Source organism: Streptomyces canus, from assembly GCF_030816965.1.
GTDB lineage: Bacteria > Actinomycetota > Actinomycetes > Streptomycetales > Streptomycetaceae > Streptomyces > Streptomyces canus_E.
Genome location: NZ_JAUSYQ010000002.1, coordinates 5880001 through 5937109, shown reverse-complemented (window position 1 = coordinate 5937109; position 57109 = coordinate 5880001). Strand labels below are relative to the sequence as shown.

50 protein-coding genes, 2 rRNA genes and 1 pseudogene are annotated in these 57109 nt (G+C 69.0%); 20 read left to right on the top strand and 33 right to left on the bottom strand.

What is annotated here, in order from left to right; translation table 11 throughout:
- Window positions 1-94 precede the first annotated feature (94 nt).
- The 4 genes from QF027_RS28320 to QF027_RS28305 all read left to right on the top strand — a co-directional run bounded on the left by QF027_RS28320 (window position 95) and on the right by QF027_RS28305 (window position 4371).
- Window positions 95-1111 (top strand): sugar ABC transporter substrate-binding protein, encoded by a 1017-nt coding sequence (locus QF027_RS28320; RefSeq protein WP_307077890.1) that lies wholly within the window; start codon window positions 95-97, stop codon window positions 1109-1111.
- A gap of 304 nt (window positions 1112-1415) precedes the next feature.
- A complete protein-coding gene (locus QF027_RS28315; RefSeq protein WP_062042051.1) occupies window positions 1416-2429 on the top strand; it encodes an ABC transporter permease in 1014 nt (337 codons plus the stop codon).
- Window positions 2426-3262, top strand: a complete 837-nt coding sequence (locus tag QF027_RS28310) for an ATP-binding cassette domain-containing protein (protein WP_057608088.1) — start codon at window positions 2426-2428, stop codon at window positions 3260-3262. The genes QF027_RS28315 and QF027_RS28310 overlap by 4 nt, the downstream gene beginning before the upstream one ends.
- Before the next feature lie 77 nt (window positions 3263-3339).
- A complete protein-coding gene (locus QF027_RS28305) occupies window positions 3340-4371 on the top strand; it encodes a LacI family DNA-binding transcriptional regulator (RefSeq protein ID WP_306977877.1) in 1032 nt (343 codons plus the stop codon).
- A gap of 4 nt (window positions 4372-4375) precedes the next feature.
- On the opposite strand, the gene QF027_RS28300 is transcribed toward QF027_RS28305, so the two are convergent.
- Together QF027_RS28300 and QF027_RS28295 are read right to left on the bottom strand one after the other, a co-directional pair.
- The gene (locus QF027_RS28300; RefSeq protein WP_307077888.1) at window positions 4376-5422 is read right to left on the bottom strand and encodes a CU044_5270 family protein; all 1047 of its coding nucleotides are present in this window, start codon (window positions 5420-5422) and stop codon (window positions 4376-4378) included.
- Window positions 5419-6057 (bottom strand): RNA polymerase sigma factor, encoded by a 639-nt coding sequence (locus QF027_RS28295; protein WP_307077886.1) that lies wholly within the window; start codon window positions 6055-6057, stop codon window positions 5419-5421. Before QF027_RS28295 ends, QF027_RS28300 begins: the two co-directional genes overlap by 4 nt.
- Before the next feature lie 137 nt (window positions 6058-6194).
- Here QF027_RS28295 and QF027_RS28290 point away from each other — a divergent pair, with 137 nt between their 5' ends.
- From QF027_RS28290 to QF027_RS28280, 3 genes are read left to right on the top strand one after another with little or no spacing between them, the layout of a single operon-like run.
- Window positions 6195-7538, top strand: coding sequence for an MFS transporter (locus QF027_RS28290; RefSeq protein WP_307077884.1), 1344 nt, complete (start codon window positions 6195-6197; stop codon window positions 7536-7538).
- Entirely contained in the window at window positions 7535-8905 is a 1371-nt protein-coding gene (locus tag QF027_RS28285) for an alpha/beta hydrolase family protein (RefSeq protein ID WP_307077882.1), read from the top strand. Before QF027_RS28290 ends, QF027_RS28285 begins: the two co-directional genes overlap by 4 nt.
- 52 nt (window positions 8906-8957) lie before the next feature.
- The gene (locus QF027_RS28280) at window positions 8958-9800 is read left to right on the top strand and encodes a PaaX family transcriptional regulator (RefSeq protein ID WP_307077880.1); all 843 of its coding nucleotides are present in this window, start codon (window positions 8958-8960) and stop codon (window positions 9798-9800) included.
- A gap of 500 nt (window positions 9801-10300) precedes the next feature.
- On the opposite strand, the gene QF027_RS28275 is transcribed toward QF027_RS28280, so the two are convergent.
- The 4 genes from QF027_RS28275 to QF027_RS28260 all read right to left on the bottom strand — a co-directional run bounded on the left by QF027_RS28275 (window position 10301) and on the right by QF027_RS28260 (window position 14218).
- Window positions 10301-11725 carry a sensor histidine kinase gene (locus QF027_RS28275; RefSeq protein WP_307077878.1) on the bottom strand — a complete coding sequence of 475 codons (1425 nt, stop codon included), beginning with the start codon at window positions 11723-11725 and terminating at the stop codon, window positions 10301-10303.
- Complete coding sequence (locus tag QF027_RS28270) at window positions 11726-12451, bottom strand: response regulator transcription factor (RefSeq protein WP_306977895.1); 726 nt, start codon at window positions 12449-12451, stop codon at window positions 11726-11728.
- Window positions 12452-12524: 73 nt separating this feature from the next.
- A complete protein-coding gene (locus tag QF027_RS28265; RefSeq protein ID WP_306977897.1) occupies window positions 12525-13130 on the bottom strand; it encodes an FMN reductase in 606 nt (201 codons plus the stop codon).
- Window positions 13127-14218: an LLM class flavin-dependent oxidoreductase gene (locus tag QF027_RS28260; protein ID WP_307077876.1), complete on the bottom strand. Its 1092-nt coding sequence runs from the start codon at window positions 14216-14218 to the stop codon at window positions 13127-13129. The genes QF027_RS28265 and QF027_RS28260 overlap by 4 nt, the downstream gene beginning before the upstream one ends.
- Before the next feature lie 208 nt (window positions 14219-14426).
- Between QF027_RS28260 and QF027_RS28255 the strand changes: the two genes are divergently transcribed.
- Window positions 14427-14762 carry a YnfA family protein gene (locus tag QF027_RS28255; protein ID WP_306986586.1) on the top strand — a complete coding sequence of 112 codons (336 nt, stop codon included), beginning with the start codon at window positions 14427-14429 and terminating at the stop codon, window positions 14760-14762.
- Window positions 14763-14772: 10 nt separating this feature from the next.
- On the opposite strand, the gene QF027_RS28250 is transcribed toward QF027_RS28255, so the two are convergent.
- Window positions 14773-15210: an ester cyclase gene (locus tag QF027_RS28250; protein ID WP_307077874.1), complete on the bottom strand. Its 438-nt coding sequence runs from the start codon at window positions 15208-15210 to the stop codon at window positions 14773-14775.
- A 135-nt stretch (window positions 15211-15345) separates the two neighbouring features.
- Between QF027_RS28250 and QF027_RS28245 the strand changes: the two genes are divergently transcribed.
- The 3 genes from QF027_RS28245 to QF027_RS28235 are packed head-to-tail and all read left to right on the top strand — an operon-like array spanning window position 15346 to window position 16489.
- Complete coding sequence (locus QF027_RS28245; RefSeq protein WP_307077872.1) at window positions 15346-16122, top strand: SDR family NAD(P)-dependent oxidoreductase; 777 nt, start codon at window positions 15346-15348, stop codon at window positions 16120-16122.
- A complete protein-coding gene (locus QF027_RS28240; protein ID WP_306977905.1) occupies window positions 16119-16253 on the top strand; it encodes a hypothetical protein in 135 nt (44 codons plus the stop codon). Before QF027_RS28245 ends, QF027_RS28240 begins: the two co-directional genes overlap by 4 nt.
- Window positions 16254-16264: 11 nt before the next feature.
- Window positions 16265-16489, top strand: coding sequence for a hypothetical protein (locus tag QF027_RS28235; protein ID WP_307077871.1), 225 nt, complete (start codon window positions 16265-16267; stop codon window positions 16487-16489).
- Between the two features lie 77 nt (window positions 16490-16566).
- Here the strand turns inward: QF027_RS28235 and QF027_RS28230 are convergent, their stop codons facing one another.
- Entirely contained in the window at window positions 16567-17760 is a 1194-nt protein-coding gene (locus QF027_RS28230) for an RtcB family protein (protein ID WP_306977909.1), read from the bottom strand.
- A 205-nt stretch (window positions 17761-17965) separates the two neighbouring features.
- Here QF027_RS28230 and QF027_RS28225 point away from each other — a divergent pair, with 205 nt between their 5' ends.
- From QF027_RS28225 to QF027_RS28215, 3 genes are all read left to right on the top strand, one after another.
- Window positions 17966-18781, top strand: a complete 816-nt coding sequence (locus QF027_RS28225) for a DUF3558 domain-containing protein (RefSeq protein WP_306977911.1) — start codon at window positions 17966-17968, stop codon at window positions 18779-18781.
- A gap of 118 nt (window positions 18782-18899) precedes the next feature.
- Window positions 18900-19826 carry a DUF3558 domain-containing protein gene (locus QF027_RS28220; protein WP_307077869.1) on the top strand — a complete coding sequence of 309 codons (927 nt, stop codon included), beginning with the start codon at window positions 18900-18902 and terminating at the stop codon, window positions 19824-19826.
- Between the two features lie 104 nt (window positions 19827-19930).
- Window positions 19931-21199 carry a DUF2637 domain-containing protein gene (locus QF027_RS28215; protein ID WP_307077867.1) on the top strand — a complete coding sequence of 423 codons (1269 nt, stop codon included), beginning with the start codon at window positions 19931-19933 and terminating at the stop codon, window positions 21197-21199.
- Between the two features lie 43 nt (window positions 21200-21242).
- Here QF027_RS28215 and lysS read toward each other — a convergent pair whose 3' ends face one another.
- Window positions 21243-22982, bottom strand: coding sequence for a lysine--tRNA ligase (gene lysS, locus QF027_RS28210; protein WP_307077865.1), 1740 nt, complete (start codon window positions 22980-22982; stop codon window positions 21243-21245).
- A 139-nt stretch (window positions 22983-23121) separates the two neighbouring features.
- On the opposite strand from lysS, the gene argS reads away from it, so the two are divergent.
- A complete protein-coding gene (argS, locus tag QF027_RS28205) occupies window positions 23122-24888 on the top strand; it encodes an arginine--tRNA ligase (RefSeq protein WP_307077863.1) in 1767 nt (588 codons plus the stop codon).
- A gap of 9 nt (window positions 24889-24897) precedes the next feature.
- Here argS and QF027_RS28200 read toward each other — a convergent pair whose 3' ends face one another.
- The 3 genes and pseudogenes from QF027_RS28200 to QF027_RS28190 form a co-directional block, all read right to left on the bottom strand.
- On the bottom strand, window positions 24898-26967 hold the full coding sequence (locus QF027_RS28200; protein WP_307077862.1) for a serine/threonine-protein kinase: 2070 nt from the start codon (window positions 26965-26967) through the stop codon (window positions 24898-24900).
- A gap of 54 nt (window positions 26968-27021) precedes the next feature.
- Window positions 27022-28956 (bottom strand): P-loop ATPase, Sll1717 family, encoded by a 1935-nt coding sequence (locus QF027_RS28195; RefSeq protein WP_306977923.1) that lies wholly within the window; start codon window positions 28954-28956, stop codon window positions 27022-27024.
- Between the two features lie 56 nt (window positions 28957-29012).
- A pseudogene (locus QF027_RS28190) lies at window positions 29013-29413 on the bottom strand (ATP-binding protein).
- A gap of 208 nt (window positions 29414-29621) precedes the next feature.
- Between QF027_RS28190 and QF027_RS28185 the strand changes: the two are divergent.
- Window positions 29622-30446, top strand: a complete 825-nt coding sequence (locus QF027_RS28185) for a DUF4253 domain-containing protein (protein ID WP_307077860.1) — start codon at window positions 29622-29624, stop codon at window positions 30444-30446.
- 20 nt (window positions 30447-30466) lie between these two features.
- Here the strand turns inward: QF027_RS28185 and QF027_RS28180 are convergent, their stop codons facing one another.
- The 3 genes from QF027_RS28180 to QF027_RS28170 form a co-directional block, all read right to left on the bottom strand.
- Window positions 30467-31306, bottom strand: a complete 840-nt coding sequence (locus tag QF027_RS28180; RefSeq protein WP_307077858.1) for an arylamine N-acetyltransferase family protein — start codon at window positions 31304-31306, stop codon at window positions 30467-30469.
- Window positions 31307-31377: 71 nt separating this feature from the next.
- The gene (locus QF027_RS28175; RefSeq protein WP_307077856.1) at window positions 31378-32622 is read right to left on the bottom strand and encodes an aminotransferase-like domain-containing protein; all 1245 of its coding nucleotides are present in this window, start codon (window positions 32620-32622) and stop codon (window positions 31378-31380) included.
- A gap of 126 nt (window positions 32623-32748) precedes the next feature.
- Window positions 32749-33651, bottom strand: a complete 903-nt coding sequence (locus tag QF027_RS28170; protein ID WP_306977929.1) for an SAM-dependent methyltransferase — start codon at window positions 33649-33651, stop codon at window positions 32749-32751.
- A gap of 235 nt (window positions 33652-33886) precedes the next feature.
- Between QF027_RS28170 and QF027_RS28165 the strand changes: the two genes are divergently transcribed.
- Complete coding sequence (locus QF027_RS28165) at window positions 33887-34060, top strand: hypothetical protein (RefSeq protein WP_307077855.1); 174 nt, start codon at window positions 33887-33889, stop codon at window positions 34058-34060.
- Window positions 34061-34089: 29 nt separating this feature from the next.
- Here the strand turns inward: QF027_RS28165 and QF027_RS28160 are convergent, their stop codons facing one another.
- From QF027_RS28160 to QF027_RS28130, 7 genes are all read right to left on the bottom strand, one after another.
- Window positions 34090-34449 carry a DUF805 domain-containing protein gene (locus QF027_RS28160; protein WP_266561118.1) on the bottom strand — a complete coding sequence of 120 codons (360 nt, stop codon included), beginning with the start codon at window positions 34447-34449 and terminating at the stop codon, window positions 34090-34092.
- Between the two features lie 293 nt (window positions 34450-34742).
- Entirely contained in the window at window positions 34743-35735 is a 993-nt protein-coding gene (gene hemB / locus QF027_RS28155; protein WP_306977934.1) for a porphobilinogen synthase, read from the bottom strand.
- Between the two features lie 703 nt (window positions 35736-36438).
- Complete coding sequence (locus QF027_RS28150; protein ID WP_307077853.1) at window positions 36439-38145, bottom strand: bifunctional uroporphyrinogen-III C-methyltransferase/uroporphyrinogen-III synthase; 1707 nt, start codon at window positions 38143-38145, stop codon at window positions 36439-36441.
- Window positions 38142-39101: a hydroxymethylbilane synthase gene (hemC, locus tag QF027_RS28145; RefSeq protein ID WP_307077851.1), complete on the bottom strand. Its 960-nt coding sequence runs from the start codon at window positions 39099-39101 to the stop codon at window positions 38142-38144. The genes QF027_RS28150 and hemC overlap by 4 nt, the downstream gene beginning before the upstream one ends.
- The gene (locus QF027_RS28140) at window positions 39098-40822 is read right to left on the bottom strand and encodes a glutamyl-tRNA reductase (RefSeq protein WP_307077850.1); all 1725 of its coding nucleotides are present in this window, start codon (window positions 40820-40822) and stop codon (window positions 39098-39100) included. Before QF027_RS28140 ends, hemC begins: the two co-directional genes overlap by 4 nt.
- Complete coding sequence (locus QF027_RS28135; protein ID WP_306977940.1) at window positions 40819-41586, bottom strand: redox-sensing transcriptional repressor Rex; 768 nt, start codon at window positions 41584-41586, stop codon at window positions 40819-40821. Before QF027_RS28135 ends, QF027_RS28140 begins: the two co-directional genes overlap by 4 nt.
- Window positions 41587-41821: 235 nt before the next feature.
- The gene (locus tag QF027_RS28130) at window positions 41822-42100 is read right to left on the bottom strand and encodes a glutaredoxin family protein (protein ID WP_306977942.1); all 279 of its coding nucleotides are present in this window, start codon (window positions 42098-42100) and stop codon (window positions 41822-41824) included.
- Window positions 42101-42225: 125 nt separating this feature from the next.
- Between QF027_RS28130 and QF027_RS28125 the strand changes: the two genes are divergently transcribed.
- The 3 genes from QF027_RS28125 to QF027_RS28115 all read left to right on the top strand — a co-directional run bounded on the left by QF027_RS28125 (window position 42226) and on the right by QF027_RS28115 (window position 45686).
- Window positions 42226-43152 (top strand): HAD family hydrolase, encoded by a 927-nt coding sequence (locus tag QF027_RS28125; RefSeq protein WP_307077848.1) that lies wholly within the window; start codon window positions 42226-42228, stop codon window positions 43150-43152.
- 315 nt (window positions 43153-43467) lie between these two features.
- The gene (locus QF027_RS28120) at window positions 43468-44241 is read left to right on the top strand and encodes an ECF subfamily RNA polymerase sigma factor, BldN family (protein ID WP_306977945.1); all 774 of its coding nucleotides are present in this window, start codon (window positions 43468-43470) and stop codon (window positions 44239-44241) included.
- Window positions 44242-44474: 233 nt separating this feature from the next.
- A complete protein-coding gene (locus QF027_RS28115; protein WP_307077846.1) occupies window positions 44475-45686 on the top strand; it encodes a DUF5667 domain-containing protein in 1212 nt (403 codons plus the stop codon).
- Window positions 45687-45755: 69 nt separating this feature from the next.
- On the opposite strand, the gene QF027_RS28110 is transcribed toward QF027_RS28115, so the two are convergent.
- The 11 genes from QF027_RS28110 to QF027_RS28060 all read right to left on the bottom strand — a co-directional run bounded on the left by QF027_RS28110 (window position 45756) and on the right by QF027_RS28060 (window position 56810).
- Window positions 45756-46808, bottom strand: a complete 1053-nt coding sequence (locus tag QF027_RS28110) for a lysophospholipid acyltransferase family protein (protein ID WP_306977948.1) — start codon at window positions 46806-46808, stop codon at window positions 45756-45758.
- A gap of 14 nt (window positions 46809-46822) precedes the next feature.
- Entirely contained in the window at window positions 46823-47881 is a 1059-nt protein-coding gene (locus QF027_RS28105) for an NAD-dependent epimerase/dehydratase family protein (protein ID WP_306977951.1), read from the bottom strand.
- Window positions 47882-48108: 227 nt separating this feature from the next.
- Entirely contained in the window at window positions 48109-48207 is a 99-nt protein-coding gene (locus tag QF027_RS28100) for a 30S ribosomal protein bS22 (RefSeq protein ID WP_003948845.1), read from the bottom strand.
- 177 nt (window positions 48208-48384) lie between these two features.
- A complete protein-coding gene (locus QF027_RS28095; protein ID WP_016437488.1) occupies window positions 48385-48594 on the bottom strand; it encodes a helix-turn-helix domain-containing protein in 210 nt (69 codons plus the stop codon).
- A gap of 129 nt (window positions 48595-48723) precedes the next feature.
- The gene (locus QF027_RS28090) at window positions 48724-49539 is read right to left on the bottom strand and encodes a phosphatase (protein WP_306977954.1); all 816 of its coding nucleotides are present in this window, start codon (window positions 49537-49539) and stop codon (window positions 48724-48726) included.
- A 103-nt stretch (window positions 49540-49642) separates the two neighbouring features.
- On the bottom strand, window positions 49643-50815 hold the full coding sequence (locus QF027_RS28085) for an acetoin utilization protein AcuC (protein WP_307077844.1): 1173 nt from the start codon (window positions 50813-50815) through the stop codon (window positions 49643-49645).
- The gene (locus QF027_RS28080; RefSeq protein ID WP_307077841.1) at window positions 50766-51977 is read right to left on the bottom strand and encodes an MFS transporter; all 1212 of its coding nucleotides are present in this window, start codon (window positions 51975-51977) and stop codon (window positions 50766-50768) included. Before QF027_RS28080 ends, QF027_RS28085 begins: the two co-directional genes overlap by 50 nt.
- A 66-nt stretch (window positions 51978-52043) precedes the next feature.
- Window positions 52044-52727, bottom strand: a complete 684-nt coding sequence (locus tag QF027_RS28075) for a VC0807 family protein (RefSeq protein WP_307077839.1) — start codon at window positions 52725-52727, stop codon at window positions 52044-52046.
- Window positions 52728-52796: 69 nt separating this feature from the next.
- Window positions 52797-53441: an HAD family hydrolase gene (locus QF027_RS28070; RefSeq protein WP_307077837.1), complete on the bottom strand. Its 645-nt coding sequence runs from the start codon at window positions 53439-53441 to the stop codon at window positions 52797-52799.
- A gap of 61 nt (window positions 53442-53502) precedes the next feature.
- Window positions 53503-53619: ribosomal RNA gene (gene rrf / locus QF027_RS28065) — 5S ribosomal RNA — on the bottom strand.
- 70 nt (window positions 53620-53689) lie between these two features.
- Window positions 53690-56810 (bottom strand): 23S ribosomal RNA (locus QF027_RS28060).
- Between the last annotated feature and the right edge of the window lie 299 nt (window positions 56811-57109).

Here is a 57109-nt window from a genome sequence, read left to right as displayed (position 1 = left end):
CCTCGGCAGTGTCAACGATGACATAAGTCAACGATGACACCGGGACGGCATGCTCCGATGCCGCCGCTCGCCCGCAATCCCGCTGGAGTCGTTCATGTCTCGCATCCCCCGACTGCCTTCTTCCCTGCTCAGAGTCGCCGCGTGCACCTCGGTCGCGGCCCTCGCCCTGACGGCCTGCGGTTCCGGCTCCGGATCGGGCTCCACGAGCTCCGGATCGGGCACGGTGAAGGTCGGGCTGATCACCAAGACCGACACCAACCCGTTCTTCGTGAAGATGAAGGAGGGCGCGGAGAAGGCCGCCAAGAAGGACGGCGTCCAGCTCATGACCGCGGCGGGCAAGTTCGACGGAGACAACGCCGGTCAGGTCACCGCCATCGAGAACATGGTCGCCGCCGGTGTGAAGGGCATCCTGATCACCCCGAGCGACTCCAAGGCGATCGTGCCCGCGATAGCGAAGGCCAAGGCCAAGGGCGTGCTGGTCATCGCCCTGGACACGCCGACCGAGCCGGAGAGCGCGGTCGACGCCCTCTTCGCCACCGACAACCTCAAGGCCGGCGAGCTGATCGGCGAGTACGCCAAGGCCGCGATGAAGGGCAAGTCGGCGAAGATCGCCGCCCTCGACCTCGCGCCCGGCGTCTCCGTCGGCGTCCAGCGGCACAACGGGTTCCTCAAGGGCTTCGGCGCCACCGAGAAGGACGTGGCGTGCGCCCAGGACACGGGCGGCGACCAGGCCAAGGGCCAGACGGCGATGGAGAACTGCCTCCAGAAGGAACCCGGCATCAACCTCGTCTACACCATCAACGAGCCGGCCGCCCTGGGCGCGTACACCGCGCTGAAGGCCAAGGGCCGGGAGAAGGACGTCCTGATCGTCTCGGTCGACGGCGGCTGCACCGGCACCCAGGCCGTCAAGGACGGCAAGATCGCGGCCACGTCGCAGCAGTACCCGCTGAAGATGGCCGCCGAGGGCGTCAACGCCGTCGTGACGTACGCCAAGGACGGCAAGAAGGCGTCCGGTTACACCGACACCGGCGTCACCCTGATCACCGACAAGGCCCAGACGGGCGTCGCGTCCAAGGACACCGCCTTCGGCCTGGAGAACTGCTGGGGCTGAGTCCGGCCCCAGCGGACGTACGACTTCGCCTCTCCCCCAGGCCCTGTCGTCACATTCCCGCCTGCCGCGCGACGCCTGGCACGCGCGCTCGCCGCGTTGCCGAACCGCCGACGTGGCTCCGCCACGACGGCGCTCCGGCGCCTTGCGATCGCACGCACCAGACGCCGTGCGGCCCGCCCTCCGGGCGGACGACGGGAATGTGAAGACAGGGCCTAAGCGGGGCGGCCGGCCCCGCACCTCCCCGACCCGGGGACGGCCGCCCCCTTGTCCCCCCAGGACTTCTGTCTTCCGACAAGGACTTCGCATGACCGCCACGTCCACGCCTCCGAGCACCTCCTCGCCGTACGCCGAGCTCAAAGCGCCGACCACGGCCCGCAGGCTGCTCACGGCACCGACCACCGGCCCGCTCGTCGCCCTTCTTCTCGCCTGTGTCTTCTTCGCCGTCTCCTCCGACCAGTTCCTCACCGGTGGGAACTTCTCGCTGATCGTGCAGCAGGTCATGGTCGTCGGCACCCTCGCCATCGGCCAGACCCTGATCATCCTCACCGCAGGCATCGACCTGTCGTGCGGCGCGGTGATGGCGTTCGGCAGCATCGTGATCGCCAAGATGGCCGCCGAGGGCTCACTGCCCCCGCTGGTCGCCATCGCGCTGGGCCTGGTCGTCTGCGGCGGCTTCGGCCTGGTGAACGGGCTGTTGGTGCAGAAGATCCCGCTGCCGCCGTTCATCGTCACCCTCGGCATGCTCAACGTGGCGTTCGCGCTGACCCACATCTACTCCGAGGAGCAGACGGTCACCAACCTGCCCGGCCCGCTGACGGCTCTCGGGCAGACCTTCCCGATGGGCCACACCGACATCACCTACGGCTCCCTCGTCACCATCGCCCTGTTCCTCCTGCTCGCCTACGCGTTGAGCAGCACCGGCTGGGGCCGGCACGTCTACGCCCTGGGCAACAGCCCGGAAGCCGCGCGGCTGAACGGCATCCGCACCTCCCGGCTGACCATCGGCGTCTACACCGTCGCCGGTCTCCTCTACGGCGTCGCCGCCCTGCTCCTCATCTCCCGCACCGGAGTCGGCGACCCGCAGGCCGGACAGACCGACAACCTCGACAGCATCACGGCCGTGGTCCTCGGCGGCACCAGCCTCTTCGGAGGCCGCGGTTCGGTCCTCGGCACCTTCATCGGCGTCCTCATCGTCGGGGTCTTCCGCAACGGGCTCCAGCTGATGGGCGTCGCCTCGATCTACCAGACCCTGATCACCGGAGTCCTGGTCATCCTCGCGGTGACCGTCGACCAGATGTCCCGGAAGAAGGCCCGATGACCGCCCTCGACTCCCCCACCCCGATCCTTCAGGCCCGCGGCCTCGTCAAGCGCTACGGCCAGGTCACCGCCATCGACGGCGCCGACTTCGACCTGCTGCCCGGCGAGGTGCTCGCCGTGATCGGCGACAACGGCGCCGGAAAGACCAGCCTCATCAAGGCGCTCACCGGTGCGGTGACGCCCGACGCGGGCGAGATCCGCCTCAACGGCGAGCCCATCCAGTTCTCCGGACCGCAAAGTGCCCGCGCCCACGGCATCGAGACGGTCTATCAGGACCTGGCCGTGGCCGCCTCGATGGACATCGCCTCGAACGTGTTCCTCGGCCGCGAGCTGCGCCGGCCCGGGGTCCTCGGCAGTGTCTTCCGCATGCTCGACAAGAAGCGCATGCGCCAGGAGGCCGCCGAGCACATGGCCGACCTGAAAATCGGACTGCGCTCGCTGACCCAGTCGGTCGAGACCCTCTCCGGGGGTCAGCGGCAGGCCGTGGCGGTCGCCCGTTCCGTCGCCTGGGCCCGCAGTGTCGTCGTCATGGACGAACCCACCGCCGCGCTCGGCGTCAAGGAGTCCGGACAGGTCCTCGACCTCATCCGGCGGGTCCGGGACAAGGGCATGCCGGTCGTCCTGATCAGCCACAACATGCCGCACGTCTTCGAGATCGCCGACCGGATCCATGTGCACCGGCTGGGCCGGCGGGCCGCCCTGATCAAGCCCTCCGACTACTCCATGGCGGAGGTCGTCGCCATCATGACCGGCGCGCTCACCGTCGATGACGCCGGAGGTACTGTCGTAGCGGATTCCGAGGCCGCGAAGGCCGCGGGCGTCCAGGCCACCTGACCACAGCACTCGACACTCGACGGCATCCGGCCGAGGCCGCGGCCGGAACCCGACGAGCACAGGAGACGGTTTCCTCCATGGCAGCGAACCGCCGCCCGACCCTGGCCGACGTCGCCCGCGAAGTGGGCGTCAGCGCCAAGACGGTCTCCCGCGTTCTCAACGAGGACGGGCCCGCGTCGGCCGAGACCAGGGAACAAGTGCTGGCCGCCGTGGCCAAACTCGGCTTCCAGCCGAACCTCATGGCGCGCAACATCCGCGTCGGCGGGCCCGACACCACCATCGGTCTGGTCGTCCCCGACCTCGGCAACCCGTTCTTCGGAGCGGTGGCCCGCAGTATCGAGGACACGGTCCGCGACCGCGGACTGACCCTGCTCATGGGCTCCTCGGCGGACGACCCGGACCGGGAACGCGCCCTGACGGACAAGTTCCTCTCCCGCCGCGTCAGCATCCTGCTGGTCGTGCCGTCCGTCGGCGCCGACCATTCCCACCTCAAGACCCACCGCGCCACGGGGCTGCCCGTCGTGTTCATCGACCGTCCGGGAGCGGGCCTGGCCGCCGACAGCGTCGTCAGCTCCAACCGCACCGGCGCCCACGACGGTGTCGCCCACCTGATCGCCCACGGCCACCGGCGCATAGGCTTCGTCGGCGACCTGCCGGTCAAGCTCTACACCCGCCGTGAGCGCTTCGCCGGGTACCGGGAGGCACTTGAGCGGGCCGGTCTGCCGTACGACCGTTCCCTGGTCACCAACGCCCATGACCAGCAGGGGGCTTCGGCCGCGACCTCCCGGCTCCTCGGCCTGGCCGATCCCCCCACGGCCCTGTTCGCCGGAAACAACATCGTCGCCCTGGGGATAGTGGCCGAACTCGCCCGCAGCAGACGCAAGGACGTCGCCGTCGTCTCCTTCGACGACGTCCCGCTCGCCGAGGCGCTGGAACCGGCCCTGACCGTCGTCGCCCAGGTCCCCGAGGAGATCGGCAGTACGGCGGCGACCACGGCGCTGTCCCGCCTCGACGGCGACCGCACCCGGGCCCGGACCATCACCGTGCCGACCCGGCTGATCGTGCGCGGCTCGGGCGAGCGGCCCGCCCCGGCGTTGCAGCGGGCGTGACCCGTCAGCCCGCCTGCCCCGGCACCTCCTTCATCTCGTTGACGACCGCCCGCTGAGTGATCGCGACGGTGAAGGTCACGGTGCCCTTCTTGAAGGTCTCGCTCGGCTCGACCTGCACACTGCGCTCACCGAGGAACGCGTACGTCTTCTTGTCGAAGATCCACTCCGTGCGCTGCCCGCTCTGCTCGTCGAGCCGCGCGATGGCGACCCCGTGGCGCCCCACCGCGTCGACCGCGTCGTCCACCGCGACGACGCCGGGGATCTCGGCGGCGGCCTTGTAGAGCGCGGCGGTGAGGTTCGCGGGCGGGTAGCTCTCGGTCAGCAGGTCGCCGATGGCGACGAAGGCGGCCTGGTCGCGGGGGACTTCGGGATCCCTGGTGGCGTCCGACTCCTGGTAGATCTTCCGCAGCAGGGCCCCGGGGTCGGTGGGCAGCTGGGCGAGGCGGTGGTAGGCCGAGCTGGGCGGGTTCGGTCCGGCCAGGGTCACGCCGTCCTCGCTCGTGTTGCCCGGCTCGATCAGCCAGCCGTTCCTGCCGTCGGGGGACATCCAGACCTGGCGGGAGTGCAGCTTCTCGCTGACCACCGTGGTCTTGTCGTCGACCGTCTTCGGATAGGTGCTGGCGACCTTGGACGCGATGTAGAGGAACTGGTCGTCGCGCACGGCGGGTTCGGAGGTGTCGGCGGCGGCCAGGGAGATGTTGTCGAGCAGGCGGTCGGCGCCCCGGGCGTCGGCGGCGCCGATCCGGGTCGTCAGGGCGGGCCCGGTGGCCAGGGCGGCGTTCGCGTCACCGCCGCCGGTCAGGGCGAGGCCGCCCACGACCGCGCCGGCCAGGGCGCAGGCCATCGCGGGCAGCAGGACCGCCCGGCGCAGGAACGGGTTGCGGCGTACGGGGGCGACAGCGGTGGTACGGAGGTCTTCGCGGATCTGGACCATCATCTGCTCCTTGTGGAACTGGTGGCGGCCCGCCGGCAGATCCCGCTCCACGGAGGGCAGAAGACCCTGGGTCTCCGTCCACTCGGCCGGGTGCGGCTGGGAGGGGCTGGCGTTCATCGGTTTCCTTCCTGTGCGGACCGGATCACGTAGTCGCGATCTCCTGTTATCTGCCGGTTCGATGGGGTGAGTTCCCGTCTTTTTCTCGCCAGTTCGACCTCGGCGAGCTTGCGCAGCCTGCCGCGCGCCCGGGACAGCCGGGAGCGGACGGTGCCGACGGGGATGCCGAGGGCGCGGGCGGCGTCGGCGTACTCCAGCCCCTCCCACAGACACAGCACCAGGACCTCGCGTTCGGGGCGCTTCAGGGAGCCGAGCGCGGTCAGGGTGGCGGCGATCCGGCGCCGGTCGTCGACCCGCCCGGCGGTCTCCTCGGCATGGTCGGCGACCTCCGCCACCCCCGCCGCGGCCGCCGCGCCGGCCGCGGCCCGGTAGCGGCGGTTGCTGCGGTAGTGGGTCCGGGCGACGTTCGTGGCGATGCCGAGCAGCCAGGGCCGCAGCGAGCCCCCGTCGGCCTCGATCGACGCCCGGCGCCGCCAGGCCTCCATGAACGTCGCCGACATGACGTCCTCGGCCACGGACCAGTCGGCGGTCAGCCGGAAGGCGTGGTTGTACACCGAGCGGGCGCACTGGTCGTAGAGCTCCGCGAAGGCGTCCGGATCCCCGGCCCGTATCCGGGTTCGCATATCTGTGGTCACGCACTCAACTGCCCGACGAGATCACGGAGTTCCAGTGACGCGCGTCACATCCGGCCTAATGTTGTGCACTTTATTGACGACAGTCACGAGACAGCCTAATTTCACGGTGTCCTTCCCCCGCTCCAAGGGAGCCCGCGATGCCCCCGTCCCCCACCGCATCAGAACGCACCCGCCAACTCCGCCGAGTCGCCCTCTCCGGACTGCTCGGCACCGCCGTCGAGTTCTACGACTTCCTCGTCTACGGCACCGTCGCCGCCCTGGTCTTCGGCGAACTGTTCTTCCCCGGCGCCGACCCCGCCGTGGGCACGATCGCCGCGTTCGGCACCTTCGCCGCCGGCTATGTGGCCCGCCCGATCGGCGGCATCGTCTTCGGGCACTTCGGCGACCGCCTGGGCCGCAAGAACATGCTGCTGCTCACCATGGGCCTGATGGGCGGCGCCAGTTTCCTCATCGGCCTGCTGCCCACGTACGACACCATCGGCGTCTGGGCGCCGGTCCTGCTGATCACCCTGCGCGTGGTCCAGGGCATCGCCATCGGCGGTGAGTGGGGCGGCGCGACCCTGATGGTCGTGGAGCACGCGGGCGAGCGCCGCCGCGGCCTGTGGTCGAGCTTCACGCAGATGGGAGCCCCGCTCGGCTCCCTGATCTCCGCCGCCGTCGTCGCCCTGGTCTCCACCCTCCCCAAGGACCAGTTCGCGGCCTGGGGCTGGCGTGTGCCGTTCCTGCTGAGCGTGCTGCTGCTCGGCGTCGGCCTGTTCGTCCGTCTCAAGGTGGTCGAGAGCCCGCTGTTCGCCGAGGTGAAGAAGGACCGCGCCGAGTCGAGGCTCCCCGTCCTCGACGTCCTGCGCCGCCCACGCCCGGTGCTGCTGGCCTGCGGTGTCGGCATCGGTGCCTTCACCGCGCAGTCCCTGCTGACCAGTTACCTGATCTCGTACGCCACCGGCATCGGCTATCCCCGCCCACAGGTGCTCACCGCGCTCACCGTCTCCGCCGCGGTCGCCCTGGTCGTGCTGCCCTGCGCCTCCGCGCTCTCCGACCGGATCGGCCGCCGCCCGGTCGTCCTCACCGGAGCGATCCTGTCCGCCGCCACCGCCTTCCCCGTCCTCGCACTGGTCGACTCCAAGTCCTCGGGGGCCCTGATCCTGGCCGTGGTCATCGGCCACGGCATCTCCCAGTCGCTGATGTACGGCCCCCTCGGCGCCCTGTTCAGCGAGATGTTCGGCACCAAGGTCCGCTACACCGGCGCCTCGCTCGGCTACCAGGGCGCCACCCTCGTGGGCGCCGGCTTCTCCCCGATGATCGCCGGCAGCCTGGTCGCGAGCAGCGGCAACGGCACCCCGGTCGCCCTCCTGCTGTGCGGCGGCTCGCTGATCACCGCGCTGACGGTGTGGTTCGTCCGCGAGACCAGCCGTACCTCACTCGGCGACGAACCCGCCCCCGAACTCCCCACCACCCCCCACACGGAGGAGATCACCGCATGAGGCACGGCACCCGCATCGCCTGCGCGACGGCGCTTCTGCTCACCCTGACCGCCGCACCCGCGGCGACGGCCACCACCGACACCACCACTCACGTGGACGGCCGACTTCCCTCCGGTGCCACGTACATGATGGACGTCCCCACCAACTGGAACGGCACCGTCCTCCTGTTCAGCCACGGCTACAACGCGGGCCCCGCCAACCCCGCCCAGGACGCTCCGGACGCGGCCACCAAGCCCCTTCTCCTCCAGCAGGGTTACGCCCTCATCGGCTCCTCGTACGCGTCCACCGGCTGGGCGGTCACCGACGCGGTCCCCGACCAGATGGCCACCCTGAAGGCCTTCACCACCCGCTTCGGACAGGCCTCTCGCACCCTCGCCTGGGGACGGTCGTACGGCGGCCTGGTCACCACGGCGATAGCCGAGCGCCACCCGGACGCGATCGACGGCTCGCTCTCCATGTGCGGCCTGGTCCACGGCGGAGTCGCCAACTGGAACAACACCCTCGACCCGGTGTTCGCCCTCAAGACGCTCCTGGGCTCCGACGTCCCCCTGGTGAACCTCCCGAGCCAGCAGGCGGCCACCGACGCGGCCAACACCCTCACCGCCAAGGTCGACTCCGCCCAGTCGACGACCGAGGGCCGGGCCCGTATCGCCCTCGCCGCGGCCCTCCACAACATCCCGGTCTGGAACGCGCCCACCCAGACCCGGCCCGCCGCAAGCGACTGGGACGCCCAGCAGGCCAACCAGTACGACGCAGTCAAGGGCCTGCTGAAGATCGCCGCCTTCAACCGCCGCCAGGAGGCCGAGGTCCGCGCGGGCGGCAACATGTCCTGGAACACCGGCATCGACTACGCACGGCTGCTCGGGAAGTCCTCCGTCCGCAAGGAGGTCACCGCGCTGTACAAGAAGGCGGGCCTCTCCCTGACCAAGGACCTCGCCGTCCTCAACCGGGCCCCGCGCATCACCGCGGACCCGGCCGCCGTCGCCTGGATGAGCTCCACCAGCAGCTTCACCGGCAAGCTGGCCAAGCCCCAGCTCTCCATCCACACCATCGGCGACCCCCTGGTCCCCGTCCAGACGGAGAGCGCCCTGCGCCGCGCGGTGACGGCTGCCGGCTCCGCCCCCCTCCTGCGTCAGGCGTACGTCGACAACGCGGGCCACTGCACCTTCAGCCCCGCCGAACAACTGGCCGCCCTCCACACCCTGGAGGACCGCCTCACCACCGGCAGCTGGCAGGGCACCGACCCGGCGTCCCTCAACGCCCGCGCCACAGCGGCCGACCCCACCACCCCCACCCGTTACGTCCGGTACCACCCCACCCCCTACCTGCGCCCCTACGACCTTGCCCACCCCGCCGACCGCCGGTGACCTCGTACGACCGCCTGCCGCACGGTCGGCGGGCGGCCGTACCCTTGCCCCCGTGGAGGACGACGACATCCTGGACACCGCGGAGGGGCCGCAGCCGCGCCCGCAGTCGCTCATGCTCACCTTCTTCGGCAACCACGTCCTGGAGGAGGGGGACCTGGGCGTCTACTCGGGCAGCATCATCGACGTCCTGGGCCGCGTGGGCGTGGGCGAGCAGGCCGTCCGCTCCACCCTCACCCGCATGGTCAACCGGGGCCTGCTCCAGCGTCAGCGCGAGGGCCGCAAGATGTTCTTCGGCCTGACCCCGCAGGCCACCCGCGTCCTGATCGACGGCCGCACCCGCATCTGGAAGCAGGGCGCCGTCAACGACGACTGGGACGGCTCCTGGACCCTGCTCGGCTTCTCCCTGCCCGACTCCTGGAAACGCCAGCGCCACGATCTGCGCTCACGGCTCACCTGGTCGGGATTCGGGGCCCTGTACAGCGGCCTGTGGATCGCCCCCGGCTACGTGGACGTCTCCGCGGTGGTCACCGAGCTCGGCCTCACGGCCCATGTCAAGATCTTCCACGCCCAGGCCGCCGAGGTGACCGACATCGAGCGGATGATCCGCGAGACCTGGGACCTGGAGTCCATCGCCGCCCGCTATGTCACCTTCGACAAGCGCTGGAGCGCCCACCTGGTCAACGGCACCGACGACGACCCCATCGGCACCCGTCTGCGCCTGGTCAGCGACTGGCTCCGCACCATCCGCACGGACCCGAGACTCCCGGCCCGCCACCTCCCCCCGGCCTGGCCGGCCCGCCCCGCCCAGGAAACCTTCCACCGCGTCGCCCAACAAACCCACCCGGCCCTGAAGGCAGCCCGGGCAACCCTGGAGACGACCCCTCTGCGTGACTAGGGCGGCTGCGGGCCGGTGGGGGCTGGTCGCGCAGTTCCCCGCGGGCAGCTGCGCTGGGCTTGGCGGGGCGCCTAGGGGGTGCCGGGTCAGGTTGTCGGGCGGGTGCGGGTGTGTTGTGGCTGATCGCGCAGTTCCCCGCGCCCCTAGGGGGTTGCGGTCACCTGCGCCAGGCCGGGCCGTTCGCCACCTCCCGCGCCACGGACCGTTCACCGGACCGCGCGCCCCCCACGGGCCGTTGGCCGCGTACGGCGGGCAGGGGACGGGGCGGGGGGTGTCCGCCCGCAGCGGCCGGCGTCCGTCACAGAGCACCACTCAAGGGACCGAGCCGCCGGACCGAGGACGGACACCCCCCACCCCGGCCCCGACCCACAACACACCGCACGCGCCACACAAGCCCCCACCGGAGCCGAACCGGCCGCCGCAGGCATCCGGGGGCGCGGGGAACTGCGCAAAAACGCCCGCCCCCATCGAACCCGCACCCGCCCAGCAACCGAACCCGTTCAACCGCCGGAGGCGTCCCCGCCCACCGTGAACCCGATCACCGTCCCGCCGCCCTCCCGGGGAAACGCGAACGGCGCGCCCCCGTGCGACAGCGCAACCTCCCGCACGATCGACAACCCCAGGCCCGACCCCGGCAACGACCGCGCGTCCGCCGCCCGGTAGAACCGGTCGAACACCCGCACAAGATCAACCTCGGCGATCCCCGGCCCCCGGTCCAGCACCTCCACCCGCACCGGCCCGGCCGCCGTGAACCCGGACACCGATATCTCGATCGGAGCGGTACCGTCCCGGTCGAACTTCGCCGCGTTCTCGACCAGGTTCGACACCGCCCGCTGCAGCATCCCCGGCCGCCCGTCCGTCACCGTCGACCCACTGGCGTGCACCACGACCTCCCGCCCGTTCCGCCGCCGCGCCGCCCCCGCCACCTCCTCCGCGACATCGGCGAGATCCACCCGCTGCGGCGGCTCGTTGTCCGCCTGCCCCGCCGCGAGGTCGACCAGCTCGTTGACCAGATCGGTCAACTCCCGTGCCTCCTGCGAGAGATCGGCGACCAGCTCGTCGCGCGTGGCGGGCGGCAGCTCATCGATCCGCCGCAGCAGCGAGATGTTCGTACGCAACGACGTGAGCGGCGTCCGAAGCTCGTGCCCCGCGTCCTGCACCAGCCGCCGCTGGTCCTCCTCGGACTGCGCGAGCCGCCCCAGCATCCGGTCGAAGGCCCGCCCCAGCCGCCCCACCTCGTCGTAACCGGTGACCGGCACCTCGATCCCCAGCCGCCGGGTCCGGGCCACATCCTCCGCGGCGGACGTGAGGATCACCAGCCGCCGGGTGATCCGCCGGGCCAGCCACCACCCGAACAACCCGGCGCCCACCACGACCGCCACCATGAGCAGAAACGTCCGCTGCTGAAGCGCCCGCAACAGATCCTCGGTGTCACTGAACTCCTGGGCGACCTGCACGGCGCCCCGCCCGCCACCCAGCGAGACCGTGGCGATCCGGTACACATCGCTGCCGACCGAGACCTCTTTGTGCAGGACCATCCGCCCGGCCGCACCGGCGGCCGCGACCCGCCGGTCCCCGGAGACCACCGGCAGCCCGGGCCGCCCGGGATCGGCGACCGCCCCGGTGGGCCCCAGCACCTGCACATCCGTACGGGCGGGACGCACCAGGTCGTGCCCGGGCGCCGAGGACGAGAAGTCCTCCGGTGTCATCCGGTGCTGGCTCACCTCGTCCCGGAGATCCTGCACGACCTGGTCGAACACGGACTCCTGGTCCACCCGCACCAGCCGCGCGGCGGCGCTGTAGGACAGCACACCGACCAGCACGGTCACCGCGGCCGTCACCGCGGCGAAGGACACCGCGAACGTGGTCCGCAGGGACAGCAGCCGGGGCCGCGGCCGGGCCCACAGCCGAGCCAGCCGCCCCACTCAGTCCTCCCGGAGCACGTAACCCACGCCGCGCACCGTGTGGATCAGCTGCGGGGCGCCGGGCTCGTCGAGCTTGCGGCGCAGATAGCCGACGTAGACGGCGAGGTTCTTGGAGCCGGGCCCGAAGTCGTAGCCCCAGATGCGATCGTAGATGGTCGAATGATCAAGCACGATGCCCGCGTTCCGCACGAGCAGTTCGAGCAGCTCGAACTCGGTACGGGTCAGCTCCAGCTCGCGCGTCCCCCGCCAGGCCCGCCGTGCCTGGATGTCCATGCGCAGTCCGGCCGCCTCGATCCGCCCCTCGGGCAGTTCGGGCACCACGGCCCTGGGAACCGCGCCGACCGGAGCCATCCCGTCCGGGCTGGTCCGCCGCAGCAAGGCCCTCAGCCGGGCGAAGACCTCCTCGACGTCGAACGGCTTGACCACATAGTCGTCGGCGCCCGCGTCCAGACCGGCGATCCGGTCCTGGGTCTCCACGAGCGCCGTCAGCATGAGGATCGGCGTCCGGTCGCCCTCGGCGCGCAGCACCCGGCAGACCTGGAGCCCGTCGATCCCGGGCATCATCACGTCGAGGACGAGCACGTCCGGCGGCGTCTTGTGGGCCTGCGCCAGCGCCTCGACGCCGTCGGCGACCGCGGTGACCTGGTAGCCCTCCAGGGTCAGGGCGCGCTCCAGGGCGTGGCGGATGGCGCGGTCGTCTTCGGCGAGCAGCACATTTTGGGGCACACCCTCAGTGTGCCGTCCCACCGAGTCGTACGACGTGATGAGCTGCTCACCTCGTGCCCTTCTTACTGCCCTCTCACCCCGTGGGACGCAACGCGGCGAGCTGCTCCTCGAACGGCACGACCGCCGAGAACGAGTCGGCCCGGGCCGCACGCGGCCCGCGCCCGACCGACAGTCCCGCCATCAGCGCGGCCAGCTCCCCGGCCGCCCGCTCGATCCGCCCGTCCAGCCCCTCGGCACCCCAGTCCTCCGACGCGGCGTACACCCCGGTCGGCACGACGACGGCCTTCAGATAGGCGAAGAGCGGCCGCAGCGCGTGCTCCAGCACCAGCGAATGCCGGGCCGAACCACCGGTCGCCGCGATCAGCACCGGCTTGCCCTCCAGGTCCTCCGGCTCGAGCACGTCGAAGAACGACTTGAAGAGTCCGCTGTACGACGCCGAGAACACCGGTGTCACCACGATCAGCCCGTCGGCCCCGGCCACCGCCTCCTGCGCGGCGGCCAGCGCCCGTCCCGGAAAGCCGTTCGTGAAGTTCTGCGCGATCTCCACGGCGAGTTCCCGCAACTCCACGACCTGCACGTCCACCTCGGCCGCGCGCCCCACGGCCGCGGCCAGCCGGTCTCCCAGCAGGCGGGTGGACGACGGGACGCTCAGCCCCGCGGACACGACGACGAGCTTCATGCGACGACCTCCTTGTTCTGCTCTGCGGCCAGCAGGGACGCGTGGGTGGGAGCCTCCGGGACGTCCGCCGGCCGCCCTGCCGCGAACTCCTTGCGCAGCACCGGCACGACCTCCTCGCCGAGCAGGTCGATCTGCTCCAGGACGGTCTTCAGGGGCAGTCCGGCGTGGTCGACGAGGAACAGCTGGCGCTGGTAGTCCCCGGCATACTCGCGGAACTTCAGCGTCTTCTCGATGACCTGTTCCGGGGAGCCCACGGTCAGCGGGGTCTGGTCGGTGAAGTCCTCCAGGGAGGGCCCGTGCCCGTACACCGGCGCGACGTCGAAGTACGGCCGGAACTCCCTCACCGCGTCCTGGGAGTTACGGCGCATGAACACCTGGCCGCCGAGCCCCACGATCGCCTGCTCGGGCGTCCCGTGCCCGTAGTGGGCGTACCGGGCCCGGTACAGCTCGACCATCCGCTTGGTGTGGTCGGCCGGCCAGAAGATGTTGTTGTGGAAGAACCCGTCGCCGTAGTAGGCGGCCTGCTCGGCGATCTCCGGGGAGCGGATGGAGCCGTGCCAGACGAACGGCGCGACGCCGTCGAGCGGCCGGGGCGTGGACGTGAAGCCCTGGAGCGGCGTACGGAACTTGCCCTCCCAGTTCACGACGTCCTCGCGCCACAGCCGGCGCAGCAGCGCGTAGTTCTCGATGGCGAGGTTGATGCCCTCCCGGATGTCCTGCCCGAACCAGGGGTAGACCGGCCCGGTGTTCCCGCGGCCCATCATGAGGTCGACCCGGCCGTCGGCCAGGTGCTGGAGCATCGCGAAGTCCTCGGCGATCTTCACCGGGTCGTTCGTGGTGATCAGCGTGGTCGAGGTGGAGAGGATCAGCCTCTCGGTCTGCGCGGCGATGTACCCGAGCATGGTGGTCGGCGACGACGGCACGAACGGCGGGTTGTGGTGCTCGCCGGTCGCGAAGACGTCCAGCCCGACCTCCTCGGCCTTCAGGGCGATCGCGACCATGGCCTTGATCCGCTCGCGCTCGCTCGGCGTACGGCCGGTCGTCGGGTCCGGCGTGACATCGCCGACGCTGAAGATCCCGAACTGCATGGTCGCTCACCCTCCAAGTTGTTTACCGTTCAACTATAACGGCGTACCCGGAGAACGACACCCCACTCCGCCCTATTCCCGAAGACCACCCCACCGACCGGGCACGACCCGCCCCCCTCGCATGGATGTATCCCACGTACGGCAGCCGACAGGCACCCTCCGTCAGGTGCCACCGGTGCCGCCGGACGGGCATGCGAAGCTGATCCCCATGCTCGTAGCCCGCTCCGCCGCCCTCTTCGTCGTCGCCGCCCTCTTCGAGATCGGCGGAGCCTGGCTGGTCTGGCAGGGCGTACGGGAGCACCGGGGCTGGATGTGGACCACGGGCGGCATCCTCGCCCTCGGCGCCTACGGTTTCGTCGCCACCTTCCAGCCCGACGCCCACTTCGGCCGCATCCTCGCCGCGTACGGCGGCATCTTCGTGGCCGGCTCGATCCTGTGGGGCATGGTCGCGGACGGCTACCGCCCGGACCGCTGGGACATCACGGGCGCACTGATCTGCCTCGCGGGCATGGCAGTGATCATGTACGCCCCGCGGAGCGACTGAGCGGCCGTACTCACGACGTCTCGTCGTCGGGCAGCAGCCCCAGCTGCCCCAGGAACTCCATCTCGTCGAAGTAGAGCCGGTAGTCCACGATCCGCCCGTCCTTCACCGTGGCGATGTCCACCCCACGGATCCTGACCTCCTTCTGCGTCGCCGGGAGCGTCTCCCCGGTCGGCAGCTGGATCGGCCCGGTGTTGCGTCCGCTGAAGACCCCCTCGTCGATGGCCGTGTCCCCGGCCTCGTAGGCGTGCAGCGTCTCGAACGTGGCCTCGGGCACCGCCTCCGTCATCTGCCGCCAGTACGCGACGATGCTGTCGCGACCGCGGATCTCCCCCTCGTCGGGGGTCTGGGCGACCGCGTCCTCCGCGTACAGCTCGGCGATGACCTTCAGGTCCGGGTGCGTGGTGAGCGCATCGGTGAGCCGGTCCATGACCTCACGTGCTTCTCCCATGATCCACCTCCGTATGTCAGGGGATCACCCACCTCAATTCTCGCACCGGCCCGCGATCCGGACCGCCCGGAGCGTCGGACCGGGGCCGACCTATCCTGGCGGGAGCCCGTACCCACGCACGCCCGAGGAGCAGCCATGGCATCCGCCGCCCCGTCCCCCGCGTCCCGGATCGCGATCGTCACGGGGGCGAGCAGCGGAATCGGCGCGGCGACCGCACGGCAGCTCGCCGCGGCCGGCTACCGCGTGGTCCTGACCGCCCGCCGCAAGGACCGTATCGAGGCGCTGGCGGAGGAGATCAACGCCGCGGGCCACCAGGCGACGGCCTACCAGCTGGACGTGACGGACCGGGCCGCGGTCGACGAGTTCGCCTCCGCCTTCAAGACGGTCGGCGTACTCGTGAACAACGCCGGCGGAGCCCTCGGCGCCGACCCGGTCGCCACCGGCGATCCCGCCGACTGGCGCTCGATGTACGAGACGAACGTCATCGGCACCCTCAACCTCACCCAGGCCCTGCTCCCCAAGCTCGATGCGAGCGGCGACGGCACGGTCGTCGTCGTCTCGTCCACGGCGGGCCACGGCACCTACGAGGGCGGGGCGGGCTATGTCGCCGCCAAGCACGGCGCCCACGTCCTGGCGGAGACCCTCCGACTGGAGATCGTCGGCCGCCCCATCCGCGTGATCGAGATCGCACCCGGCATGGTCAAGACCGACGAGTTCGCCCTGACCCGCTTCGGCGGCGACCAGGAGAAGGCGGAGAAGGTCTACCAGGGCGTCGCGGAGCCACTGACCGCCGACGACGTGGCCGACACCATCACCTGGGCGGTCACCCGCCCCAGCCACGTCAACGTCGACCTCCTGGTCCTGCGCCCCCGCGCCCAGGCGTCCAACACAAAGGTCCACAGGGACCTGTGACCCGGCCCGAGAAGGACGAGAAGGACCCGCACGACGAACGCCAGATGTGGTGGTGGCTCGCCTACTTCCTCTTCGGCATCCACATCGTCGCCTTCGTCATGATCTACGCGGTGATGCACGCCCCGAAGTAGGACGCAGTACCGTGAATGAGCAGCAGGCGTGGTTCATCAGGAATCGTCCTGGCGCGGACCGGCATACTGATGCACAGGCCCGTTGGGACGGGCTGAGCGTGATCGAGAAGCGCGGGATCCTCTTCGCCCTGCTGGAGTCTGTGATCATCCTCCCCGGCACCAAAGGATCACACCGCTTCGAACCCTCGACGGTCATTCCAGTGTGGCGCACGCAGCCAACAACCTCGGTTGTGTAGCCGTAGCACAGAAGGAGCACGGTGAAACAGAGGGTCCTGTCCGCCTCGGCCAGGACCCTCTGTCACAGGTCCGCGGGTCAGCCCTTCACACACACAACCTGCTTCAGCTTCGCCACGACCTCCACCAGGTCCCGCTGCTGGTCGATGACCTGGTCGATCGACTTGTAGGCACCCGGGATCTCGTCCACGACGCCGGAGTCCTTACGGCACTCCACGCCCCGCGTCTGCTCCTCCAGATCGCGCGTCGAGAAGCGCCGCTTGGCCGCGTTACGGCTCATGCGCCGACCGGCGCCGTGGGACGCCGAGTTGAAGGCCTTCTCGTTTCCGAGGCCCTTCACGATGTACGACCCTGTCCCCATGGACCCCGGGATGATGCCGTATTCCCCGGCCCGGGCGCTGATCGCCCCCTTGCGCGTGACGAGCAGGTCCATCCCCTCGTAGCGCTCGCGGCTCACATAGTTGTGGTGGCAGCTCACTTCAGGTTCGAAGACCACCTTGGCCTTCTTGAACTCCTTGCGGAGCACGTCCTTGAAGAGGGCCATCATGATCGACCGGTTGTACTTCGCGTACTCCTGCGCCCAGTAGAGGTCGTTCTGGTATGCCGCCATCTGCGGAGTGTCCGCGACGAAGACCGCAAGGTCCCGATCGATCAGCCCCTGGTTGTGCGGGAGTTTCTGGGCGACTCCGATGTGGTGTTCGGCCAGCTCCTTGCCGATGTTCCGAGAACCGGAGTGCAGCATGAGCCAGACCGATCCGTCATCACTTATGCACACTTCTGCGAAGTGATTTCCGGATCCGAGCGTTCCCATCTGCTTTTCGGCACGTTCGTGACGGAATTTGACCGCATCCGCCACCCCGTCGAACCGCCCCCAGAAGTCGTCCCACCCCGCAGTCGCCAACCCATGGAACCGACCCGGCTCGACGGGACTGTCATGCATCCCCCGCCCCACCGGAATGGCCTGCTCGATCTTCGACCGCAGCCGGGACAGATCCCCCGGCAGATCGTTCGCCGTCAGAGACGTCTTCACCGCCGACATCCCGCAGCCGATGTCCACGCCCACCGCCGCCGGACAGACCGCGCCCTGCATGGCGATCACGGACCCGACCGTCGCGCCCTTGCCGTAGTGGACGTCCGGCATCACCGCGAGACCCTTGATCCACGGCAGGGTCGCGACGTTGCGCAGCTGCTGCAGGGCCACGTCCTCGACCGTCGCCGGGTCGGTCCACATACGGATCGGGACCTTGGCGCCCGGCATCTCCACGTACGACATATCGTCCTCATTCCCCCGGAAAGCAAACAGAAGTCTTGAAGCGCAAAACCGGTGCCAAGGTCGACGAATGGGATGACGGACCGGCGTTCACGGCAGTGCGTGCGATACACATTGTCTCCAGGGCGCACCCAGTTGCGGCAAGCGAATAACCTGCGGGGACACTGAGTTCCCCACGAGTCGGAGACATTCCGAGAGGAGCCCCACCGTGCAGCGGAAGGCCTACGTACCCGGCGTCGCCGCCCTCCTCGCGGCGCTGTTGGCCGGCTGCACCGGCAGCTCGGGCGGTGACGACCCGACGGACGACGCCAATCCCGGCGACATCGGCACCGCCTCCCCCGCCGCGCAGCCGGGCAAGTACCGCACTCTCCCCGAGGCGTGTGGCGTGGTCGGCCAGAGCACCCTCGACGCGCTCCTGCCCGGCATCCAGCAGATCGCCGACGAGGATCAGCGCGCCAAGGCCTACGAGGGCCAGGCCACGCTCACCTATGACACGGACCGCAAGGTCGGCTGCCGTTGGAAGGTGGAGGCCACGGACGCCACGGAGTACCTGGCGGTCGACTTCGAGCGTGTGGTGTCGTACGACAACGCGGTCAGCGACGACAGTCAGGCGGAGCAGCTCTTCGGGCAGACCGAGGAGAAGGCCGATCTGCCGGTGGCGGCGACGTCCAGCGCCGCGTCGGACGTGGAGGAGTCCGGCACCGCCGGTCCGACGGCCTCGCCTACGGCCACCCCGAGCGGTTCCGCGAGTCCGAGCGGTTCGGCCTCGGCCACTCCGTCCGATCTGCAGCCCCGCGTTCTGGACGATCTGGGCGACGAGGCGTTCCTGAACGACGTGTTGAGCAACTCGGGTTCGACGGCTCAGCAGCGCAAGGTGACTGTGGCGTTCCGCACGTCCAACGTGATCGTGACCATCGAGTACGAGGAGCAGCCGACGACGATCGGCGTCACCCCGGACAGCAAGGAAATGCAGGACAACGCCAGGAAACTGGCTTCTCAGCTGGCCGGGTCGCTGTCCGGCTGAGCGCTCTCCACACACCCCTCACCCGCGCGCACAGAGCATTCGAAGCTGGACCGCACAGCATCCTCACCGCGTACCGTGGCCCCTCGGACCCGATCCGACGGCAGGAACCACAAGCGTCATGAGTGAAGGAACCATGCAGCGACGAGCAGAGCGTGACCAGGGTGCCCAGCGAGCGAAGCGTCTTCACCGCGTCCTTGTCTGTGCGGCCGCAGTCCCCGTGATGCTGATCGCCTCTGGCTGCTCCTCCGACTCCGGCTCCGGCGACTCCGGCTCCGGCAGCGGTGGCGACAAGGCCGCGGGCGCCGGTGCGACGGTGTCGGCGTCCGAGAGTGCGGCTCCCACGGTGCAGGCGGCGGCGTACAACTCGCTTCCCGAGGCGTGCGGGGTGCTGTCGAAGAAGACACTGAAGTCGCTCGTCCCGGAGGCTCCGAAGTCCGGCAAGAAGGGCACGGCGGAGGCGGGTACGCGCGGCAGTTGCTCCTGGAGCAGCCTGGACAACAACGGTGTGAAGGGCTCGCAGTTCCGCTGGCTCAACGTCTCGCTGCTCCGCTTCGAGTCGGACGCCTCGCGCGGTACGGGCGAGGCGCAGGCGCAGAAGTACTACGACCAGCAGATCCAGGACGCCCAGTCGGTGGCCGGTGCGAAGAACACCAAGTCGCAGGCGGTTTCGGGCACGGGTGACGTGGCGACGCTGGTGCGTTACGACCTGAAGAAGAAGGAAGGCGCCTTCAAGCAGCAGACGGTCGTCACGCGCGTGGAGAACGTCGTCGTCACCGTCGACTACAACGGCGCGGGTCTCGCCGGTGACAAGGCGCCGAGTGCGGACACTCTCGGGAAGCTCGCGGGGCAGGCCGCCAAGGAGACGGTGAGGGCGGTGTCGGCGGCGAACGGCGAGGGCGCTGCGAGCCCGGCCCCGTCGGACTCCGCCTCGGGTTCGAAGGCCCCGTCGAAGTCCGCGTCGCCGTCCAAGTCCGCGTCTCCGTCGAAGTCCGCGTCTCCGTCGAAGTCGGCATCTGCGTCCAAGTCGGCCGCGAAGACGAGCTGAAGAAGACCTGACGGCACGTACCGGTCACCCGTGCGCAGCACAGATGTGCCACTCTGTTGCGCGCAACAACATGCACAGGGAGGGGAGTACGGGTGTCCGCGCCCATGCAGCTGACTCGAATGCACCGCATTCTCATAGGCGTGGTCGTGTTCGGCGCAGTGATCATCGCCGGCATCGGCTTCGCGGGGTCGTACGCGGCCGTCCGTGAACTCGCCATCCAAAAGGGCTTCGGGAACTTCAGTTATGTCTTCCCGATCGGCATCGACGCGGGCATCTGTGTCCTGCTGGCCCTGGACCTGCTTCTGACATGGATCCGCATCCCGTTCCCGCTGCTGCGCCAGACGGCGTGGCTCCTGACGGCCGCGACGATCGCCTTCAACGGCGCGGCGGCCTGGCCGGATCCGCTGGGTGTGGGTATGCACGCGGTGATCCCGATCCTGTTCGTGGTGTCGGTGGAGGCTGCCCGTCACGCGATCGGCCGGATCGCGGACATCACGGCGGACAAGCACATGGAGGGGGTCCGCCTCACCCGCTGGCTCCTGTCCCCCCTCCCCACGTTTCTCCTCTGGCGCCGTATGAAGCTGTGGGAGCTGCGCTCCTACGAGCAGGTCATCAAGCTCGAACAGGACCGGCTGGTCTACCAGGCCCGTCTCCACTCCCGCTTCGGCCGGGCCTGGCGCAGGAAGGCGCCGGTGGAGTCCCTGATGCCGTTGCGCCTGGCGCGCTACGGCGTGCCCCTCGCCGAGACGGCCCCGGCGGGCCTGGCAGCGGCGGGTATCGAACCGGCCCTGCTCCCGCCGGCGCCCCAGGAGGTCGCGGGCAGGGGTGCCGCGGGGGCGGCTTCCGACCCGCAGCGGGTGGCGGCTTCGGGCGAGCAGCGCCTGGAGCTGAACGGCAACCCGCAGCCGCAGCGAGCCGACACCGTGCCGGAGCCGGACCTGAGCCCCTGGTTCGAAGCTCCCCAGCAGATCGAGTACCAGGGCGGCTACAACCCCAACTACGACCCCGCTGAGCAGTACGAGCGCTGGTACGAGGAACAACTCGAGGCAGAGCAGTACGAGTTGCAGCAGATCCAGTACGAGGAGCCCCCCAGGGAGCCCTCGATGGAGGAGACCGGCAGCTTCCCGATCCCGGTGACCAATGGCCGCACGCGTGAACTGGGCGAAGGTGGTGGTCCTCCGGAGCCGACCGAGGAGGACTTCTACCAGGTCTTCAAGAAGTCGATCGACGGCAGCTATCCCTCCCCGGGCCAGCTCAGGGGAGACGTGGAGGCGACCTACGGCGTCACGCTCCCGCAGCGCGAGGCCGAGCGCATGGTCAAGCGCTTCACCAACCGCCACACGGCGGAACTCCAGGAAGACCACATCGCATAGGGAAGGGGCCCTCGCCGAAACGAGGGCCCCTTGCCGTCACCGTCTACTCGCCGAGCAGCGCCCGGACCCGCTCCTGCCCCACGGCCAGCAGCAGCGTGGGCAGCCGCGGCCCGGTGTCCCGGGAGACCAGCAGCTGATAGAGCAGGGCGAAGAAAGCCCGCTGAGAGGTCTTGATCTCGGCCGGCAGCTCCTTGGGCGTGGCGTCCGCGGGGAACCCGGCCTGCACCTTGGGCACGCCGTACACAAGGTGCGTGAGCCCGTCGAGCGACCAGTGCGAGGCCAGCCCGTCCAGCAGCAGTCGTAGGGACTGCTGGGAGGCCTCGTCGAGGGACTTCAGCAGCTCGGCGTCGGGCTCGCTGCGCACGATGGTCCGCTGGTCGGCGGGCACCTGCGTGTTGATCCAGGCCTCGGCCTTGTCGTACCGGGGCCGGGCCTCGTCCAGCGTCGACAGCGGGTTGTCGGGGTCCAGCTCGCTGAGGATCCGCAGCGCCTGGTCCTCGTGGCCCGCGGTGATGTCGGCGACGGACGCGAGCGTCCGGTACGGCAGCACGCGTGCCGTCCGGGGCAGCTCACCGCCGGCGGTCCGCACCGCGCGGGAGTGCGCGGCGACGTCGGCCGGCAGGGCAGCCCCCTCGGCGACCTTGGCGTCCAGCTTGTCCCACTCGTCGTAGAGCCGCTGGATCTCCTGGTCGAAGGCGATCTTGAAGGACTGGTTGGGCCTGCGGCGGGCGTAGAGCCACCGCAGGAGCTGCGGCTCCATGATCTTCAGCGCGTCGCCCGGCGTGGGCACCCCGCCCCTGGACGACGACATCTTCGCCATCCCGGAGATCCCCACGAAGGCGTACATCGGCCCGATCGGCTGCTGTCCGCCGAAGATCCCGACGATCTGCCCGCCGACCTGGAAGGAGGACCCGGGCGAGGAGTGGTCGACACCGGAGGGCTCGAAGACGACACCCTCGTACGCCCACCGCATCGGCCAGTCGACCTTCCAGACCAGCTTGCCGCGGTTGAACTCGTTCAGCCGGACGGTCTCGGAGAAACCGCAGGCGTTGCAGGTGTACGACAGCTCGGTCGTGGCGTCGTCGTAGGAGGTGACGGTGGTGAGGTCCTTCTCGCAGTTGCCGCAGTAGGGCTTGTACGGGAAGTACCCGGCGGACCCGGAGGACCCGTCGTCCTCGGCGGCCGCGCCGGACCCCTCGGCGGCCTCGACCTCGGCCTCGTCCACCGGCTTCTGCTGCTTCTTGGCCGGGGCCTTCTTGGTCCGGTACTGGTCGAGGATCGCGTCGATGTCCCCGCGGTGCGCCATCGCGTGCAGGATCTGCTCGCGGTAGACACCCGAGGTGTACTGCGCGGTCTGGCTGATCCCGTCGAACTCGACGCCGAGCTCGGCCAGCGCGTCGATCATGGCGGCCTTGAAGTGCTCGGCCCAGTTCGGGTGTGCGGACCCCTTGGGCGCGGGCACGGAGGTCAGCGGCTTGCCGATGTGCTCGCCCCACGACTCGTCGACGCCCGCGACGCCGGCCGGCACCTTGCGGTACCGGTCGTAGTCGTCCCAGGAGATGAGGTGCCGCACCTGGTGTCCGCGGCGCCGGATCTCGTCGGCGACGAGGTGGGGGGTCATGACCTCGCGGAGGTTCCCCAGGTGGATGGGACCGGACGGGGAGAGCCCAGAGGCGACGACCACGGGTTTGCCGGGGGCCCGACGCTCCGACTCCTCGATGACCTCATCCGCGAAACGGGAGACCCAGTCGGTGGTCTCGGTGCTCTGAGCCACGATCGGCACGTCCTCTTTTACTGAAGTACTGAAGGTTGATGGACGCCCCATTCTCCCAGACCGCCCCGCGCCGGAGAAAACCGCTTTACCCCCCATGGGATACTGACGGTGTCTATCTGATCCCCCGAGGAGAACGGCACCCACTCCCATGGCCCCGGTCACGTCCCTCAGCGACTCCGTCAACCAGCAGCTCAGCTCCGCGATCTCCGCCACCCTGCCGGAGGCCTCCGCGGACCCACTGCTGCGACGTAGCGACCGGGCCGACTTCCAGGCGAACGGCATCCTGGCGCTCGCCAAGAAGGCGAAGGCGAACCCGAGGGAGCTGGCGACGCAGGTCGTGGCGAAGGTCGAGTCGGGCGCCGTGATCAAGGACATCGAGGTCTCCGGCCCCGGCTTCCTGAACATCACGATCACCGACCGGGCGATCACGGAGACGCTGGCCGCCCGGTACGCGGACGAGACGGACCGCCTGGGCGTGCCGTACGCCCCCGACCCGGGCATCACGGTCGTCGACTACGCCCAACCGAACGTGGCGAAGGAGATGCACGTCGGTCACCTGCGCTCCGCCGTCATCGGCGACGCGCTGCGCGCGATGCTCGACTTCACCGGCGAGAAGACGATCGGCCGGCATCACATCGGCGACTGGGGCACCCAGTTCGGCATGCTGATCCAGTACCTGGTCGAGAACCCCGGCGAGCTGGCCCCGGCGGCCGAGGTCGACGGCGAGCAGGCCATGTCGAACCTGAACCGGGTGTACAAGGCGTCGCGCGTGCTCTTCGACGCGGACGAGGAGTTCAAGGAGCGGGCCCGGAAGAGGGTCGTCGCCCTGCAGTCCGGCGACAAGGAGACGCTCGAGCTCTGGCAGCAGTTCGTGGACGAGTCGAAGGTCTACTTCTACTCGGTCTTCGAGAAGCTGGACATGGAGATCCGCGACGACGAGATCGTCGGCGAGTCCGCGTACAACGAGGGCATGCCGGAGACCGCCCGCCTCCTGGAGGAGATGGGCGTCGCGGAGCGTTCCGAGGGCGCGCTCGTCGTCTTCTTCGACGAGATCCGCGGCAAGGACGACCAGCCGGTCCCGCTGATCGTGCAGAAGGCCGACGGCGGCTTCGGCTACGCGGCCTCCGACCTGACCGCGATCCGCAACCGCGTCGTCGATCTGCACGCGACGTCCCTGCTGTACGTCGTGGACGTACGCCAGTCGCTGCACTTCAAGATGGTCTTCGAGGCGGCCCGGCGCGCGGGCTGGCTGACCGACGGCGTCACCGCGCACAACATGGGCTACGGCACGGTCCTGGGCGCGGACGGCAAGCCGTTCAAGACACGTGAGGGCGAGACGGTCCGGCTGGAGGACCTGCTGGACGAGGCGGTCGAGCGGGCGACCGCGGTCGTGCGCGAGAAGGCCGAGAGGGTGGGCCTGACCGAGGAGGAGATCGTCGAGAACGGCCGGTACGTCGGGATCGGCGCCGTGAAGTACGCGGACCTGTCGACGTCGCCGAACCGTGACTACAAGTTCGACCTGGACCAGATGGTGTCGCTCAACGGCGACACGTCGGTCTACCTCCAGTACGCGTACGCCCGCATCCGGTCCATCTTCGGCAAGGCCGGCGACCGCACTCCGCTGGCCCACCCGGAGCTCGAACTCGCCCCGGCGGAGCGGGCGCTGGGCCTGCACCTGGACGCGTTCGGCGCGACGGTCTTCGAGGCGTCGGCGGAGTACGCACCGCACAAGGTGGCCGCGTACCTCTACCAACTGGCTTCTCTGTACACGACGTTCTACGACCAGTGCCCGGTGGTGAAGCCCGCTCCCGCGCAGGAGGTGGCGGAGAACCGCCTGTTCCTGAGCGATCTGACGGCCCGCACCCTGCACAAGGGGATGGCTCTGCTGGGGATCAGGACGCCTGAGCGCCTCTGACCTCTCCGGTCACTCCGGTGAGGTCTGCTGGTGAGGGAGCTCCGGGGACGGCAGGGTCTTCAGGAGCTCTCTCAGCGCGGCGATCCGGGCCTCGGCGCGGATCTTTTCCCTCACCAACTGGTCGTAGCGCTGGTCGACCTGTACGCGGTCGTACCCCCTCCGCACCACCGCGAAGAGGTCGGAAGCGGTGGGCGGAGGATCGGATTCCCGTCGCCGGGAGTATTCCAGTCGGGCCTCGGCGCGGGCGTGGGCAATGGAGCGGAGAGCCTCATTCCGTGCTGCGTTTTTGGTCTCGGGCAAGCTGTGGTCGCTGGTGGTCGCCTCGACGTACCGGTCGACGAACTGCTCCTCCAGCCAGGTGACCTCGGACTCCGCACCGCGCCGTGCGACCACCAGCCGGAGGATGTGATCGTCCACGACGGTGCGGGCATAGCCCGGCCGTACCACCTTGAAACGGACGCGTGCGACCGGTGCGTCCTGGCGCTGCGGCGGGGGTTCGACGGCATCGCTCATGGCCAGGGCGAGGGACTGCGCGTCGGGCTCGATGTCGGGCTGGGTCTCGGTCTCGGTCTCGGTCTCGGGGAGGAACCGCAAATAGGGCAGGTCGCGCTCCTCCTTCGCCGACCCCAGGTCGAGCAGGCTCTCGGCGGGCGGCGCGGGCCACTCGAACCAGTCGGGCTCGGCCGTCTCGGGCCGGGAACGCTCGATCGCTGCCGATTCGGCCGGTGCGAACTCGGCCGGTGCGAACTCGGTCGGCGCGCCCTCGTGAGCCCTCTCCCTCGCCTCCGCGACGATCCGCTCGGCCTCGGCCCGGGCGTCGGCGACGATCCGGCGGGCGGATTCCCTGGCCTCGGCCGCTTTCTCCACGGCCTGTTCTCCCGCCGACCGGTGACTCAGCAGGGCACGAGCGGCGGTCGCCATCCGGGCCCTGGCAGCCGCCGTCTTCGCCCCCTCGGTGATCCTCTCCGCCTCCGCGCGGGCCTCCGCCAGAGCCTGCTCCGCCTCCGCCCGTGACGTGTCCGTCAGAAGGCGGAGTCGCACCTCGGCGGCCTCCTGGCGTGCCGCCAGATCACGCTCCGCACGCGTACGCCGACGGGCGACCTCGTCCGTCGTCGCTTCCAGGAGGCGATCCGCCTTCAGCCGAGCCGCCTTCAGCAGCCGCACCGGGAGGGCCGCACCGCGCCCCAGCTCGGCCGTGTCCAGGGTCTCGCCGCCGGACGACGTCAGCGCGTGCTCGACCAGGACCGTGACCAGCGTCTCGTGAACGGTCGCGGCGTCGGGCGGCCGCTCCTCCGGGCGCTTGGCCAGGAGACGCAGGATGAGGTGGTTCAGGCGATCCGGTATCCCGCCCGCCCGCTCGACGGGCGCGACCGGCGCGTCGTCGATCTGCATGCGGAGCACGGCCCATGGGGTGGCACTTGTGAAGGGCGGCGTGCTTGTGACTGCGTGGTAGAGGAGACAGCCCAGCGAGTAGAGGTCACTGCGGTGATCGACCTCCCGGTCGCCCAGCGCCTGTTCCGGCGACATGTACATCGGCGATCCGAGTGGTTCACCGGTGACGGTGAGTTCACGGGCGCCGATGGTCTCCCCCATGAACTTCGCCACCCCGAAGTCGAGGACCTTCACGGTCCCGTCGGGCGTGAGCAGCGCGTTGGCGGGTTTGATGTCCCGGTGGACCACCCCGTGGCTGTGCGCAGCCTCCAGCGCCAGGGTGATCTGGGCGGCCCAGCCGACGGCGAGCGGCCAGGGCGTGGGGACGGTCCCCTTCAGCCGCTTGCCCAGGGAGACGCCCCGCACCAGCTCCATGACGAGATAAAGAGTCTTGCGCCGGTCGACCCGGACCTCGCCCCAGTCGTGCACGGTGACGATGTTCTGGTGGGCGAGCCGCCCCGCCAACTGCACCTCGCGCTGGAACCGGGCCTGTGTCTCCGATTCGCCTACGCCGTACTGCGGATGCACGACCTTGACGGCGACGTCCCGTCGCATCCGCTCGTCCTCGGCGGCCCAGACCTGCCCCATCCCGCCGGAGCCCAGCAGACCGGTGATCCGGAACCGCCCGGCGAGGACCTCGTTCAGCACCGGTCTTCTCCCCCATCGGCGACCCGGCTCACAACTGCCCTACGAGTATGCGCCTCAGTACCCCGAAGAGTCCCCCGAGCTGCCGTACGACCCACCCGCCGACCGCCGCAACCGCCGTACCTCCTCCTCCACCCGGCGCGCCACGTCCCCGACGCCCGTGCTCTCCTCCAGGCCGCCGGCGCGGAGTTGAGCGGCGAGGTTCGTGAAGTAGTGGGCGGTGGTGAGGAGATGGTCGTCCACGTCGAGGCCGACGGACGCCGCGGCCCCCGGAGGGATGCGATTGACCTCGGCCAGTACCCGGTTGATCTGTAGCGTGATCTCGTCGCGGACGTCCCGCGTCAGCCCCACCGCCCGCCCCACCTGCGCGAGGATCGAGTGGCAGGAGCGTGCGAGCTGCATCAGCAGCCGGTCGTCGCGGTTGAGGGAGGACGAACCCGAAGCGCCGGGGCTGTAGTTGCCCGAGGAGATGCGCGCGTCCGCGAACTGGGGCTCATAACGCCGCAGGTCGAAAGCGGTCGTCGCGCCCAGCGCCACCCGGAAGCAGGGGTGGACCTGGAACTCCGTCTCGTGCGGCTGGACCGGCAGCCCGTCGTCACCGGCGTACACCACGTCGTTGCCGCGCCGCACCCCGAGGAACCCAACCCCGTGGAGCACATCGATGATGCCGGGCAGCGTCAACGCGTTGGCGTACGCCGGGAAGTCGTGGTGCAGCGTCTCGGCGGCCGCTTCGAAGCGGCGGGTGAGCGCGGCGCGCGTGACGACGTACCCGGTGTTCTGGAACAGCGGAAACAGGTTCCGGAGAAACGGGTGCGCGACCAGGTACTCCGAGGTCAGATCGTTGAGCTTCCACTCCGAGAACTGCCGGCCCGCCTGCGCCACGTCCGCCTCGGTGATCCGGTCCCGCTCATGCTCCAGCCAGGCCTTCTCCTGGCACAGGTTGAGGAACTGGATGGCGTCCCGGGGCCTCGGCAGACAGCGCCCGAAGAGATGGCCCGTGATCTCCTCCCCGCCCACCGTCTCGGGGAACAGCTCCTTCCAAAGCCGCTCCTCGGTCAGCTCCTCCCCGACGGAGGCCCGCGCCCTGGCCCACGCGAGGTCCTTCAGGGCCTGTTCCGTCCAGGCGATCCTGAGCTCGTCCCCGTGGAACTTGTCGCCCTCCCCGAAGGACAGCGAGTCGTAGATGTCGGCGCGCAGGAACAGCAGGAAGCGCACGGAACGGCCGTACAAACTCGCCGCGTGCTTGGCCGCCAGCAGCAGCCCGATCACCATGGAGTTGCTGTCCGGCTCGACGGACCACACCTGTTCCAACTGGTCGACCATGAGCAGCAACGGTGGGTGCACGACCCCGTCACACCCCAGATCCTCGAAGGCCCGTGCCACGCCCTGCTCGACGATCTCCAACTGCCGAGCCGCGCGGGCTCCTTCGGACGGCGACTGGGCGAGATCCACGCTCGCCTTGACCCCGAAAGCCTCGAGGGACAGCGAGGTCTGCAGCCCCCGGGCCCCCTGCGCCAGCCGCTCCACCAGCCGGCCGCCCCCGCCTGCCGCCTCGCCGTTCTGCTTGAGGAACCGCCCGAGCGCCTTGACCGAGTCGGTCTTGTGGCCGCCGTCATGTGCGCCCTTGGCATGGTCGACCAGGTGCCGAGCGGCGTGTACGGCGAACACATACCGCCAGATCAGCGCCTTGGCCGAGTCCCCCGGCAGCCCCTGCAGCTCGAACCGCCGGATCTCCTCCCCCGCGGCCTCGTCAGGGGTGACGAGCACCTTCCCGCCCCGGTGCCCGCCCTCGCCGTCGGACATCAGCTGCATGCAGATGGCACTCTTCCCGGACCCCTTGCGCCCGATGATCAGCATTTTGCGCCCGCTGAGCGCGCCCCGGTACGCGGCGTTCGGCAGAAAGCCGCCGCGCAGCAACAGCCCCTCGGTCACGTCCCGTTCGGCATCCTCACGCCCGAAGTGCAACTGCGCGAGCCCCGGCTGGTCGGCCATCCCGTCCCCCTACGTCGTACTGATCCCAAAGGTATCGGGACCCACCGACAACAGTGCTACGGCAACACGAACTTGCACCACACCGCCTTCCCCAACTCCCGCTCCCGCACCCCCCACTTGTCGCTCAGCGCGGCCACCAGCACAACCCCCACCCACCCTCGTCCCCGTCCTGGACGACGTGCGGCACACCGCCCCCGCTGTCGTGCACCTCCACGACCAGAGCGCTCAGTTCGTACCGCAGGAACAGCCTCAACTGGCGCCCGGGCGGCACCCCGTGCAGCAGCGCGTTGGTCACCGGTTCGCTCACGCAGAGCAGTACGTCGTCCGCCCGCACGGTCTGCGCGAGGCCCCAGCCGACCAGGGTCTCGGCCGTGAAACGGCGTGCGGCCTGCGCGGACCGGCGTTCGCGGCGGAAGAACCTCTCGCGCAGGAGCGGCAGTCGGGTCGTCTCGTTCACGGGACGAGAGTTGCGGAGAGTGACTACAGTGGATCACTCGGTGAACCCGCACAGATTTTTTGTACGGGCTCGTACCCGGTTACGTACGTGTCCGGAGGCGGCGCCCGACCCCACCCTCAAGGTCACCCCCACCACCTGGACCGCCTTCACCACCGGTCTCACGTAGCGCCGTCGGCCATTGTCAGTGGCGCCCCCTACAGTCACGGACATGGCGACTCTTCCCAACCCGCTGCCCACCCTGGCGGCAGACCCGAGCGGCCGTTCGCTCGGACTCGGGCTCCCTCTCGGGAGACTGATCGACGAGACGGACGACGGTCCGTGGTACGAGCCGTTGCTGTGGCATGCCGAGTACTCCGCGTCCTCCGGCGCCTGGACCGCACTGGGCACCCCGGCCGCGCGAACGGGCCTGCTGCCGGTGCTGATAGAGGTCGGCGGCAGCCAGGGCGGGCCGGACGAGTGGGAGTTGATGCCCGGGGAGATGTCGTACCCCGGGGACCACGACCCGGAGGAACTGCTGGCGGAGTACTGGGCGTACGCGATCGAGGATCCCGACGACCTCGACGAGACGATCGCCCCCTACGACGAGGCATGGCCCGGCCCCGCCCCGGCCCCGGCGTCCCTGAGTATCGACCCCGACCGCCGCGCCGCCGAGACGGCCGACGCGCTCCTCGACGAGGGCTCGTGGTTCAAGGAGCCGCGCCTCGCTCTGGTCCCGGCCCGCCGCAGCGCGGACATCCCGGCGGCCATCGGCTGGACGGGCCCGATGAACTTCGAGGGCGACACCGCTCGTATCTGCGCGGTCCTCCGCTCCTGGGAGGACCGCTTCGGCATACGCGTGCTCGCGCTCAGCTTCGACCGACTGGTCCTGTCCGTCGCCGGCCCGCCCACGACGAGAGCCGAGGCGGAGGCCGTCGCCGCCGAGCACTTCGCGTTCTGCCCGGACAACATCACCCAGGGGGATCACGAAACTCTGCGCGAGTACGCCGAACACGCGGTGCTGGGGCAGCGGGTCTGGTCCTTCTGGTGGGACTGACCTGGTGGGACTGACCGGACTCAGCCGGGGAGCAGCCGCGCTCCCTCCGGCGCGCTGATCCCGAACTCCTCCTCCAGGAGCCGCCGTGCCTCCGCCTCGTCGGTCAGCTCCCGCTTCTTCACGGTTCCGTCGGCGCGGGTCTCCGTGAGCAGGCTGCCGTGGAGGAGGAGATGGCGGTCGGCGGTGACGTTCTGGACGTAGATCTGCTGGGTGAAGGGGGAGCGCGGGTTGGTCCCGACGTGCCAGTTGATGACCTCGAAGTCGGGCTTCTCGAACGGCTCCAGGGTGAAGGCGTACTGATCCGCCCACCTCTCCTCCTGGTGGGCCTGGAGCACCCACAGCTCCAGTGGCCCCCGGTGCGGCACCCGCACCAGACGGTGAAGACGCCCGGCGTCGAGGAACTCGGTGTCCGTCCGGAGCGGCACCGGTTCCAGCAGCGCGCCGATCGCCCCGAACCCGACGTCGGCGAGATAGGGCTGCGGGTCGCCGGGGATCTCCACGAGCAGCGCCATGTGGGTACGCGGCCGGCTCTCGATGCTGTCCGCACCGAGGACGACACGGGCCGTCAGCCGGGTCACGCGGAAACCGAGCTCCTCCAGGGCGAGCAGGAGCAGTGTGTTGTGCTCGTAGCAGTACCCTCCGCGCCGGCTCCGCACCAGTTTCGCCATCAGGTCACCGGGTTCGAGGGAGGGTGCGCTGCGGCTCAGGGCGTCGAGGTTCTCGAAGGGGATGCCTTGCAGGTGTGCCAGGTGCACCCCCGCGAGCGTCGTGAGGTCGGCCCGCCGCTCGCCCTCCCACCCGATCCGCGCCAGATACTCATCCAGATCGAATCCCGAGTCGCGCACAGTGTCATCGGCCATGCCCCCACCGTAGGCAGCCGGCCCGCCCGCCTTCCGCCGACCACAGCAGCAACGGCACTCCGACCTTCGCCCTAGGCCTGGGCCGGGACCTGGCTCTGAGCGTCCTGGACGTGGACCCGAGCCGCCCGGAACGCCTCCCCGAGCCTCCGCAGCCCCTCGCCGATCTCCTGCGGCGTCTGCGTCACGAAGCACAGCCGCAGGGTCGAGCGGTCGGGCTCACCGGCGTAGAAGGGCGCTCCCGGGACGTAAGCAACATCGCGCGTCACGACCTGCGGAAGCAGCGCGGTCGTGTCGTACGACGCGGGAAGTCGCGCCCAGAGGAACATGCCGCCCTCGGGCCGGGTCCAGGTCGACCCTTCGGGCAGGGCGTCGGCCAGCCCCGCCAGCATGGCGTCCCGCCGCTGCCCGTACACCCCCGCGACGCGCCGGACATGCGCGTCGAGGTCCCGGTCGGCCAGGTATCGTGCCGCGGCGAGCTGGTTGACGGTCGGGGTGTGCAGATCGGCGGCCTGCTTGGCGACCGCGCAGGCCCGCCGCAGCTCGCCGGGCGCCCGCAGCCAGCCGAGCCGCAGCCCGGGAGCCATGACCTTGGAGAAGGACCCGAGCAGCACGACCCGGTCGCGGACCTCCTCGTGGGAGGCGATCCACGGCACCCGCTCGCCCTCGAAGCGGAGTTCGCCGTACGGGTCGTCCTCGACGATCCACAGCCCGCGCCGCGCGGCCACGGACGCGACCGCGGCCCGGCGCCCCGCGGACATGGTCCGCCCGGTCGGGTTCTGGAAGGTGGGCACGGTGTAGAGCAGCTTGGGCCGCTCCCGCACGACGAGTTCCTCCAGGGCGACGGGATCGGGCCCCTCGTCGTCGCCCGGCACGGCCACCACCCGGGCGCCCGCGAACCCGAAGGCCTGAAGGGCCGCCAGATAGCAGGGGCTCTCGACGAGCACCGTGTCCCCGGGCTCGATCAGCGCGGTGGCGAGCAGCGACAGCGCCTGCTGCGATCCGGTGGTGACGAGGACGTCGTCGGCGCAGGTGGCGAGCCCGCGGGCCGACATCCGCTCCGCAAGAGCCGTCCGCAGCACGGGCTCACCCTCGGTGGTCGAGTACTGGAGTGCCCGCTCGGGCACCTCCTCCAGGACCGCCCGAAAGGCGTCTGCGATCCCCTCGGCGTCGAACAGTTCGGGCGCCGGCAGCCCGCCCGCGAAGTTGATGACCTCGGGACGGGCGGTGACGGCGAGGATGTCCCGTACGGGCGACCCACCGACCGACCGGGCCCGGGCGGCGAGCGGAGGCACGGAAGCGAACGTGGGCACCGTCATGGCACGGCTCCTTCAACTGCGGACGCGGACTGCGAACCGCGGACTACGACGACTGGGTCCAGCGCAGCCTAAGCAAATGAATGCCGCCTACAAGCACCTTTCCGCGATACGGACGTCACGCACCGCTCACGCCTTGGTGCCGGTCGCCCCGTAGACGTTGATGTCGTCGTCCGTGACGTCGTTGATGTCCCGGTAGCGGATCTTCTCGATGTCGTCGAGGGACTCGAAGTCCTCGGCGTCGATGGCCGGCGGCGCCGGCGCGGGCCCGGGGTGCCACAGATGGGCGGGCACCACACCGGGCTCGTCCAGGGAGACACCCGGCACCTCGGTGAAGAACCGCTCCACCTCCCGCTTGGACCGGAACACGAAGGTGAACCCGCGCTCGGTGTAGGTCCGCTGGACCGCGCGGGTGGGCTCGGGATGCATCTCGTCGGTCAGATGACTGAGAACGATCCGGCTGCCGGAGGGCAGGGCCTCCACGAGCTCACGCACGATCGGATAGGCCTCGTCGTCCTCGACGAAGTGCAGGATCGCGACCAGGCACAACGCGATCGGCTGGTCGAAGTCCAGGGTCTTGGCGGCCTGTTCGAGGATCTGCGCGGGACTCTTGAAGTCGGCGTCGATGTAGTCCGTACGCCCCTCGGGTCCGCTGGTGAGCAGCGCGCGTGCATGCGCCAGCACCACCGGGTCGTTGTCGACGTACACGACCCGCGCGTCGGGCCGGATCCGCTGGGCGATCGTGTGGACGTTCTCCGCGGTGGGCAGCCCGGTGCCGATGTCGAGGAACTGCCGGATCCCGTCCCGCGCGGTCAGCCGGTCGACGGCCCGGCGCATGAAGTCACGGTTGTGGCGTACGTCGAGGTAGCCGCGGGGGTTGGCGGCGAGCGCGGCGGCGGCCGCCTCGCGGTCGGCGGGGTAGTTGTCCTTGCCGCCGAGGAACACGTCGTAGACGCGGGCCGGATGTGCCTTGGTGGTGTCGATCCTCCTGGCCAGCTCGGCCGGGTCCTGGCTCAGCGCGTCACCGGGCATGGGCGTCTCCCCTTTGAATGTGTCGGTCCTTCGACGGACAACCACCGCGATCGTCAAGAACCTAACTCGCCGGGCGACTTGATGGTGCCCGGTGCCCGGGATGCCCCGTCCCGCATCCCACGAAAGGGACTCGGGAAGCCACATCTCCGCAGGTCAGCGAGGCCCCCGACACAAGGCCGTCCCGAATCCCCCGCCAGGGCTGGCGAACGCCCCCGCGCCCCCGCAGCCTGATCCCATGCCCACCCGACCCCACACCCCCCGCATGCTCACCGCTACCGCCCTCGCCCTCCTCGCCCTTGCCGCGCTGACGGGCTGCAACGACGGCCAGGGCGTACGCGACGAGGGCCCGGCCACGAACAAGGCGGCCGCGGTGCGCCCTTGGGAAACCCAGAAGGCCGCCCGGCACTGACCGGGCGGCCTCGAAGCAGAGCTACGGCATCACACGTGCGCCGGGGCGAAGCCCTTCGGGTTGGGGCCGTACTTGTTGTCGCTCGGCTCACCGTCGAGGCAGGTGAAGACGAGGAGGGTGATGCCGCCGGCGAGCGGAACCAGACCGAACAGGACCCACCAGCCGCTCCGGCCGGTGTCGTGCAGGCGGCGCACGAGGACGGCGAGGCTGGGGAGCAGGATGGCGACGTAGAAGATGATCGGGATCCACGCCTGCTTGGCCACGGCGCCGATGACGGCCAGCACGATGTAGATGATCGTGACGAACAGGGTGTACATCCAGTATTCCTTGCGGCGCGCGCGGCCGCTGAACACGGCGTACTTCTTCAGCACATCGAGGAAGTAGTTCATGGTGGTGTCCCCCAGGGATCGACGTTCGGACCAATTCCGAATGGATCAGGCCAGGCGCAGAAGATATGGAGGATGTCGAGAACTCGTCAATTCGACGGATGTAAGCGGATCATCAAGTCGCGGACCTGTCAGACTCCGACAAATCCACCACCCCAGGGGCCTGATTCCGGACAGATCACCAGAAGATCACCGTCCGAACTGGGGGCTGTTGTCCGGACGTTGGCCGGTTCGAGCTCCGCCCGTATCCGGACCGAGCTCGAACCGTTGTCGCAACACGCCGTCCGGCGGCTTCGTCAGCCGAGCTTCTGAGCCACCTCGGTCGCCCAGTAGGTGAGGATGTTCTGCGCCCCGGCCCGCTTGATCCCGGTCAGCGTCTCCAGGATCGCCCGGTCCCGGTCGATCCAGCCCTTCTCGGCGGCGGCCTCGATCATCGAGTACTCACCGGAGATCTGGTACGCGGCGACGGGCACGTCGACGGCGTCCGCGACCCGCGCGAGGATGTCGAGGTAGGGACCGGCCGGCTTGACCATCACCATGTCGGCACCCTCCTCCAGATCGAGGGCGAGCTCGCGCAGCGACTCCCGCGCGTTGGCGGGATCCTGCTGGTACGTCTTGCGGTCACCCTGCAGCGAGGAGGCGACGGCCTCCCGGAACGGCCCGTAGAACGCGGAGGCGTACTTGGCCGTGTACGCCAGGATGGCCACGTCCTCCCGCCCGATCTGGTCGAGCGCGTCCCGGATGACCCCGACCTGCCCGTCCATCATCCCGCTGGGTCCCACGACATGGGCGCCGGCGTCGGCCTGGACCTGGGCCATCTCGGCGTACCGCTCGAGGGTGGCGTCATTGTCGACGCGCCCCTGCGCGTCGAGCACCCCGCAGTGCCCGTGATCGATGGTCTCGTCGAGACACACATCGGACATCACGAGCAGGTCGTCCCCGACCTCGGCGCGTACGTCCCGGATGGCGACCTGCAGAATCCCGTCGGGATCGGTGCCCGGCGTCCCGAGAGCGTCCTTCTTGGACTCCTCCGGCACCCCGAAGAGCATGATCCCGGAGATCCCGGCCGCCACGGCCTCCGCGGCCGCCTTCTTCAGACTGTCCCGCGAGTGCTGCACGACCCCGGGCATCGCCGAGATCGGCACCGGCTCACTCGCCCCTTCCAGCACGAACGCCGGGAGGATGAAGTCAGCGGGGTGCAGCCGGGTCTCGGCAACCATGCGGCGCATGACGGGGTTGGTCCGCAGCCGCCGGGGCCGCGTGCCGGGAAAAGATCCGTACGTCGTCATACACCTAAGCTACGCCCGCCTCATGCCCCCCTTTGCCGACGCCCCGTCGGAAGCGACAGGCCCACCGGGGGTCACGCAGTGGGGGCGGGGGGCACCTAGGGGGGTGCCGCGTCGGGTCCTGGCGCGACTGCGGGCTGATGGGGGCGAGCCACGTGCGCGGGACGTGGGCCGGGCGCCTACGAGGGTGCCACGCCGGGACCTTGGACGTCCGCAGCCCGATGGAGGCAGGCCGCGTGCCCGAGGCTTGGGCCGGGCGCCTACGGGGGTGCCACGCCGGGACCTTGACGTCCGCAGGCCGATGGGGGCAGGCCGCGTGCCCGAGGCTTGGGCCGGGCGCCTACGGAGATGCCACACCAGGACCTCGCGCGACTGCAGGCCGGTGGGGGCGGGTCGCGCAGTTCCCCGCGCCCCTGGGGAGTTGCAGTCACCGGCGCCTCGACGGACCGATCACGCCACCTCGCCGGCCACAGCGGACCGTCAGCCGCACCCCGCTCCCCGCGACGGCGGAGCGCCCCCCACCTCACACGCCACCGACGGGCCGCGCACCACGGCGGAGCGTTGGCCGCGTACAGCGCGAAGTCGACGTACGCCCCGGAGAACGTCCTGCGCTACGGCCACACGGTGGCCCGGTCAGCCTGAACCAGGCCACCGCAGCCACCGCGCACCGACACCGCGCCCCACAACGCTCAGGTCGTCACCACGCTCAGGTCGTCGACCGCCGCCGCCGAGCCCCCGGCCGCCGCTCGCTCGGCCGTGTCACCGGATCCCCGGCCTCGACCGCCGCCGCCCGCCGCTTCAGCCCGAAGTCGGCGAGGGCCTCGGCCAGCTTGTGCACGGACGGCTCGGGAGCCATCACATCCACCCGCAGCCCGTGCTCCTCGGCGGTCTTGGCCGTGGCGGGACCGATACACGCGATCACGGTCACGTTGTGCGGCTTCCCGGCGATACCCACCAGGTTCCGCACGGTCGACGACGACGTGAAGAGAACGGCGTCGAACCCACCGCCCTTGATCGCCTCCCGCGTCTCCGCGGGCGGCGGCGAGGCCCGCACGGTCCGATAGGCGGTGACGTCGTCGACCTCCCACCCGAGCTCGATGAGCCCGGCGACCAGGGTCTCGGTCGCGATGTCGGCCCGCGGCAGGAACACCCGGTCGATCGGGTCGAACACCGGGTCGTACGGCGGCCAGTCCTCGAGAAGACCCGCGGCCGACTGCTCACCGCTCGGCACCAGGTCAGGCTTCACGCCAAAGGCGACCAGCGCCTTCGCCGTCTGCTCGCCCACCGCGGCGACCTTGATCCCCGCGAAGGCACGCGCGTCGAGCCCGTACTCCTCGAACTTCTCGCGTACGGCCTTGACGGCGTTGACCGAGGTGAAGGCGATCCACTCATAGCGCCCGGTCACGAGCCCCTTGACCGCCCGCTCCATCTGCTGGGGCGTTCTCGGCGGCTCGACGGCGATCGTCGGCACCTCGTGCGGCACGGCCCCGTAGGACCTGAGCTGGTCGGAAAGCGAGGCCGCCTGCTCCTTCGTACGCGGCACGAGAACCTTCCAGCCGAACAGCGGCTTGTTCTCGAACCACGACAGCTGGTCGCGCTGCGCGGCGGCCGAACGCTCACCGACCACGACTATCACCGGCCGCCCGCCCTCGGGCGAGGGCAGCACCTTGGCCTGCTTGAGCGTCTGGGCGATGGTGCCCAGGGTCGCCGTCCACGTCCGCTGGCGGGTGGTCGTACCGGCGACCGTCACCGTCATCGGCGTATCGGGCTTGCGACCGGCCGCGACCAGCTCCCCGGCGGCGGCGCCCACGGAGTCCAGGGTCGTCGACACGACCACGGTCCCGTCCGACGCCCCCACCTCCGTCCAGCACCGGTCGGAGGCCGTCCGCGCGTCCACGAACCGCACGTCCGCGCCCTGGGCGTCCCGCAACGGCACACCCGCGTACGCGGGTACACCCACGGCGGCGGCGACACCGGGCACGACCTCGAAAGGCACGCCCGCGCGGGCGCAGGCCAGCATCTCCTCGGCGGCGTACGCGTCGAGCCCGGGGTCCCCGGACACCGCACGTACGACCCGCCTGCCGCCCCGCGCGGCCTCCATGACAAGATGTGCGGCATCCCGTACAGCGGGGACAGCTGCGGTTGTTGACGAGCCGTCAACGATCGTTAGTTGGGGCGCGCCCGTGCCCGGAACCGGAGTCGAAGGCGACTCCGTGTCCGTGTCCACGACGGCGACGCCCGACCGAGCGTGGACGCGTACGACGTCGAGCACTTCGTGCCCGGCGACGAGGACGTCCGCGTTCGTGAGCGCCTCGACGGCGCGCAGAGTCAGCAGTCCCGGATCTCCGGGTCCGGCACCGAGGAAGGTGACGTGCCCGTGTTCAGGACCGGCGGGAAGGGTGGTGGGGCTCACTGTGCTCGCTCCCCCATCAGACCGGCCGCGCCCTGGGCAAGCATCTCGGCCGCGAGTTCACGGCCGAGCGCCATTGCTTGGTCGTACGTCTCGGGCACGGGACCGGTGGTGGACAACTGCACCGTGCGAGAGCCGTCGGTCGTGCCGACGACGCCCCGCAGGCGCATTTCCTTGACAATCTGCCCGTCGGCCAGCAGGTCGGCCAGCGCGCCCACAGGGGCGGAGCAGCCGGCCTCCAGGGCGGCGAGCAGTGACCGTTCGGCGGTCACGGCGACCCGCGTGAACGGGTCGTCGAGCTCGCCGAGCGCTGCGATCAGGTCCGCGTTGTCCGCGGTGCATTCGATCGCGAGTGCTCCCTGGCCGGGAGCGGGCAAAACTGTGTCGACCGAGAGGAAATCGGTCACTTCGTCGATACGGCCGATGCGGCTGAGCCCTGCCGCGGCCAGCACCACCGCATCCAGCCCACCATCGCGCACGAACCGCACCCGGGTATCGATGTTCCCCCGGATCGCAACCGTCTCGATATCAAGTCCGTGCGCGCGGGCGTACGCGTTCAGCTGCGCTGCACGCCGGGGCGAACCGGTACCGATGCGGGCACCTCGGGGCAGGTCGGTGAATTTGAGGGCGTCCCGGGCGACGATGACGTCCCGCGGGTCCTCGCGCTCGGGTATCGCCGCCAGCGCCAGCTCGTCCGGCTGCGCGGTCGGCAGATCCTTGAGCGAGTGCACCGCGAAGTCGACCTCGCCCGTGAGCAGGGCTTCGCGCAGCGCGGTCACGAAGACGCCGGTGCCGCCGATCTGCGCGAGCGCCTCCTTGGACACATCGCCGTACGTGGTGATCTCCACGAGCTCGACGGGTCGCCCGGTCACCTGGCTCACGGCGTCCGCCACCTGCCGCGACTGGGCCATGGCGAGTTTGCTCCGCCTGGTCCCGAGCCGTAGCGCCTTGGTACTCATGACGAGCCTCGGTCTTTCTCATCGGTGGTGCGGTCCTCGGCGCGGGAGACGGCGGCCACCGTCTCGGGGTCGAGGTCGAACAGAGTCCGCAACGCGTCCGCGTACCCGGCACCGCCGGGCTCAGCCGCGAGTTGTTTGACCCGTACGGTCGGCGCGTGCAGCAGCTTGTCGACCACGCGCCGCACGGTCTGCGTGATCTCCCCGCGCTGCTTGTCGTCCAGCCCCGGCAGCCGCCCGTCGAGCCGGGCGATCTCACCGGCGACGACATCGGCGGCCATGGACCGCAGCGCGACGACGGTCGGCGTGATGTGCGCGGCCCTGAGCGCGGCCCCGAAGGCGGCGACCTCGTCGGCCACGATACGACGGACCTGGTCGACGTCGGCCGCCATGGGAGCGTCCGCCGAAGCCTCGGCGAGCGACTCGATGTCGACGAGCCGCACCCCGCCCAGCCGGTGCACGGCGGCGTCGATGTCCCGGGGCATGGCGAGGTCGAGCAGGAAGAGCGAGGGGGTGGGCCGCGGAATCTCGGCGACGGGCTCGGGCCTGCGCCGCTCGGGCACCCGCCCGATGACGGCGGCGGTGGCCGCGAGCGCCGCGATGGCGTCGGCTTCCTCGGCGGGATCGAGCACGGTCACGGCCGGACCGGAGCTCTGCGGCCGCGGCGCGTTGTCCACCCACGCGGCGTGCTGCTCCAGCTCGGAGGCGGCCATCCCGGCGACAGCGGCTTCACCGAGCACGGAGAAACCGGAAGTGGCCTGTGGGGTGGCCTGTATGGGGGCCAGGTCGAGCGGGCAGTTCTCGTCAGTCGCGGAGCCTGCGCGCAGTCGTGCCGCCTGGGCGGCTCCCGACCCGCGGAAGGGCGGCACCTCGTCAGCGCCGAGCTGCGCGACCGACCCCCGCGCAGCGGCAACGGCCTCGGCACGGAGTACGAGCCCGGTGGCGCCCGTACAGGACACCACAACATCTGCACGTGTCAGCTCGTCCGACACCGAATCCATCGGTACCGCGCGGGCGGACACGTCCCCACCTTCGTTGAGGATCTCCGCGAGCCGCTCGGCCCGGTCAGCCGTCCGGTTGGCGACGACGATCTCCGTGACCCCGACCCGGGCCAGTGTCGCCGCGGCCAGCGAGGACATCGATCCGGCCCCGATGACCAGTGCCTTCTTCCCCCGAGCCCAGTCCGACACCTCCGCACCGAGAGCAAGCTGCTCCAGCCCGAACGTGACCAGCGACTGCCCCGCCCGATCGATCCCCGTCTCGGAGTGCGCCCGCTTCCCGACCCGCAGCGCCTGCTGGAACAGGTCGTTGAGCAGCCGTCCGGCCGTGTGCAGCTCCTGCGCCCGCGCCAGCGAGTCCTTGATCTGCCCGAGGATCTGCCCCTCCCCGACAACCATGGAGTCCAGCCCACAGGCCACGGAGAAGAGGTGGTGAACGGCCCGGTCCTCGTAGTGCACGTAGAGGTAGGGAGTGAGCTCGTCGAGCCCCACGCCACTGTGCTGCGCGAGCAGCGTGGACAGCTCGGCCACCCCGGCGTGGAACTTGTCCACGTCGGCGTACAGCTCTATCCGGTTGCAGGTGGCCAGCACCGCGGCCTCCGTGGCCGGGTCGGCGGCAACCGTGTCCTGGAGCAGCTTCACCTGCGCATCGGCAGGGAGAGCCGCCCGCTCCAGCACGCTGACCGGCGCGCTGCGGTGGCTCAGTCCGACGACGAGGAGACTCATGCCGGCATCACGGCGGGTACGTCCCCGTCGGGCCCTTTGTCGGCGGAGTGGCTGCGGCCGGTGATGACCGGACCGGCGCCGTCAGCGGCGGCGGCGGCCTCCTCACCGGCCTTGCGCTGCTCGTGGAAGGCAAGGATCTGCAACTCGATGGAGAGGTCGACCTTGCGCACGTCGACGCCGTCCGGCACGGACAGCACGGTCGGCGCGAAGTTCAGGATGGAGGTGACCCCGGCGGCCACGAGCCGGTCGCAGACCGGCTGAGCGGCACCGGCGGGGGTGGCGATGACACCGATGGACACGCCGTTGTCCTCGATGATCTTTTCCAGGTCGTCCGAGTGCTGCACCGGAATGCCCGCGACGGGCTTGCCGGCCATCGCCGGATCGGCGTCGATCAGCGCCGCGACACGGAATCCACGGGACGCGAAGCCGCCGTAGTTGGCCAGAGCGGCGCCGAGATTACCGATACCGACGATCACAACCGGCCAGTCCTGGGTCAGGCCGAGTTCGCGGGAGATCTGGTAGACGAGATACTCGACGTCGTAGCCGACACCGCGCGTTCCGTAAGAACCCAGGTAGGAGAAGTCCTTGCGCAGCTTCGCGGAATTGACCCCCGCTGCGGCCGCGAGCTCCTCGGAGGAGACCGTGGGTACCGAGCGCTCCGACAGCGCGGTCAGGGCTCGTAGATACAGCGGAAGCCTGGCGACGGTGGCCTCGGGAATCCCTCGGCTACGGGTCGCCGGTCGGTGAGTTCGGCCAGTTGCCACGGTGCTCCTGCGGGTAGAGCGGGGCTGTAGGCGGTCATGCGTCCCCAGACCGCCCCGTCGAATGCAGGCTATGTCTTTGTGAACGCGTGCACAAAGATGGTGTCCGATTTGCCCGGCCAACGTGACGGGGGTCACGCGCTTCTCTCTCGGAGGCAAAACCGCACACTTCCCTCATCAATCCCGCCCCCAAGACCAGGTCACCATCGATCCTAAGCGACCGGCTGGACGAGTTGGACTAGTCGGTCAGGGCCTTGCGGAGGCGATCTTCGTTCACCCGCCAGAAGGTGTGCTGCTCACCGTCGACGAGTACGACGGGGATCTGTTCCCAGTACTGAGCGTGCAGTCGAGGATCCTGGTCGATGTCCTGGTACTCCCAGGGAACCCCGAGATCTCCACACACCTTCTCGATCACCAGCTGTGCGTCATCACACAGATGGCAACCGGGCTTGCGGATCAGGGTGACGAGCCGGTCCTCGGGGGCCCTGGCCTGCTTTCGGCGGAAGATGAGACTCATGCAAGCCATTCTCCCGCGTGGCGCGCTCGGCCGGGACCGCTGCTTAACGGCACAGTCGCGGAGAGTTCACACCCTTCAAACCTCTCGACTCCGGAACCGCCTGACAGACTGGCTATGCTCACGCCATGGCCGCTCTCGGATGGCTCACTCCCCGTAGGCGCTCCGCCACGGCGCGGAGCGTGTTGGCAGGCGAGGCCTCGGCGGAGGCTGCGCGCAAGTCCTCCCAGGAGGTCGAGGAGACCCCTGGTACGGAACCGGAGTCCCAGTTCCCGGTCCTGGGCGACGACAAGGCCGCCGCCTTCTTCGACCTGGACAACACGGTGATGCAGGGCGCCGCCCTCTTCCACTTCGGCCGTGGCCTGTACAAACGGAAGTTCTTCGAGACCCGTGAGCTCGCGAAGTTCGCCTGGCAGCAGGCGTGGTTCCGGCTGGCCGGCGTCGAGGACCCGGAGCACATGCAGGAGGCCCGGGACTCCGCGCTGTCGATCGTCAAGGGCCACCGCGTCGCCGAGCTCCAGTCGATCGGCGAGGAGATCTACGACGAGTACATGGCCGAGCGCATCTGGCCGGGCACACGCGCGCTTGCGCAGGCGCACCTGGACGCGGGCCAGAAGGTGTGGCTGGTCACAGCCGCCCCGGTGGAGATCGCCCAGGTGATCGCCCGCCGCCTCGGCCTCACCGGCGCCCTGGGCACCGTGGCGGAGTCGGTGGACGGGGTCTACACGGGCAAGCTCGTGGGCGAACCTCTCCACGGCCCCGCGAAGGCGGAGGCCGTCCGGGCCCTGGCGGCGGCGGAGGGCCTCGACCTGTCGCGCTGCGCGGCGTACAGCGACAGCCACAACGACATCCCGATGCTCTCGCTGGTCGGTCACCCCTACGCGATCAACCCGGACGCCAAGCTCCGCAAGCACGCCCGTCAACTGGACTGGCGCCTGCGCGACTACCGCACAGGCCGCAAGGCGGCGAAGGTCGGCATCCCGGCGGCGGCCGGCGTGGGAGCGGTGGCAGGCGGTACGGCGGCGGCGATCGCCTTGCACAAACGCCGCCGGTAGCCGGGCGAACACACCAATCCCCGGGTTTTACGGGCGTAACCCCGTGTGCAGGCACATTGGCTGCACACGGCCACAACACGCCCCGTTCCCTGGCAGAACACGACCGCTTTCGATCAACAACCGGTCACTCCCCGGCACTTGAATTGCTCCCACTCGGTTACAGAAGCGACGTAATCGATGAATAGAGCAACTGGGTGTAGCAGAGCCTGCACTAAGCGTTATTCTCCTCAGACGCAATCCGGTACCCCTTCCGTCGCTACGACGGGTGAACGGTCCGGTACTGCACGTGATGGAAGCTCTGCCTCTGGGAGTCCCGTGTACCCACACGTCGGGGTTGACGCCTCGGGCCTGGCTACGCTGCGCGCAACGGTCCACGACCTGTTGCGCGGCTTCGTCCCCACCGCGTACGCCGTCCCCGCCCTCGCCGCAGCCGCGGCACCGATCGGCCCGTGCTACGCACTGGCCGACGGTTCCGCGGCCGTCGGCAGACGAGGGCGCTCGACCGGCGCCGCCCCCGCCCGCCGTCCGGCCGCGGACAGCGACAGCGCCCGCATGATGGACCTGGTCGAACGCGCCCAGGCCGGCGAGGCCGACGCCTTCGGCCGCCTGTACGACCAGTACAGCGACACGGTGTACCGGTACATCTATTACCGGGTAGGAGGTAAGGCCACCGCCGAGGACCTGACGAGCGAGACATTCCTGCGCGCGCTCAGAAGGATCGGCACATTCACCTGGCAGGGCCGCGACTTCGGCGCCTGGCTCGTCACCATCGCGCGCAACCTCGTCGCCGACCACTTCAAGTCGAGCCGGTTCCGTCTCGAGGTCACCACCGGCGAGATGCTCGACGCCAACGAGGTCGAGCGCTCGCCCGAGGACTCCGTCCTGGAGTCGCTCTCCAACGCCGCGCTGCTGGACGCCGTCCGCCGGCTCAACCCGCAGCAGCAGGAGTGCGTGACCCTCCGTTTCCTCCAGGGACTCTCCGTCGCCGAGACCGCTCGGGTGATGGGCAAGAACGAGGGCGCCATCAAGACGCTCCAGTACCGGGCCGTGCGCACCCTGGCCCGTCTCCTCCCGGACGACGCCCGCTGAGAGCGCACGCCTGGTAACCGCCAACTCGCGCTCGGTGAAAGTCCGTTGCCTTCCCGATCCGATCATCCGCCGTCCGTAACCCAAGTGCCACGCCGCTCGTTGTGCGGGATGCAGGCTCCCTGTGGTCACTCCTTGGCCGACTTCGATCACTCGATCGTGTGCTTGTGGTCAGGGTGTGCAACCCTCAGGACCCCCTGGGGAGTCGACCGTCATGACGAGAGGAGGTGCCGCCAGTGATCGCGAACGTATCGGCGCACCGGCGGGCGAACGCCTTCGCCCAGGCCCTGGAGGAGCAGTCCGACCGGGACCCGGCGGCCGAGCAGTCCGAAGGACACCAGCCGGCCGCTGGGGAACACACCGGGCAGGACCGCCTGTTGACCCTCGCGGAGTGTCTTGGCGAGCTGCCCAGGCCTGAGCTGGACCCTGAGGTCAAGGTCGTCCAGCGAGCCCAGCTCGTGGCCGCGATGGAGGCCATGCTGCTGGAGGGCGACGGGGTGGAACCCGCGGTGCCCGAGCAGCGCTCCCATCGGGCGGGAGCCGCCCACCGGGCGAGCCCGCTCGGGAAACTGCGACCGCGTTCCCGGCTCAGCAAGAGCCTGGCCGCGGGCGGCCTGAGCGTCGGAGTCGCCGCCGGAGCCTTCGGCGGAGTGGCCGCGGCCAGCTCGGACGCGCTGCCCGGGGACTCGCTGTACGGCCTCAAGCGCGGCATCGAGGACTTCAAGCTCAGCTACCTGTCCGAGGGCGACGACGAGCGCGGTGTCGCCTACCTCGACCAGGCCTCCACCCGGCTGAGCGAGGCCCGCCGCCTGATGGAGCGCGGCCGGGACGGTCACCTCGACCACGAGTCCCTGAGCGAGATCCGCCGCGCCCTGTCCGGCGTGCAGCACGACGCCGCCGAAGGCCACCGCCTGCTGCACGAGGCGTACGACCGCGACCCGAACTCCCTGGGCCCCATCCAGGCCCTCTCCAGCTTCTCGCGCTCGCACCGCGAGGCCTGGGGCGCGCTCCGCGAGCGGCTGCCCGTGCAGCTCGGTGACGTCAGCAACCAGGTGTCCTCGGTCTTCGACGCCATAGACGAAGAGGTCGCCCCGCTGCAGTCCCTCCTGCCCGAACCCCCCGCCCGGAGCGGTGGCTCGGGACAGCGGCAGCACTCCGGGGCGGCGTCCTCGGACACCTCGACCGGTTCCGGCCGGTCCACGGCCCCTGGCACCGGCGGCTCCTCCGAGCACAGCGGCGGCAGCAGCCCCAGCAAGTCGGCCACGTCCGCCGGCGAGGACGACGGCCTGCTCGGCGGCAACACCGGCGGCCTCCTCGACCCGCCGAACGCCACCGGCACCGCCACCCCGACCTCCCCCGCCCCGTCCTCCGACCCGGACGTCACCCTCCCGCCCCTCCTCCCGGGCCTCCTGCCCGGCCTGGGAATCGACGGCGAGAACACCAACTAGCTCTTCCCGTACGACGGCGGGGGCGCCCTTCCCATGAAGGGCGCCCCCGCCGTCGTACGACAGAAAAGATCAGAAGAACACCGACCGCCGCTGCACCAGCAACTTGTACAGCGTGTGCTGGATCTGTTCCCTGACCTGGTCGGTCAGGTTGAACATCAGCATCGGGTCCTCGGCGGCCTCCGGCGGATAGCCGTCCGTGAGGATCGGCTCGCCGAACTGGATCGTCCACTTCGTCGGCAGCGGAACCGCACCCAGGGGACCCAGCCAGGGAAAGGTCGGGGTGAGCGGGAAATACGGGAATCCCAGCAGGCGGGCCAGCGTCTTCGCGTTGCCGATCATCGGGTAGATCTCCTCCGCTCCCACGATCGAGCACGGAATGATCGGGGTGCGCTGGCGCAGGGCCGTGGAGACGAACCCACCCCGGCCGAAGCGCTGGAGCTTGTAGCGCTCGCTGAACGGCTTGCCGATGCCCTTGAAGCCCTCCGGCATCACACCGACCAGTTCACCGCGCCCCAGCAGCCGCTCGGCGTCTTCCGCGCAGGCGAGGGTGTGACCGGCCTTGCGGGCGAGTTCGTTGACCACCGGCAGCATGAACACCAGGTCCGCCGCCAGCAACCGCAGGTGCCGGTTCGCGGGGTGGTGGTCGTGGACGGCGACCTGCATCATCAGGCCGTCCAGCGGCAGCGTCCCGGAGTGGTTGGCGACGATCAGCGCGCCACCCTCCGCCGGGATGTTCTCGACGCCCTTCACCTCGACCCGGAAGTACTTCTCGTACACCGGCCGCAGCAGGGACATCAGGACCTGGTCGGTGAGTTCCTCGTCGTAGCCGAAGTCGTCGACCTCGTAGTCCCCGGTGAGCCGGCGGCGCAGGAAGCTGAGGCCTCCGGCGATCCGCCGCTCCAGGCCGCCCTCGTCGTTCGCCTGCTGCGGCGGCTCTTCCTCACGCGTCACAGGAACATCATCCTGCGCGGAGGCCCTGCTGGGCAGAGGCTGGACCTCACGGACCAGCGCGGGCTCGGAGCCCTTGCGCCGGCTCCCCGCGCCACGGCGCCGCGCCGGCCGCTGTACGGCGCCTGCACGGGACCGGTCGTCGTCGAACGGAATGACCTTGGCGTCCGCCATCGTTGATGCGCTCCTCAGTTGGCGCTCTGCGTCGGGGGGTGGCCACCCGCGAGGGGCAGCGCGGCGATCCTGTCGACGGCCCCCGCGAGGGCCTCCGGCGGCAGCAGCCCGGGTCCCTGGCTGCTCGCGAAGTCCGCGAAGGTCTCCGCCGTCGTGTACTTCGGCCGGAATCCGAGCGTCTCACGCATCTGGACCGTCGACACGACCCGGCCGTGGGTGAGCAGCCGGATCTGCTCGGGCGAGAAGTCCGTCATGCCGAGCGTCCGCACCAGCGACCCGGCCCAGGTGACCGCCGGCAGCAGCAGGGGCACGGTGGGCCTCCCGAGCCGCCGGGAACACTGCGACAGCAACAGGACACCGTCGCCCGCGACGTTGAAGGTGCCGCTGTTGAGCGTGCCCCGCTCCGGTTCGTGCGAGGCGATCCTGAGCACCTCGATCACATCGTCCTCGTGCACGAACTGCAACCGGGGGTCGTACCCGAACACGGTCGGCAGCACCGGCAGCGCAAAGTACGAGGCGAGCGGGGTGTCCGCCGTCGGCCCCAGGATGTTGGCGAACCTCAGCACGCACACGGCCACGTCAGGGCGCCGCCGCGCAAAGCCCCGCACATACCCCTCGACCTCGACCGTGTCCTTGGCGAAGCCGCCGGACGGCAGGGACTTGGGCGGGGTGGTCTCCGTGAACACGGCGGGATCCCGCGGCGCCGAGCCGTACACGTTCGTACTGGACTTCACCACGAGCCGCTTGACGTTCGGCGACTTCTGACAGGCCCCGAGCAGCTGCATGGTGCCGATGACGTTGGTCTCCTTGACCGTGGTCCGGCTCCCGCTGCCGAGCGCCATCGCCGTCACATCCAGGTGTACGACGGTGTCGGCGGCCGTCTCGGCCAGTACCCGCGCGATGCCGGGCTGCCTGATGTCCGCCTGGACGAAGTCGGCCCCGCCCAGATGGTGCTCCGGCGCCACCGCGTCCACGGCGATCACCCGGTCCACTTGCGGGTCACGCTGGATGCGTCGTACGAACCGGCCCCCCAGCTGTCGGGCCACTCCGGTCACGAGCACGACCTTTCCCAAGATCAGCGCCTTCCTTCCAGCCGTGGTCCAGCCCTGGTGCCGCCCTGACACGGCACTGGTCCTGTGCCGCGTTCCCCGTGTGCCGCCAACTTAGCGGGTCGATGTTGCGCTGTGATGACTGCCCACTGCGAGAAGTGACGACATTCAGCCCACGCGCACGTCCTGACACGCGTATGGCCCCCCACCGGTATCGGTTGGGGGGCCACAAACACGCTTCCGCGCGTCGCCTACTTCTTGTTGCGACGCTGAACGCGCGTGCGCTTGAGCAGCTTGCGGTGCTTCTTCTTGGCCATCCGCTTGCGCCGCTTCTTGATAACAGAGCCCACGACTACCCTCGCTCACTTCTCATCACTCGGTGCTGGGCGCCATGGGCCCATACGACCTACAAGGGGCTAGCCTACCCGCCCGAGCGCTGAGGTCGTAATCGAGGTGAACCGGGGAGATCAGGCAGGGGTCCACGAGTGCCCTGAGGCCCCCTTGAGACCTCCCCGAGTCCGTTGTCGTCAGGCCGTCTCCACCCCCACATAGCTCTCGCGGAGGTACTCGTGAACCGCGTTCTCGGGGACACGGAAGGACCGCCCCACCCTGATCGCGGGCAGATGACCGCTGTGCACCAGCCGGTACACGGTCATCTTCGACACTCGCATCACCGAGGCGACTTCCGCCACGGTAAGGAACTGAACCTCGCTCAGAGGCCTCTGTTCAGCAGCCATGACACACCTGAACCTTCCGCACTCGACGGCCACCGGCTTCCCCTTCCGGTGACTCTTCGTCGCTGCGTGCTCACTCCCCAATGTAGGGGCGGGTGATGCAAGTGGGGAAGAGGTGCACCCATCGGCGGCCTACTGTGACAGACACGCTCGATTGAGTACGTAGCGGGTCAGCGGCAGGTAGTAATCAGACCGCACGGCGTCATCAAGTGGAACGACGACGGACACGGCCCCCTCTGCCTCCCCCACAAAGAGCGCGGGGTCATCCGTATCCGCGAGCCCAATGGCCTCAAACCCCAGCTGACCTGCTCCGCAGACCCATCCATGGTCCCCGACCACGAGCTCGGGAAGCGGGCCGCCGCTCTCCGCCGCGGCCGCCAGCACGGTACGAACCGGGAGCGGCGAGTGCGAGTGTGCGCCGGTCTCACCACCGGAGCTCTTCGCGTCCGGTTCCCGCACGAGCGCGACTCCTCGTACGTAGTCAAGGTTGTACGTGCGTAGACCGAACCGGGTCGTTATGTCGACACAGCGACCATGCGCAGGGGTGAGGACGGTACATCCCGCCGCCGAGAGGGCGTCCGCGATGGCGGCGTAGAAGCCGAGCAGTCGGTGCGGATGGCCGGTGCCTAGGAGCACGGCCCCCTTGCGCTGCGCAACTGCCTCGAGCCGCTCCGCGAAGGCGTCGAGCGCGACGAGGGTTCGCTCAGGGTCAATCACATCATGGCCACTTGTGTGCCGCGGATCGCCCGAAACTCCGCACTTGTCGGCCATGAGACCGATCAAATCCCGCTCGTTCCACGACCACTCGGGATCGATCCCGATCAGCACCCTTGGATCCCGAGCCGCGAACAATCGATAACTCCGCAGACTCTCCTCCCGGGAGGTGGCCACGGGCCCGGCCAGACGAGCGGCCAGCAGATGGGCGCGGAGGGCACCGGTGCTCAACACGTGAGTGATGGTGACGGAGGGGGGCGAAGGAGGGGACGGGAACAGGGAAACACCGCACAGTCGGCGTAACGGAGCCTGCGCGGCCCCCCGCGGTCGCGACCTACTACGCCAGCAACCCCCGCAACGGAAACACCGCCCGCCGGGTAGCCAGCACAGCCTGATCCAGCCGATCCGCAGGGTCGTACCCCGCATCCCACCCCGCATAGGCCACCGGCCACCGGCCGTCCGTCATCCGCGCCGGCGCCAACTGCCGGGTCCGGGCGAACACTTCCTGCCGCCACCCCTCGGGAATCATCGCCTCGGGATCGACCGGCCGCCCCGCAGCGATCCCCACCAGATGCGTCCAGGACCGGGGCACGACATCCACCACGGCGTACCCTCCGCCCCCGAGCGCGATCCACTTCCCCCCGGCGTACTCGTGCGCCAGCTCATGACACGCCACCTGCACAGCCCGCTGCGCATCCAACGACACCGCGAGATGAGCCAGCGGATCCTCGAAGTGCGTATCGGCCCCGTGCTGCGTCACCAGCACATCGGGCCGGAAGTCGGCAATCAGCTCCGGCACCACCGCGTGGAAAGCCCGCAACCACCCCGCGTCCCCCGTCCCCGCCGGCAACGCCACATTCACCGCGCTGCCCTCGGCCGAGTCCGCCCCGGTCTCCTCCGGCCACCCGGTCTGCGGAAACAGCGTCCGAGGATGCTCGTGCAACGAGATCGTCAGAACCCGGGGATCCTCCCAGAACGCCGCCTGCACCCCGTCGCCGTGATGCACGTCGACGTCCACATAGGCGACCCGCTCGGCGCCCAGCTCCAGGAGCCGCGCGATGGCGAGCGAGGCGTCGTTGTAGATGCAGAATCCCGAGGCACCGCCGGGCATCGCGTGATGCAGCCCACCCGCGAAGTTCACCGCATGCAGCGCCTGCCCCCGCCACACGGCCTCCGCCGCCCCCACCGACTGCCCGGCGATCAGCGCGGACACCTCGTGCATCCGCGGGAAGGCCGGATCGTCCATCGTCCCCAGCCCGTACGACTGGTCGGCCGCCCCAGGGTCCACGGAAGCCGCCTTCACGGCCTCGACGTAGTCCTCGCGGTGCACGAGCCGCAACGTCGACTCGCCCGCCGCCTTCGCCGACACGACCTCCACGTCCCGGTCCAGTCCGAAGGCATCCACCAGTCGCCGGGTCAGATCGAGCCGGACCGGATCCATCGGATGGTCCGGACCGAAGTCATAGCCCGTTACTGCCTCGTCCCACATCAGCTGTGCGCGGCCGCTCATGCCCGCCACCGTATCGGTCCGGTTGAGCCTCGAACGACTTGGCGTACACCAGCGTCACCAGCACCAACACCATCGGCACAAGCATGGCCCCGCGATAGCTCCACGCGTCCCCCAAGGCCCCCACCAACGGCGAACCGACCAGAAACCCCACGTAGTTGAAGACATTGAGCCGAGCGACCGCAGCATCCGAGGCCCCCGGGAACAACCGCCCTGCCGCCGCGAAGGTCTGCGGCACCAGCACACACAACCCCAGCCCCAGCAGCGTGAACCCGAGCATCCCGACCCACGGTCCGGGCGCCACGGCCACCACCGCGAACCCCCCGGCGGCCACCAACGACCCCAGCCGTACGACCGTCGCGGCCCCGAACCGCCGCACCCCCAAGTCCCCGATGGTCCGCCCGATCAGGGTGGTCACCATGTACACGTTGTACGGCACGGTGGCCAGCTGCTCCGAGCTCCCCAGCACATCCTGCAGATACTTCGCACTCCAGTTGGAGACGGTGGAGTCCCCGATATACGCGAAGGTCATCACCAGACACAGCGGCAGCAGCAGCTTGAAGACCACCGTCTCCCCGCCCTGCGGCTTCTCCTCCACGACGGTGGCGTCCCCGTCGACATACCACCGACTCCCCACCAGGCACAGCGGCAGCAGCGCGACCACGACCGGCAGATAGGACACGAACAGCGCGAGATGCCAGTGCGCCCCCACCCAGGCGAGCGAGGCCCCGGCGATCCCGCCGAGACTGAACACCGCGTGGAAGCTCAGCATGATGCTGCGCCCGTACGCCCGCTGCAGGCTCACCCCGAGCATGTTCATGGACGCGTCGAGCATGCCCACGGCGAGCCCGAAGGCGGCGAGCGAGACGCCCAGCTCGACCGTCGAGTCCCCGGCCCCCACCCCGAGCAGCGCCAGGAGCACGACGGGCTGGGCGAATCGCAGCAGCCGACTGGGCCGGATCCGCTTCACCAGGTGCTCGGTCGAGACGCTCCCGACGCCGGCGAGGATCGGCACGGCGGCCAGGAAGGCGGGCAGCAGCGCGTCGGAGACGCCGTACCGGTCCTGGATCGCGGGGATCCGCGTCACCAGCAGAGCAAAGGCGACACCTTGCGCGAAGAAGCTGAACGCCAGCGAGGCCCTACCGCGCCGCAGCACATCTGTCATGGCGGCGAGCGTAGGGCCCCGGCGTACTCGTGGGTAGATCCAGCCAAAGATGAGTTTCACTCAGCTTTATCGGGCGAGGGCGACCTCGGACCTCACGGGGGCACAGGTCTTCGTCTCAGCGATCAGCATCCGGGCCATGGGTCCGGCCCCGATGGCCCCGCTGACCAGGAAGGCCACCGCCATCGACACGACCATGACCACGGACCCGAGCCACACCATCGTGTCCACCGGCAGCGTGTACGCCCCCACGACCCGCAGCACGCACTCCGTCAGCAGTACGACCCCCCACACCACGGAGAACCGCCGCTCGGCCCGCCGGAAGTCCGCCGACGTGTCCTGGAGCCGTCCCCAGGCGGCCTCCCGCTCCGCGATCCCCTTCACGAGCCAGGGTTTCATGCCCGCGGTCATCATCGGCCTCCCCAGCGCGACGGAGACGAGAACGCCGATGCCGATCACACTGCTGACCCCGCTGTCCTTGGCGAGCATCAGCCGCGGGTCGCCGGCCACGAAGCTGAGCAGCAGCCCCATGACGTTGACGACGAGGATGAGCGCGGCGAGACCGTTGACCGCTCGCTCCTTCACCACGCTCCAGCCGGTCCGCACGGCCGGGACGACACTGCTGAGGCCCAGCGCCATCAACGTGCTCGTCCCGAGTCCGTCCTTGAGCAGGTAGTACGCCCCGATCGGCACAGCCACGTCCACGATCAGAGGAGCCAGGTTCGCGCGCTTCGAGTTCGTCTTCGTCGTCATGCCCTCAGCTTCTCGTCCGGCGAGGGGGTGCCAGTAGAAACGATCGTCCGGACCTCGGCATGACAAATGTCAGACGAGCAGGTCCGCCAACTCACCCATGTCGGAGAAGAGTTGAGTGCCCCCCTCGAGCTTGGCGGCAGGCGTCATGGCGGTGAAGCCGTACACGTCCATCCCGGCCGCGACAGCCGCCTGTACGCCCAGCGGACTGTCCTCAATCACTACACACCGCCCGGGCTCGACCCCCATCCGCTCGGCGGCGTACAGGAACAGATCAGGCGCCGGCTTCCCTCGCCCCACATCCTGCGAACTGAAGATCCGCTCGTCCGCGAACCACCGGTCGAGCCCGGTCGCCCGATGCCCCACCCGGATCCGCTCATGACTCCCGGAGGACGCGACGCAGTACGGCACCCCGTCCGCCGCCAGCTTCTCCAGTACGCCCGCCACGTCGGCCACGGGCTGCAACTCCCGCTCGAACGCGGCGAACACCCGCGCATGGAAGACGTCGTCGAAGTCCTCCGGCAGCCGCCGCCCGGTCTGTTCCAGGACGAGGTCGTGGATGCGGTGCATGGCGGAGCCCATGTAGTCGCGGATGGAGTCCTCGTAGGAGGTCGGGTGCCCGAGCTCCGTCAGATACGCGGCGAGATGCCGATTGGAAATCGGCTCACTGTCGACGAGAACACCGTCGTTGTCGAAGATGACGAGGTCGTAGCGCATGTATCGAGCCTAAACGCAGAAAACCCCCGTTCCGAATGGAACGGGGGTTTTCTCAAAAATTGTTCGGCGGTGTCCTACTCTCCCACAGGGTCCCCCCTGCAGTACCATCGGCGCTGTAAGGCTTAGCTTCCGGGTTCGGAATGTAACCGGGCGTTTCCCTCACGCTATGACCACCGAAACACTATGAAACACAGACCGGAAAACACACAGTCGTTGCCTCAGAACTAACACAGTGGACGCGAGCAAATATGGACAAGCCCTCGGCCTATTAGTACCGGTCACCTCCACCCATTACTGGGCTTCCAGATCCGGCCTATCAACCCAGTCGTCTACTGGGAGCCTTAACCCCTCAAAGGGGGTGGGAATACTCATCTCGAAGCAGGCTTCCCGCTTAGATGCTTTCAGCGGTTATCCCTCCCGAACGTAGCCAACCAGCCATGCCCTTGGCAGAACAACTGGCACACCAGAGGTTCGTCCGTCCCGGTCCTCTCGTACTAGGGACAGCCCTTCTCAATATTCCTGCGCGCGCAGCGGATAGGGACCGAACTGTCTCACGACGTTCTAAACCCAGCTCGCGTACCGCTTTAATGGGCGAACAGCCCAACCCTTGGGACCGACTCCAGCCCCAGGATGCGACGAGCCGACATCGAGGTGCCAAACCATCCCGTCGATATGGACTCTTGGGGAAGATCAGCCTGTTATCCCCGGGGTACCTTTTATCCGTTGAGCGACGGCGCTTCCACAAGCCACCGCCGGATCACTAGTCCCGACTTTCGTCCCTGCTCGACCCGTCGGTCTCACAGTCAAGCTCCCTTGTGCACTTACACTCAACACCTGATTGCCAACCAGGCTGAGGGAACCTTTGGGCGCCTCCGTTACTCTTTAGGAGGCAACCGCCCCAGTTAAACTACCCATCAGACACTGTCCCTGATCCGGATCACGGACCCAGGTTAGACATCCAGCACGACCAGACTGGTATTTCAACGACGACTCCCCCCGAACTGGCGTCCGGAGTTCACAGTCTCCCAGCTATCCTACACAAGCCGAACCGAACACCAATATCAAACTGTAGTAAAGGTCCCGGGGTCTTTCCGTCCTGCTGCGCGAAACGAGCATCTTTACTCGTAGTGCAATTTCACCGGGCCTATGGTTGAGACAGTCGAGAAGTCGTTACGCCATTCGTGCAGGTCGGAACTTACCCGACAAGGAATTTCGCTACCTTAGGATGGTTATAGTTACCACCGCCGTTTACTGGCGCTTAAGTTCTCAGCTTCGCCCGACCGAAGTCGGACTAACCGGTCCCCTTAACGTTCCAGCACCGGGCAGGCGTCAGTCCGTATACATCGCCTTACGGCTTCGCACGGACCTGTGTTTTTAGTAAACAGTCGCTTCTCGCTGGTCTCTGCGGCCACCCCCAGCTCGAGGAGCAAGTCCTCTCACCAGTGATGGCCCCCCTTCTCCCGAAGTTACGGGGGCATTTTGCCGAGTTCCTTAACCATAGTTCACCCGAACGCCTCGGTATTCTCTACCTGACCACCTGAGTCGGTTTAGGGTACGGGCCGCCATGAAACTCGCTAGAGGCTTTTCTCGACAGCATAGGATCATCCACTTCACCACAATCGGCTCGGCATCAGGTCTCAGACTATTGCCAGGCGGATTTACCTACCTGACGTCCTACACCCTTACCCCGGGACAACCACCGCCCGGGCTGGACTACCTTCCTGCGTCACCCCATCACTCACCTACTGCAAGTCTGGTTCGCCGGCTCCACCACTCCCCTTTGCCCGAAGGCTCCGGGGCGGCTTCACGGACTTAGCATCGCCTGGTTCAGTGTTTGACGCTTCACAGCGGGTACCGGAATATCAACCGGTTATCCATCGACTACGCCTGTCGGCCTCGCCTTAGGTCCCGACTTACCCTGGGCAGATCAGCTTGACCCAGGAACCCTTAGTCAATCGGCGCACACGTTTCCCACGTGTGTATCGCTACTCATGCCTGCATTCTCACTCGTGAACCGTCCACCACTGCCTTCCGGCGCGGCTTCACCCGGCACACGACGCTCCCCTACCCATCACAGCCGCCGTTGGGCGTATTGCTGCAATGACACGACTTCGGCGGTACGCTTGAGCCCCGCTACATTGTCGGCGCGGAATCACTAGACCAGTGAGCTATTACGCACTCTTTCAAGGGTGGCTGCTTCTAAGCCAACCTCCTGGTTGTCTCTGCGACTCCACATCCTTTCCCACTTAGCGTACGCTTAGGGGCCTTAGTCGATGCTCTGGGCTGTTTCCCTCTCGACCATGGAGCTTATCCCCCACAGTCTCACTGCCGCGCTCTCACTTACCGGCATTCGGAGTTTGGCTAAGGTCAGTAACCCGGTAGGGCCCATCGCCTATCCAGTGCTCTACCTCCGGCAAGAAACACACGACGCTGCACCTAAATGCATTTCGGGGAGAACCAGCTATCACGGAGTTTGATTGGCCTTTCACCCCTAACCACAGGTCATCCCCCAGGTTTTCAACCCTGGTGGGTTCGGTCCTCCACGAAGTCTTACCTCCGCTTCAACCTGCCCATGGCTAGATCACTCCGCTTCGGGTCTTGAGCGTGCTACTCAAACGCCCTATTAGGACTCGCTTTCGCTACGGCTACCCCACCCGGGTTAACCTCGCAACACACCGCAAACTCGCAGGCTCATTCTTCAAAAGGCACGCAGTCACGAGGCAAGCACAAGTGCTTGCCCGACGCTCCCACGGCTTGTAGGCACACGGTTTCAGGTACTATTTCACTCCGCTCCCGCGGTACTTTTCACCATTCCCTCACGGTACTATCCGCTATCGGTCACCAGGGAATATTTAGGCTTAGCGGGTGGTCCCGCCAGATTCACACGGGATTTCTCGGGCCCCGTGCTACTTGGGTGTCTCTCAAACGAGCCGCTGATGTTTCGACTACGGGGGTCTTACCCTCTACGCCGGACCTTTCGCATGTCCTTCGCCTACATCAACGGTTTCTGACTCGTCTCACAGCCGGCAGACTGTGAAAGAGAGATCCCACAACCCCCACGACGCAACCCCTGCCGGGTCTCACACGTCGTAGGTTTGGCCTCATCCGGTTTCGCTCGCCACTACTCCCGGAATCACGGTTGTTTTCTCTTCCTGCGGGTACTGAGATGTTTCACTTCCCCGCGTTCCCTCCACATACCCTATGTGTTCAGGTATGGGTGACAGCCCATGACGACTGCCGGGTTTCCCCATTCGGAAACCCCCGGATCAAAGCCTGGTTGACGACTCCCCGGGGACTATCGTGGCCTCCCACGTCCTTCATCGGTTCCTGGTGCCAAGGCATCCACCGTGCGCCCTTAAAAACTTGGCCACAGATGCTCGCGTCCACTGTGCAGTTCTCAAACAACGACCAGCCACCCATCACCCCGCCCTCACAGGCGAGTTACTGGGGCCGGCATCGAGGGGGTTCATTCCCTCAGACACCCAACAGCGTGCCCGGCACCCCCGCCACTCGTGATCAGCGTTCCACGCTCCGAAGAGCAGTACTTGCAGCCCGAGATGACTGAGAGTGCCGAATAATCAACGTTCCACCCATGAGCAACCACCGTCGAACGTGTGCCGACGTAATGGCCCTGGACCACCAAGCAAGCTCGGCGGCCTAGATGCTCC

Excerpts from the sequence above, each read along its gene's own strand:
- QF027_RS28290 (WP_307077884.1), top strand. The coding sequence starts at position 6,195 with ATGCCCCCGTCCCCCACCGCATCAGAACGCACCCGCCAACTCCGCCGA.
- QF027_RS28245 (WP_307077872.1), top strand. The coding sequence starts at position 15,346 with ATGGCATCCGCCGCCCCGTCCCCCGCGTCCCGGATCGCGATCGTCACG.
- QF027_RS28095 (WP_016437488.1), bottom strand. The coding sequence starts at position 48,594 with ATGGCTGCTGAACAGAGGCCTCTGAGCGAGGTTCAGTTCCTTACCGTG.
- QF027_RS28110 (WP_306977948.1), bottom strand. The coding sequence starts at position 46,808 with ATGGCGGACGCCAAGGTCATTCCGTTCGACGACGACCGGTCCCGTGCA.
- QF027_RS28075 (WP_307077839.1), bottom strand. The coding sequence starts at position 52,727 with ATGACGACGAAGACGAACTCGAAGCGCGCGAACCTGGCTCCTCTGATC.
- QF027_RS28195 (WP_306977923.1), bottom strand. The coding sequence starts at position 28,956 with ATGGCCGACCAGCCGGGGCTCGCGCAGTTGCACTTCGGGCGTGAGGAT.
- QF027_RS28185 (WP_307077860.1), top strand. The coding sequence starts at position 29,622 with ATGGCGACTCTTCCCAACCCGCTGCCCACCCTGGCGGCAGACCCGAGC.
- QF027_RS28175 (WP_307077856.1), bottom strand. The coding sequence starts at position 32,622 with ATGACGGTGCCCACGTTCGCTTCCGTGCCTCCGCTCGCCGCCCGGGCC.
- QF027_RS28140 (WP_307077850.1), bottom strand. The coding sequence starts at position 40,822 with ATGAGTCTCCTCGTCGTCGGACTGAGCCACCGCAGCGCGCCGGTCAGC.
- QF027_RS28215 (WP_307077867.1), top strand. The coding sequence starts at position 19,931 with ATGCAGCTGACTCGAATGCACCGCATTCTCATAGGCGTGGTCGTGTTC.
- QF027_RS28305 (WP_306977877.1), top strand. The coding sequence starts at position 3,340 with ATGGCAGCGAACCGCCGCCCGACCCTGGCCGACGTCGCCCGCGAAGTG.
- QF027_RS28250 (WP_307077874.1), bottom strand. The coding sequence starts at position 15,210 with ATGGGAGAAGCACGTGAGGTCATGGACCGGCTCACCGATGCGCTCACC.
- QF027_RS28220 (WP_307077869.1), top strand. The coding sequence starts at position 18,900 with ATGAGTGAAGGAACCATGCAGCGACGAGCAGAGCGTGACCAGGGTGCC.
- argS (WP_307077863.1), top strand. The coding sequence starts at position 23,122 with ATGGCCCCGGTCACGTCCCTCAGCGACTCCGTCAACCAGCAGCTCAGC.
- QF027_RS28265 (WP_306977897.1), bottom strand. The coding sequence starts at position 13,130 with ATGAAGCTCGTCGTCGTGTCCGCGGGGCTGAGCGTCCCGTCGTCCACC.
- hemB (WP_306977934.1), bottom strand. The coding sequence starts at position 35,735 with ATGACGACGTACGGATCTTTTCCCGGCACGCGGCCCCGGCGGCTGCGG.
- QF027_RS28180 (WP_307077858.1), bottom strand. The coding sequence starts at position 31,306 with ATGGCCGATGACACTGTGCGCGACTCGGGATTCGATCTGGATGAGTAT.
- QF027_RS28310 (WP_057608088.1), top strand. The coding sequence starts at position 2,426 with ATGACCGCCCTCGACTCCCCCACCCCGATCCTTCAGGCCCGCGGCCTC.
- QF027_RS28080 (WP_307077841.1), bottom strand. The coding sequence starts at position 51,977 with ATGACAGATGTGCTGCGGCGCGGTAGGGCCTCGCTGGCGTTCAGCTTC.
- QF027_RS28300 (WP_307077888.1), bottom strand. The coding sequence starts at position 5,422 with ATGAACGCCAGCCCCTCCCAGCCGCACCCGGCCGAGTGGACGGAGACC.
- QF027_RS28165 (WP_307077855.1), top strand. The coding sequence starts at position 33,887 with ATGCCCACCCGACCCCACACCCCCCGCATGCTCACCGCTACCGCCCTC.
- QF027_RS28260 (WP_307077876.1), bottom strand. The coding sequence starts at position 14,218 with ATGCAGTTCGGGATCTTCAGCGTCGGCGATGTCACGCCGGACCCGACG.
- QF027_RS28320 (WP_307077890.1), top strand. The coding sequence starts at position 95 with ATGTCTCGCATCCCCCGACTGCCTTCTTCCCTGCTCAGAGTCGCCGCG.
- hemC (WP_307077851.1), bottom strand. The coding sequence starts at position 39,101 with ATGAGTACCAAGGCGCTACGGCTCGGGACCAGGCGGAGCAAACTCGCC.
- QF027_RS28170 (WP_306977929.1), bottom strand. The coding sequence starts at position 33,651 with ATGCCCGGTGACGCGCTGAGCCAGGACCCGGCCGAGCTGGCCAGGAGG.
- QF027_RS28125 (WP_307077848.1), top strand. The coding sequence starts at position 42,226 with ATGGCCGCTCTCGGATGGCTCACTCCCCGTAGGCGCTCCGCCACGGCG.
- QF027_RS28130 (WP_306977942.1), bottom strand. The coding sequence starts at position 42,100 with ATGAGTCTCATCTTCCGCCGAAAGCAGGCCAGGGCCCCCGAGGACCGG.
- QF027_RS28160 (WP_266561118.1), bottom strand. The coding sequence starts at position 34,449 with ATGAACTACTTCCTCGATGTGCTGAAGAAGTACGCCGTGTTCAGCGGC.
- QF027_RS28255 (WP_306986586.1), top strand. The coding sequence starts at position 14,427 with ATGCTCGTAGCCCGCTCCGCCGCCCTCTTCGTCGTCGCCGCCCTCTTC.
- QF027_RS28230 (WP_306977909.1), bottom strand. The coding sequence starts at position 17,760 with ATGTCGTACGTGGAGATGCCGGGCGCCAAGGTCCCGATCCGTATGTGG.
- QF027_RS28285 (WP_307077882.1), top strand. The coding sequence starts at position 7,535 with ATGAGGCACGGCACCCGCATCGCCTGCGCGACGGCGCTTCTGCTCACC.
- QF027_RS28315 (WP_062042051.1), top strand. The coding sequence starts at position 1,416 with ATGACCGCCACGTCCACGCCTCCGAGCACCTCCTCGCCGTACGCCGAG.
- QF027_RS28070 (WP_307077837.1), bottom strand. The coding sequence starts at position 53,441 with ATGCGCTACGACCTCGTCATCTTCGACAACGACGGTGTTCTCGTCGAC.
- QF027_RS28085 (WP_307077844.1), bottom strand. The coding sequence starts at position 50,815 with ATGAGCGGCCGCGCACAGCTGATGTGGGACGAGGCAGTAACGGGCTAT.